This is a genomic window from Dechloromonas sp. ZS-1, assembly GCF_039649255.1.
Lineage (GTDB): Bacteria > Pseudomonadota > Gammaproteobacteria > Burkholderiales > Rhodocyclaceae > Azonexus.
In genome coordinates this window covers 114347-172017 of sequence record NZ_JBDIYD010000006.1, presented here as the reverse complement: position 1 = coordinate 172017, position 57671 = coordinate 114347, and the positions used below count along the sequence as shown (strand labels likewise).

Below are 57671 nucleotides of genomic sequence, written 5' to 3'. Positions count from 1 at the left end.
CCTCCTGTGGGCTGGCATCTTCCCGCAGGCGATAAAGCGGCTGCTTGCGGAAATAGCTGCGCATCAACTGGCTCAGTGCCTGGCGGATGATGCCGCGGTATTCCGGCGCCAGCGCGGGGGCATCGACCGATTCCGCTTCCGGCTGATCGAGATAGAAGGCCTTGCCGGCTTCGTCGTAACGCAGCCCCGCCGTGCCTTTCAAATCCACGGGGACGGCCGGGGCGCCGCCCAGACTGAGGTGTACGCGGGCCAGCACGGTGGCCCGGCCCTCCGGTTGGCCGAGGCGAATCGTCGGCGCTTGCGGCAGGCTGGCCGTGAGCAAATCGCCATAACGCTTTTCAAGCGGGCCGCGTTTGTCGAGTTCGGCCTGCACTTCGGCTTCCGTGAAGTGAATTTCCTTGTCGAGCAAGCCGGCAGCCTGCAGGGGCGCATGCAGACCGAGGGCCAGGCTCAGGCCGAGGCTGGCAAGCAGGCGGCGGCGCAGCCTGGGGCGGGGGCGAGTCGTATTCATTGATTTTGCTGAAGCAGGCGCTTGCGGTACTGCACCGGAGACATGCCGGTCCATTCCACGAAGGCGCGGTAAAAGGCGGAGGTGTCAGCATAGCCCAGTTCGGTCGCCACCCGGGCGACCGAGTCGCGCGTCTTGGTCAGGCGGGCGAGGGCCATGTCGCGCCGGAGCGCATCCTTGATGCCGCGAAAACTGGAGCCCTCGTCCTCCAGGCGTCGGTGCAGGGTGCGGGGGGACATGTGCAGACGATCGGCGATGTCGTCCAGACTGAGCGGTGCGGGCAGGGTGTTGCGCAGCAGGTCACGCACGCGGATGACCATCTCGCGGTCACGCCGGTAGAGCATGGTGATCTTGCCGGGCGCACCATCGAGGAAGGTGCTCAGGGCCGCCTCGTCGCGGCGCAGCGGCAGATCGAGCAGGTTGGCATTGAAGCTGGCGACCAGCGTGCCCATGCCGCCGGGGACGGTGGGCATGAAACGCGAATCCTCGGTGAAGATCAGGGCGTAGTCGTCGGCGTGGCCGGGGCGGCGATACGGGAAGATCACGCTGTCGAGCATGATGCTGCGTCCGGCCAGCCAGCAGGACAGCGCGTGCAGCAGGCGAAGCAGCCATTCGAAGGCGAAAACGCGGGCCGGGTCATCGACTTCCGGGTTCAGATGGCGGGTTTCGGCGATGACCAGTTCTGCATGTTCGCCCTTGCGCCGGATACCGATGGCGAGATCGGGCAAGACTAGGCGCAGGAAGCGGCTGGCCCGGGCCAGGGCCTCGGCCAGGGTCGGGGCGGAAAGGCAGGCGCGGCACAGGAATTCGAAGCTGCCGACGCGCATCGGCTGGGCAAAGAGGCCGAAGCCTTCGTCATCCATGCGGCGGGTCAACAGGTTATAGAGGGCGGCGTAGCGGTCAATCGGGATACGGCTGGCGGTGTCTGCAATATCAATCCCGGCGGTGTGCAGCAAAGGGCTTGGATCAAGCTCGCGGCGGCGCAGGCCGGCCAGCATGCCGAGAACAAATCCCATTGCAACAGTGGCTTGCGTGCGAATGGTTGGGGTGGGGATCGTGCGGTGCACCATTTTGGGCCAGAAGGGTCGGTTGACCGTCGGAGCATATCACCTTGGCGGAATTTGCACGATTATCGTCATGCACCACAATGGCACCACTGCGGACGCGGGCATACCATGGGCACCTCTTTTCCGATCACGAGGCCGTATTGCCATGACCGATCTGTCTGTTGCCAAGAAGCTTTCCCCGTACAAGCCGAAGAACAAGGTCCGTTTCGTCACGGCGGCCTCGCTGTTCGACGGCCATGACGCCTCCATCAACATCATGCGTCGCATCCTGCAATCGACCGGCTCCGAGGTGATTCACCTCGGCCACAACCGTTCGGTGCAGGAAATCGTCAATGCCGCGCTGCAGGAAGATGCGCAGGGCATCTGCATCACCTCCTACCAGGGCGGCCATGTCGAATTCTTCAAGTACATGATCGACCTGCTGAAAGCCAACGGCGGCGAGAACATCAAGGTCTTCGGCGGCGGCGGCGGTGTGATCGTCCCGGCCGAAATCAAGGAACTGCACGCCTATGGCGTGACCCGCATCTACGCCCCGGAAGACGGCGTCAAGATGGGCCTGCAGGGCATGATCAACGAGGTGGTCGAACAGTCCGATTACAACGTGGCCGTTGAAGGTGTGCCGAGTGCCGAACAGGCTTTGGCCGGTCTCAAGGCCGGTGACCGCCGCCTGCTGGCACGCGTCATCACCCTGCTCGAAAACGGCGCCGCACCGGAACTCAAGGAGCCGCTGCTCAAGGCCGCCGCCACCACCGAAATTCCGGTCCTCGGCATCACCGGTACCGGCGGTGCGGGCAAGTCCTCGCTGACCGACGAAATCGTCCGTCGTTTCCGCCTCGATCAGGAAGACAGCGTCAAGATCGGCCTGATCTCGATCGATCCGTCGCGCAAGCGCACCGGCGGCGCACTGCTGGGCGACCGCATCCGCATGAACGCCATCGAGCATCCGAACATCTTCATGCGCTCGCTGGCCACCCGCGACACCGGTTCCGAAATCTCCGCCGCGCTGCCGGAAGTCATCGCCGCCTGCAAGCTGGCCGGTTTTGATCTGGTCATCGTCGAAACCTCGGGTATCGGTCAGGGCGACGCCGCCATCGTGCCATTTGTCGATGTCTCGATGTACGTCATGACCCCGGAATTCGGTGCTGCTTCGCAGCTGGAAAAAATCGACATGCTCGATTTCGCCGATTTCGTGGCCATCAACAAGTTCGACCGTAAGGGCGCGGAAGATGCGCTGCGCGATGTGCGCAAGCAATATCAGCGCAACCGCGAACTGTTCACGACCCCGACCGATGACATGCCGGTGTTCGGCACCATGGCGGCCCGCTTCAACGACGATGGCGTGACGGCCCTCTATCAGGCACTGGTGCCGGCACTCTCCGAGAAGGGCCTGAAGCTCAAGGGCGGCAAGCTGCCGCTGGTCACCGTCAAGCAGTCGTCGGCCAGCCGCGCCATCGTCCCGACCGCCCGCGTCCGTTACCTGGCCGAGATCGCTGACAGCGTGCGCGGTTATCACGCCCATACCGACCAGCAGGTCAAAATTGCCCGCGAGCGCCAGTCCCTGCGCATCGCCAAGGGCATTTTTGCCGGTTGCGACAAGTCGACCGTCGATTTCGACGAAATGCAGGCCTTCAAGGACAGCGAACAGGACGCCAAGGCCAAGAAGCTGCTCGACATGTGGCCGCAGACGCTGGAAGCCTATTCCGGTGACGAATACGTGGTGAAGATCCGCGACAAGGAAATCCGCACCAAGCTGACCACCGAATCGCTGTCCGGCACCAAGATCCGCAAGGTCATCCTGCCGAAGTACACCGACGACGGCGAAATCCTGCGCTTCCTGATGAAGGAAAACGTGCCGGGTTCCTTCCCCTACACGTCGGGCGTCTTCGCCTTCAAGCGCGAAGGTGAAGATCCGACCCGCATGTTCGCTGGCGAAGGCGATGCTTTCCGTACCAACCGCCGTTTCAAGAAGGTCTCCGAGGGCATGCCGGCGCATCGCCTCTCCACCGCCTTTGACTCGGTCACGCTGTACGGTTGCGACCCGGATGAGCGTCCGGACATCTACGGCAAGATCGGTAACTCCGGTGTCTCGATTGCGACGCTGGACGACATGAAGGTGCTTTACGACGGTTTCGATCTGGTCTGCCCGACCACTTCCGTCTCGATGACCATCAACGGTCCGGCCCCGATCATCCTGGCCTGCTTCTTCAACACCGCCATCGACCAGCAGATGGCCAAGTTCAAGGCCGATAACGGCCGCGAGCCGACCGAAGACGAAGCCGAAAAGATCCGCGAATGGGTGCTGAAGTCGGTGCGCGGCACCGTGCAGGCCGACATCCTGAAGGAAGACCAGGGCCAGAATACCTGCATCTTCTCGACCGAGTTCGCCTTGAAGATGATGGGCGACATCCAGGAATTCTTCGTCCATAACCAGGTGCAGAATTTCTACTCGGTGTCGATCTCCGGCTACCACATCGCCGAAGCCGGTGCGAACCCGATCAGCCAGCTCGCCTTCACGCTGGCCAACGGCTTCACCTATGTCGAGTCCTACCTGGCGCGCGGCATGCATATTGATGATTTCGCGCCCAATCTGTCCTTCTTCTTCAGTAACGGCATGGACCCCGAGTATTCGGTGATCGGCCGCGTTGCCCGCCGCATCTGGGCCGTTGCGATGAAGAACAAGTACGGTGCCAACGAGCGCAGCCAGAAGCTGAAGTACCACATCCAGACCTCCGGCCGTTCGCTGCACGCCCAGGAAATGGACTTCAACGACATCCGCACCACGCTGCAGGCGCTGATCGCCATCTACGACAACTGCAACTCGCTGCACACCAACGCCTACGACGAAGCGATCACCACGCCGACCGAGGAATCCGTGCGCCGCGCCATGGCCATCCAGCTGATCATTAACCGCGAATGGGGCGTCTCGAAGAACGAAAACCCGAACCAGGGTGCTTTCGTGATCGACGAGCTGACCGATCTGGTCGAAGAAGCCGTGCTCAAGGAATTCGAAGCCATCGCCTCGCGCGGTGGCGTGCTCGGTGCCATGGAAACCGGCTACCAGCGCGGCAAGATTCAGGAAGAGTCGATGTACTACGAGCACAAGAAGCACGACGGCTCCTACCCGATCATCGGCGTCAATACCTTCCTCAATCCGAAGGGCATGGCCCAGCAGGAAATCGAACTGGCCCGTTCCAGCGACGAAGAAAAGCAGTCGCAGATCAAGCGCCTGCGTGACTTCCAGGCCCGCAACGCCGACAAGGCGCCGGCCATGCTGGAGAAGCTGAAGCAGACGGTGATCGAGGATGGCAACGTCTTCGCGGTGCTCGTCGATGCCGTGAAATATTGCTCGCTGGGTCAGATCAGCTCGACCCTCTACGAAGTGGGCGGTCAGTATCGTCGCAGCATGTAAGGTTTTCGGACCGTAAGGGAAAACAGCACTCCGAACCTGCAAGGGTGGAGGAGGCAAAAAACGACGGCGGGGCTAAGTACCCCGCCGTTTTTATTGTCGGGCGACGGTCGACCGTCAGGCAAGCACCGTTTTGTAGCCGATCCGGAAGCCGCCCCAGTGACGCCCCTGCACGTAGATGGGCGCGGAGATGTCGTGCATGATTTCACCGGTATCGCGCCGGTAGGTCTGGAGCAGATATGGGAGCGGGTGACGGCCGCAGCGCACGCCGACCGGGTCGGAGAAAATGCGCTTGGTACGGTTGTGAACCTTGTCATAGGCAGGGTCACCGGTCAGCGCCTCGCAGTAACGCTGGTTGTGCGTCGGAACATAGCCATTGTGGTCGCAGGCGATGGCGTACGCGAGGTAGGGCGCTTCGTTGGCAAACTGTTCCTGGAGGCGGGGCAGGATGCGATCGGCCACGGCATCGAAGCGGGTGTGGTACTTGGGGGGCTCGGTATCGCCGAAGGGGAGATATTCCTGATCGAACAGCTCCTCGATGCTCAGCAGGCCGCGTGCGATGGCTTTTTCCCACAGCTGGCCGACCCGCTGGGCCGCATCCTGGACACGCTCGGGCATCTGCTGGTGGATGCGGCGGGCGGTTTCGCCGGCCACGCCCAGATCGAATTCCTGCAACAGGTTGTGCAGGCCGCGCGCTTGTCCATACAGTTGCCGCGTTGCACTTGCCGCCCCATCGACCTGGGTGCTGGTCTGTTGTGTGGCGTCGTCGATGCGCATGATCGCCTCGCTGACCTGGGCAAGCCCGCTGGCCTGCTCCTGCGATGCGGTCTGGATATCGCGCATGTTGTCGTTGATCTGACGGATGGTTTCGATCAGATGGCGCATGGTGTCGCTCAGCGACTCGACGCTACGGATGCTCTCGCCGGTATGGCTGACGGTGCCGGCGATCAGGCGGCGAATATCCTGGGCCGATTCACTGGAGCGTTGCGACAGGGTACGCACTTCCGAAGCCACGACGGCAAATCCTTTGCCGTGTTCGCCGGCACGTGCCGCTTCGACGGCCGCGTTCAGCGCCAGCAGATTGGTCTGGAAAGCCAGACCGTCGATGACGCCGACGATGCTTTCAATGCGACGTGCGCTTTCGGTCAGGTCGCGCATGGTTTGCCGCGTGGCATCCATGGTGGCGGTGGCGCCACGGCTCATCTCGGTGGCCTGCGTGACGAATTGCATGACGCGGTCTGCCGTCTGGGCGTTCTGCTGCACGACGGCGTTGATCTCCTCCATGCTGCTGGCGGTCTCTTCGAGGCTGGCCGCCTGACTTTGCGTGCGCGAGGCCAGCGCATCGTTGCCATCGGCGATTTCCCGGGCAGCGCTGGAAACGGTATCGACCACCGCGTCGATCCGTCCCAACGTCTCGCGCAGGCTGACCACGGTGGCGTTGAGTTGCGCGCAGGCATGGCCCAATTTTCCGGGGTAGGCATGTTCGATCTGCTCGGACAGTCGACCGCAGGCCAATGCGCTGGCCAAGCGCCCGATATCGCCCAATGCCATGGCTTGTTGGCTGAGCAGGGCATGGCAGGCACGTCCGGCCGGACTTTGCGTCAGGCCGTGCTCGGCGGGGTCGAGCTCGAATTCGCCATTCTGGACAACTTGGCCGAGGACCGCCGCGAGGGCGGCATTTGCGTGCTGTTCCTGAGCGAGCTGGCGTTGCTGCCCGCTCAGCTTGGCCCAATCGCCTGCCGGGGCGGGCGTCGCCGAGCCGGCGACCGCCGCCAGGCATTGTTGGCGCAGGCGGTCGATGGCCTCAAGCAGCGGGCTGGCTGTGGGCAGCGGCGGGGGGGCCGAGAAATCGCCCTGAATCAACTGCTGCACGTGTGCCAGGGCATGCTTGAGCTCGTCCGGGTCATTGTGTGCGGCTGGCGGCGGATTGCCAGCGGTCTTCGTATCAGCGGGGGGCCAGGCCGGCTTGCTCCAGAGGCCGACGAGCAAGCCGGGCGCACCCAGCAGGGTGAGCCAGTGTCCTTGGTCCGGCAGGGTGCCGAATTGCTGTCGCCAGCTCTGGAGGCTGGGCAGCAGATCGGCGAGGCTGAGCAGGACGCCGGTCGTGCAGAGCGCAGCCGACAGGGCAACAAGTGCGGGGTGGCGGATGGCGCGAGCCAGGGTGGGCGGCATGATGTGGCCCTCGTGACGGTGGATAAATGCATCATAAGACAAAAATAACAATAATGTAATATTTATAACTATTGTTGTTTTTGCGAATTGGATTCCGGCGCGCTGCTGTAAGACAATGCAACGTTTCTGCGTTCTCTGCGGAGTGCCTCTCCATGTCCCAAGACCTTCATGCTTTTGCCCATGACCTGCAGCGCAACCGCCTGAATCGGCGTCAGTTTTTGTGGCTGATGGGCGCGGCGGCTGTTTCCGGCTGCGCCACCTCGCCGGTGGGGGGCGGCTCCATCCTGGTCGGCATGAGCGAGGATGAAGAAAAGCAGGTCGACCGCCGGGTTGCGCCGCACCAGTTCTCGCAGGATCTGGGGCCGGTTCAGGATGCCTCGGTGAACGCGTATGTCAGTGAAATCGGCCAGCGCCTCGATGCACGGACGCATCGCCCGCAGATGCCCTATTCCTATCGTGTATTGAACGCCAACTACGTGAATGCCTACACATTCCCCGGCGGCGCGGTCGGGGTGACGCGCGGCATCCTGGTCGATCTCGACAACGAAGCTGAATTGGCCGCCCTCCTCGGGCACGAACTGGGTCATGTGAATGCCCGTCATGCCGCACAACGACAGGGGCAGGCGATGGTTGCGCAAGTGGCCGTGGCCGGTGCGAATATCGCTGCCGCAGGCAGTGAGTGGGGGACCCTCGTCAATCTGGGCAGTCAGCTTGGCGCCAGCGCTTTGCTCTCCAGCTACTCGCGCGATAACGAGCGGGAAGCCGATGCCCTGGGCCAGGAATATATGGTGCGGGCAGGTTACCCGGCCCAAGGGATGGTGGGGCTGCACGAACTGCTGGTCAGGGGGGAAAAGTCCCAGCCCAACCTGCTGCAAACCATGTTTGCTACCCATCCGATGAGCCGCGAGCGCCGCGATACGGCGGCCCGCCTGGCGAGCGAGCGCTACGGCGCGAGTCGCTCAAGTCCCGATGGGCGCGAGCGCTTCATGGACAACATAGCCAGCCTGCGCCGGATCAAACCGACCATCGAAGCCTGTCAGCAGGGTGAGACGGCCCTTTCCGGAAAACGTTATGCGGTGGCGGAGGACCAGTTCAAGCAGGCCTTGAAACGGACGCCCGCTGATTACGCCGCCAATCTGCGTATGGCGCAATGCCTGCAGGCGCAGGACCGCAGTCACGATGCCTTGCCCTATGCCGAATCCGCCAAGCGGATTTATCCGCAGGAGGCACAAGCCCACAAGCTGGCGGGGGTGTTGTCCCTGAGCATGCGCGATCCGGGGGCGGCTTATGCCAGTCTGGATCAGTACGATCGCCTGCTGCCCGGGGATGCCGGGGTGACCTTCCTGAAGGGGGTCTCGCAGGAGGGGATGGGTAATCGTCAGGAGGCGGCCCGTCTCTACGCCAACTATTTGCGCATCAGCCAGCAGGGCCAGGCTGCGCAGTACGCTCAGACACGCTTGCGCGGCTGGGGCTATCTGCGCTGAAAAAAGCACTTGGGCGACGGTCGACCGTCGCCCGAGGATGAAAATGCGGTGATCGGACCGTGCCTGTCGCGGCCTTAATCCCCGAAGCTGCGCAGGCCGTCCAGGTTCAGAACATGAATGCCGCCGTATTCGCTCCTGACCAGCCCGGCATCCTCAAGGACTTTCAGGCCCTGATTGGCCCGCTGGCGGGAGACGCCGGCCAGATAGCCCAGTTCTTCCTGTGAAATCTGCAGGAAGTGCGTCGTGCCCGGATAGAGCACCGGGTTGAACAGGGCTGCCAGTACCCGCGCAATGCGCGTGTCGATGTCGAGCAGACGCTCGTTTTCCATCATCCCGATGAACTGCCCGAGGCGCTCGTTCAGTTGCGTGATCATGAAACGGTTGAAGGCAATGCTGTTATCGAGCAGCCACGTGAAGGTGCTGCGGCTCATGTAGGCGACCCGCGTTTCGCGAATGGCCATCACGTCGTAGCGGCGCGGCTCCTTCTTGAGCAGGGAACCTTCACCGAACCACGCGCCGGTGCTGATGCCCGTGAGCGAGGTGGTCTTGCCCGTCGTCCAGTGGCTGGCCATCTTGCCCAGGCCATCAATGATGCCCATCCAGTAGTCAACCGGCTCGCCTTTCATGCAGATGAATGCGCCCGCGGCAATGGTGCGTTCGCTGGTTCCGCTCAGTGCGCGATCAAATTCCGCTTCGGTCAGGGCCTGCCCCCAGAGCGATGCGCGCAGCAACTCCTCAACGTTTTTCAAGATTTTTTCCGGATTGTCTGCCGAACGACAATTATACGGAGAAGGCATGCCTACACTAGCCTCACGACAACGATTGTGTCGCCATGCAAGGTTCATGTAAGACAGCGGGCGCCACAATGAATCGATCATGAGGAAGACCGCGAACAATGAGTCGCGGCGGAGGAGACAAGAAATGCCCACGCAGGTGAATTACGCTGCGCTGGATGGGTTGCATACCTTCCCGCGCCTGCTGTTCCATCATGCTCAGGTACGTCCGGCGGCACCGGCCATGCGCGAGAAGAATCTCGGCATCTGGCAGACCTGGACCTGGGCCGACGTGGCCGAACGCGTTCGCGCGCTCGCCTGCGGTCTGGCTTCGCTTGGTTTCAAGCGCGGCGACAACCTGGCCATCATCGGTGACAACCGCCCTCATCTCTACATGATGATGAGTGCTGCCCAGTGTCTGGGCGGGGTGCCCGTGCCCCTGTACCAAGACGCTGTGGCGGCGGAGATGCTCTTCGTCCTGCAGGATGCGGGCATCCGCTTCGCCATCGTCGAGGATCAGGAACAGGTCGACAAGCTCCTGGAAATCAAGGATCAGTTGCCGACCCTCGAGCACATCGTCTACGACGATCCGCGCGGCATGCGTCACTACAACCAGCCGTTCCTGCATGACGTGCATGAACTGATGGAAATGGGCCGCATCCATGATCGCAACCATCCGGATTTCTTGAACGCCGAAGTCGAGCAAGGGCATTTCGATGATGTCTCGGTGATGCTCTACACCTCTGGTACAACCGGGAAACCCAAAGGAGTCTGCCAGACGCACGCCGCCTTTATCGCCGCTGCGCAGGGCGGGGCTCAGGTCGACAAGCTGGGGGCGGATGGGGACATCCTGTCTTACCTGCCGATGGCCTGGGTCGGGGATCACCTCTTTTCCTTCGCGCAGTCGCTGGTTTGCGGTTTTACGATCAACTGCCCGGAATCGGCCGATACGGTGATGACCGACCTGCGCGAGATCGGCCCGACCTACTATTTTGCGCCGCCCCGCGTGTTCGAAAGCCTGCTGACCTCAGTTCAGATCCGCATGGAAGATGCCGGTCCGATCAAGCAGAAGCTCTATCACCACTTCATGCAGGTCGCAAAGCGCTGCGGTGCCGATATTCTGGACGGCAAGCCGGTGTCGGGGGCGGATCGTTTCCAGTACTGGCTGGGCAGCCTGATGATCTACGGGCCGTTGCGTAACGTGCTCGGCATGAGCCGCATCAAGGTCGCGTACACCGCCGGTGCGGCAATCGGCCCGGAGCTCTTCAAGTTCTACCGCTCGATCGGGATCAATCTGAAACAGCTCTACGGTCAGACCGAAACCTGCGCCTATGTCTGTCTGCAGCCGGATGGCCAGGTCAAGTCCGACACCGTCGGCGCCCCGGCGCCCGGCGTCGAGATCAAGATTGCCGACAACGGCGAAGTCCTGGTCAAAGGGGCGATGCTCCTCAAGGAGTATTACCAGCGCCCGGATGCCACCGCCGAATCGATCAATGCCGATGGCTACTTCCTGACGGGCGATGCCGGTTTCCTCGACGAAGACGGGCATCTCAAGATCATCGACCGGGCCAAGGATGTCGGCAAGCTCTCGAATGGGGCGATGTTTGCGCCCAACTACATCGAAAACAAGCTGAAGTTCTATCCCTTCGTGAAGGAAGCGGTCTGCTTCGGCCACGACCGCGACATGGTCACGGCCTTCATCAACATCGACATCGGTGCAGTCGGCAACTGGGCGGAGCGCCGCAATATCGCCTACGCCGGTTACACCGATCTGGCGGGCAAGGCGCAGGTGCTGGAACTGATCAAGACCTGCATCGAGGAGGTCAACGCCGGTCTCGCCCACGATGCCATGGTGGCCGATTCGCAGGTGCATCGCTTCCTCGTGCTGCACAAGGAACTCGATCCGGATGACGATGAACTGACCCGTACCCGCAAGGTGCGCCGCAATTTCATTGCGGAGAAGTACAAGGTGCTGATCGATGCGCTCTACGCGGGCAAGCCGAATCAGTACATTGAAACCGAGGTCAAGTTCGAGGATGGGCGTCGCGGCAAAGTGTCCGCCGACCTCACGATCGTTGATGCCAAGACCTTTCCGGTCGCCAAGAAAGCGGCTTGAGGGGAGAGAGAACCATGAGCAGAAAAATCGGCGACGTCATCCTTGATCTGCAGAACATCTCGCTGCGTTTTGGCGGGGTCAAGGCACTGACCGACATTTCCTTCAATATCCGAGAGCACGAAGTCCGCGCCATCATCGGCCCGAACGGTGCCGGCAAGAGCTCGATGCTCAACGTCATCAACGGTGTCTATCACCCGCAGGACGGCAAGATTTTTTATCGGGGTGCCGAGCGCAAGAAGATGGAGCCGCACATGGCGGCCAGCACCGGGATTGCCCGTACCTTCCAGAACATCGCGCTGTTCAAGGGCATGAGCGTGCTCGACAACATCATGACGGGGCGCACCCTCAAGATGAAGAGCAACATGTTCCTGCAGGGGCTCTGGCTGGGCCCGGCCCGCAATGAGGAACTGGCCCACCGCCGCAAGGTCGAGGAAATCATCGACTTCCTGGAAATCCAGCACATCCGCAAGACGCCCGTCGGTCGACTGCCCTACGGCCTGCAAAAACGGGTCGATCTGGGCCGGGCTCTGGCCATGGAGCCGCAAATCCTGCTGCTCGATGAACCGATGGCCGGCATGAACGTCGAGGAGAAACAGGATATGTGCCGTTTCATCCTCGATGTGAATGATCAGTTCGGCACCACCATCGTGCTCATCGAGCACGACATGGGGGTCGTCATGGACATTTCCGATCGCGTCGTGGTGCTCGACTACGGCAAGAAGATCGGCGACGGGCTGCCGGACGAGGTCCGCAGCAATCCGGAAGTCATCCGTGCCTATCTCGGCGCCGGACACTAAGCGGAGCGCAACATGGGATTTTTCATTGAAACACTGATTGGCGGCCTCATGGCCGGCATGCTGTACTCGCTGGTGGCACTGGGCTTCGTGCTGATCTTCAAGTCCTCCGGCGTGTTCAACTTTGCGCAGGGTGCGATGGTGCTGTTCGCCGCGCTGACCATGGCGCGTTTTTCCGAATGGGCGAATGCGGCGCTGGGCGGGGACAGCCTCCTGCTGGCCAACCTGATTGCCTTTGTTGGTGCGGGCGCTGTGATGCTGGTTGTGGCCTGGGTGATTGAGCGCTTTGTGCTGCGCAAGTTGGTGAATCAGGAAGGCGCCACGCTGCTCATGGTGACCCTGGGGATCACCTATGTCCTGGAAGGCGTTGGCCAGACCATCTTCGGGAGCGAGATCTATCCGATCAATGTCGGCATGCCGAAGGAGCCGGTCATGATGTTCGAAAGCCTCTTCGAGGGCGGCATCCTGATCAACAAGGAAGACTTCATCGCCGCCCTGATCGCAGCCCTGCTGGTCGGCCTGCTCACGCTGTTCTTCCAGAAAACACCGGTTGGCCGCGCCTTGCGTGCGGTGGCCGATGACCACCAGGCAGCCCAGTCGATCGGGATTCCGCTCAACCGGATCTGGGTCATCGTCTGGCTGGTGGCAGGGATTGTGGCGCTGGTCGCCGGCATCATCTGGGGCTCCAAGCTGGGGGTTCAGTTCTCCTTGGCGACGGTTGCCCTGCGTGCCCTGCCGGTAGTGATTCTGGGTGGTCTGACTTCGGTGCCGGGCGCCATTGTCGGTGGTCTGATCATCGGGGTCGGGGAAAAGCTCTCCGAGGTCTATCTCGGTCCCATGGTCGGCGGCGGCATTGAAATCTGGTTTGCGTATGTGCTCGCCTTGGTCTTCCTGCTGTTCCGTCCGCAAGGGCTGTTCGGCGAAAAGATCATCAACCGCGTCTGACCGTCAGGAGGATATACCGTGTTTTATCGTGAAAACGGCCAGTTCAAGACCACCTACGCGGCCGACCAACAGATCTTTACCATTGCGCAGGACAAGTGGTTTGTCCTCGGACTGATCGCCTTCGCCTTCATTGGCGTGCCGATGATCGCCGATGAGTACATGTTCCGCGCCATTCTTATTCCCTTCCTGATCTTGGCGCTGGCTGCACTCGGCGTGAATCTGCTGGTCGGCTATTGCGGCCAGATTACGCTGGGGGCAGGCGCCTTCATGGCGGTGGGGGCGTACGCCGCCTATAACTTTCTGGTGCGCATCGATGGCATGCCGCTGATCGGGGCGCTGCTGCTCGGTGGCCTGACCACTGCAGGGGTTGGTATCCTGTTCGGGATTCCCAGCCTGCGGGTACGCGGCCTCTATCTCGCCGTGGCCACCCTGGCTGCCCAGTTCTTCTGTGACTGGGCTTTCCTCCGGATCAAATGGTTCACCAACGACTCTTCTTCGGGTTCGGTTTCGGTATCGAATCTGGAACTGTTGGGCTGGACCATCGATGCACCGGTCGAAAAGTACCTGTTCTGCCTCGGGTTCATTGTCCTCTTTGCCCTGATTGCGAAAAATCTGACGCGCGCCACCATTGGCCGCCAATGGATGGCGATCCGTGACATGGACGTGGCTGCTGAGGTGATCGGTATCCGCCCGATGTACGCCAAGCTCTCGGCCTTTGCCGTCAGCTCCTTCTTCGTCGGGGTGGCCGGTGCGCTGTGGGGCTTTGTGCACCTTGGCTCTTGGGAACCAGCAGCCTTCTCCGTCGATCGCTCCTTCCAGTTGCTGTTCATGGTCATCATCGGTGGCCTGGGCTCGATCATGGGCAGCTTCTTCGGCGCCGCTTTCATCGTGGTCTTGCCGATCTTCCTCAACCAGTTCCTGCCTGCGCTCGGCAATTTGTTCGGATTCCATATCTCGACGGCAGCCGTCTCGCATGCAGAACTGATCATCTTTGGTTCGCTGATCGTGTTCTTCCTGATCGTCGAACCGCATGGCCTGGCCCGACTCTGGTCGATTGCCAAGGAAAAACTGCGTCTGTGGCCTTTCCCCCACTGACGCGGAGACAGCACCCCACTTCTAATCCATAACCTGATCAAACAGGAGGAGACAAACCATGAAATTCCGCGCACTTGCTCTTGCCGCCGCCATTTCTGCCGTGGGCGTGACGTCGACCGTCGCCCCGTCGGTCGCTCAGGCCCAGGCCAAGGAACAGTTCTTCCCGGTGCTGGTCTATCGGACCGGCGCCTATGCCGCCAACGGGAACCCCTGGGCCAACGGCTATGTGGACTACCTCAAGCTGGTCAATGCCAAAGGCGGTATCAATGGCGTCAAACTCTCTTTCGAAGAGTGTGAATTCGCCTATGCCACGGACCGTGGTGTTGAATGCTACGAGCGCCTGAAAGGCAAAGGGGCCACGGTCTTCCAGCCGCTGTCCACCGGCGTCACCTTCGCCCTGACCGACAAAGCCCCGGTCGACAAGATTCCGCTGATCACGGCCGGTTATGGCCGCAGCGAGTCGCAGGATGGTTCCGTGTTCAACTGGAACTTCCCGCTGCTCGGCACCTACTGGGTGGGCGCTGATGTGGCCATCCAGCACATCGCCAAGCAGGCGGGCGGTCTCGACAAGCTGAAGGGCAAGAAGATTGCCTTGGTTTATCACGACAGCCCGTTCGGCAAGGAGCCGATCCCGCTGCTGCAGGAACGCGCCAAACTGCATGGTTTCGAGCTCCAGCTGCTGCCGGTTGCCCACCCGGGTGTCGAGCAGAAAGCCACTTGGCTGCAGATCCGCCAGGCTCGCCCGGACAATGTTCTGCTCTGGGGCTGGGGCGTCATGAATTCGACCGCCTTGAAGGAAGCGCAGGCAACCGGTTATCCGCGTGAAAAGATGATCGGGATCTGGTGGGCCGGTGCCGAACCGGATGTGAAGGACGTGGGTGCCGGTGCCAAGGGCTACAGCGCCCTGACCCTGCAGCACGGTGCCGAGCCGAATTCCAAGGTGGTCAAGGACATGCTTGAACTGGTCCATGCCAAAGGCCAGGGCACCGGTCCCAAGGATGAAGTGGGCTCGGTGCTCTACATGCGTGGCCTGATCTCTGCCATGCTGGGCGTCGAAGGGGTCCGCAAGGCGCAGGAACGCTATGGCAAGGGCAAGGTGATGACCGGCGAACAAACCCGCTGGGGCCTGGAAAACCTGAATCTGGACCAGAAGACGCTGGACGGCATGGGCTTTGCGAACGTGATGCGCCCGGTTCAGACCTCCTGCCTGGATCACATGGGTTCCTCCTGGGTGCGTGTCCATACCTGGGACGGCGCCAAGTGGACCTTCTCGACGCCGGAGTGGTACCAGGCTGATGAAAAGCTGCTGCGTGGCATGGTCCTGAACGCATCCCGCAAGTATGCGGATGAAAAGAAGATCACCCCGCGTACGCCGGAACAGTGCAAGCAGTAATCCGCTGAGCCGCTGATGCACCCGCGCCTTAGGCGCGGGTGCCTTTCACGAGAGTCGAACATGAGCGCGACCCCCAATACCTTCCTCAGTGTGAATAACATCGAGGTCATCTACAACCACGTCATTCTGGTTCTGAAAGGCGTGTCTTTTTCGGTGCCGGAAGGCAGCATCGTGGCCCTGCTGGGCGGTAACGGTGCCGGTAAAACGACTACCCTGCGTGCGGTCAGCAACCTGCTGCACGGCGAGCGGGGCGAAGTGACCAAGGGTTCCATCGAACTCAAGGGCGAACGTGTCGAGGCGATGACCCCGGCCGACCTGGTCAAGCGCGGTGTCGTGCAGGTCATGGAAGGCCGGCATTGCTTCGGTCACCTGACGATTGAAGAAAACCTGCTGACCGGAGCTTACACCCGCACCGACGGCAAAGCCGCCGTCCAGGAAAGCCTGGAAAAGGTTTACAACTTCTTCCCCCGTCTGAAAACCCGGCGGACCAGCCAGGCAGCCTATACCTCGGGCGGGGAGCAGCAGATGTGCGCGATCGGTCGCGCCCTGATGGCCAACCCGAAAATGGTGCTGCTGGACGAGCCGTCGATGGGCCTGGCGCCGCAGATCGTCGAAGAGGTGTTTTCCATCGTCAAGCAATTGAACGAGCAGGAAAAAGTCACCTTCGTCCTGGCTGAACAGAACACCAGCATTGCGCTGCGCTACGCGGACTTTGGCTACATCCTGGAGAACGGGCGCGTGGTCATGGAAGGCTCCGCAGCCGATTTGCGCGATAACGAGGACGTCAAGGAGTTCTACCTGGGTCTGAGTTCCGCCGGCCGCAAGTCTTTCCGGGAAGTGAAGCACTACCGTCGGCGCAAGCGCTGGCTGTCGTAGCGTCAGCGTATCCGGCGAGGAGCTGCAGAAGGGGGCGGTTGGTACGGTACCAACGGCGCTGCCTCCTCTCGTCTTGACTGCTGAAAGGGCTGCGTCGTGGCGTACCGCGGATAGGGCGCCCACGCTCAACCGGGATGACTCAGCGAAGCGTAAAAAACGGAGAAACAAAGAATGAGCTATTACGATCCGCTCGAAACCCGCGATCCGCAAGCGCGTGAGGCTGATCTCATGAGCAAGTTGGTGCGGCAGATTGCGCATGCCAAAAGTGCATCGCCGTACTACGCCGAAACCTTGTCCGGGATCGATGCCCAGGCGTGCAACAGTCGGGCGGCGCTGGCGGCCTTGCCGCTGACGCGCAAGCGCGATCTGATCGAACTGCAGAAACGTCATCCGCCCTTTGGCGGGTTGAATGCCTTGGCGCGGGGGGAGGCCAAGCGGGTTTTCGCGTCACCCGGGCCGATCTATGAACTGCAGGGGGCTGAACTCGACCACTGGCGTCTGGCCCGCGTGCTCTTTGCCGCCGGGTTTCGCAAGGGCGATCTGATCCATAACTGCTTTTCTTATCATTTCACGCCGGGTGCCTTCTTGATGGAGGGGGGCGCGCGTAAGTTGGGCTGTGCCGTCTTCCCGGGCGGGGTCGGGCAGACCGAGCAGCAGGTGCAGGCCATGGTCGATTTGCGTCCCGATGGTTATGTCGGTACGCCGTCCTTCCTGAAAATCATTGTTGAGAAGGCCGAGGAACTGGGGGCGGATATTTCCTCCCTCAAAAAGGCGCTGGTTTCCGGCGAAGCTTTGCCGGGCGTGACCCGCGACTGGCTGGCCGAGCGGGGAATCACGGTGCGCCAATGCTATGCGACCGCCGATATCGGGGCCATCGCCTACGAAACGGAGATCGGGCAGGGGTTGGTGGTCGAGGAGGACCTGCTGGTAGAAATCGTGCGTCCGGGTACGGGCGATCCGGTTGCGGAAGGCGAGGTGGGTGAGGTGGTGGTGACCTCCTTCAATCCCGACTATCCCTTGATCCGTTTTGCCACGGGCGACCTGTCGGCCTGTCTGCCGGGGGTCTCCCCCTGCGGGCGCACCAATGCGCGCCTCAAGGGCTGGTTGGGCCGTGCGGATCAGACAACGAAAATCAAGGGCATGTTCGTTCATCCCGAGCAGGTGGCGGATATCGCACGCCGACATCCGGAATTCGGACGCATGCGCCTGGTGGTCGATAACCCGGATGGCCAGGATCGCATGGTCCTGCACTGTGAAAGTGCCGACGGGAGCGAGGCACAGGCCGCCACGCTGGTGGGGTCCCTGCGCGATGTCACCAAGTTGCGTGGCGAAGTGCGTTTTGTGATGCCGGGGGGATTGCCCAACGATGGCAAGGTGATCGAAGATAGCCGGGTTTATTAAGCCCGGAGTCCGATCATGCGCCTGCTGCTGCTTCTGTTGAGTGTGCTGGCTCTGCCTGCACTGGCCGAGGAGGCGCCGCTGCGTGCCTCCGCCCGTTTGCTGTTCAAGCATCCCGCGCTGCTCCAGCCGGGCAGTTGCGTACGCTACGAGGAAGGCGGCAGCGGCTGGATTCTGACCGAACCGGTCTTCTACCTGCGTGGCGAGGTGGTGGCGGCGGACGTGCGTACCCGCCATCTCGGTGTTTGCCCGCAGGTGGCCGGCAAGGAGATCAGCCAATACAGCCGTGACGAGTTTGTCCGTCATGCACAGGCCTATCCCTGCGTCAGCCCCGGTGTGCCGGAACGTGACGAGCAGTTGGGCATGGTGCGGATCAAGGTCCGCGATTGGGAAACGCCGCATGCCAAAAAAGCGGCCAATATGGGGCGCCTCTACCGGGGTGCATTCCTGGATCGCCCGTTGCAGGCGGGGATGGAAATCGAGCTTGAAGCCGATTTATTGAGTAGTTGCGAGAAATAAATGTCCGACATTCGTCCCGGCCCGCTGAGCGGCCTGCGTATCCTTGACCTGACCCGACTGTTGCCGGGGCCGGTTGCAACCCTGCATCTGGCCGATCTGGGTGCCGAGGTCATCAAGATCGAGGACCCCGGCCTGGGCGATTATGCGCGGACGCTGGGGACGGGGCAGGGCGAGGACAGCGCGTATTTCCGGATGATCAACCGCAACAAGCAGGGTTTGGTGCTCGATCTGAAGCAGCCCGAGGCGGTGACGGTCTTTCTGCGCCTGGTTGAAACGGCGGATGTCGTGGTCGAGAGCTTCCGCCCCGGCGTCATGGACAAGCTGGGTATCGGCTATGACCGTCTGGCGGCGGTCAACCCGAAAATCACCTGCTGTTCGATCAGTGGCTATGGTCAGGATGGGCCCTACAAGGATCTGGCCGGGCATGACATTAACTACCTTGGCTATGCCGGGGTGCTCGATCAGATCGGTCTGGAGGGCAGCGCACCGGCCATCCCGAATTTTCAGATTGCCGATCTGCTGGGGGGCGCGATGACGGCGGTGATGGGGATCCTCGCCGCAGTATTCGATGCGCAACGCAGTGGAAAAGGGCGTCAGGTCGATGTCTCGATGACGGACAGCGTCCTGGCGCATACCTACTTTGCCATGCTGCGCTTGAACGATGTGGGCCGCTCGGCACCGCGCGGGACGGATTTTCTCTCCGGTGGCCTGCCCTGCTATGCCACCTATCGCTGTGCGGATGACCGCTATATGGCCGTCGGTGCCCTGGAGAGCAAGTTTTGGGCACTGTGTTGCGCCACGCTGGGGCAACCGGCCTGGGTGGGGCGCCAGTGGGACCCGGTGCTGCGTGACGAGATGGCCGCCCTCTTTGCCAGCGCGCCGCGCGATGTCTGGGCTGAGCGCTTTGCGACGGTCGACTGTTGCGTGACCCCGGTTTTGTCGCCGGAGGAAGCCTTGGAAAATCCCCACCTGAACGCCCGCGGCATGGTCCTGCGCGAGGGCGGTCTGACCCAGTTTGCACCGCCGCTCAAGTTTTCCGAATTTCCCTTCGCGATACGTCAGCCGGCACCCCGGCCCGGCGAACACGCCGAGCAGATCCTGCGGGCTGCCGGCTATGCGGACGACGCCATCGCCCAACTGCGCGCCACGGGCGTATTGGGCTAGCCGTCGCGACCGGCGTGACCGGTCCGCACACATCAGGCACACTGCCTCCTTTCCGGAGGTGTTGGCATGAAACAGCGCATTGACGAGCTTTTGGCCCGTATCCAGTCTTTGCAGGATGAGCTGGAAGAGGAATACCGCCGTACCCGCGAAGAGTGGGCGACCCGCAAGGCGGAACTGGCCGAGGAATTTGCGCGGCAGCAACGGCGCTACAAGACCGGGCTGTTCCGCTTTCTGGTCCGCTCCCGCCTGCTGGTCGTGCTGACGGCGCCTGTGATCTACGCTGGCTGGGTGCCCTTTCTGTTGATGGACCTGTTTGTCACGCTGTACCAGCACCTCTGTTTTCCGATCTACGGCATTCCCAAGGTGAAGCGCAGTGAGTATCTGGTCTTTGACCGGGAGGATTTGCCGTACCTGAACCTGATCGAAAAATTCAATTGTTTCTATTGTTCCTACGGCAATGGGGTGGCGGCCTATACGCGGGAGGTGTCCGCCCGTACCGAGCAGTACTGGTGCCCGATCAAGCACGCGCGGCGGGTTCGGGCAGCACATGATCGCTACCCCAAGTTCTTTGACTACGGCGATGCCGAAGCTTTCAAACAGGGCCTGAATCGCCTGCGCCGCCAGTACGACGACGTAGATAGCCATTGAGCGTTTTGCTGCCTGTTCACGGGTGGACCGTCGGGCTTACAATGCCGCCATGACGACTGCCCTCCTGCTCTTGCCCGATTTTGCCCTCATTCTGCTGGGGGCTGCCCTGCGCCGCTGGATGCATTTGGGCGATCACTTTTGGCAGGGGGTCGAGAAACTGGTGTATTTCATCCTGTTTCCCGCCCTGCTGATCAATGCCATTACCAAGACCCATCTGGATCTTGGCGCAGCCGTGCCCTTGTTGGCCACGGGCGGACTCGCGATGTGTGCGGGGATGTTGCTGGCTGCCCTGCCGCAGCCCTTCCTGAAGTTGCCGCCCTTGCGTTTTGCCTCGCTTTTTCAGTGCGGCTACCGCTTCAATTCCTATATCGCGCTGGCGGTTGCCGGCATGTTGTTCGGCGCGCCCGGCATCGCCACCATGGGTTTGATTGTCGGTGCCGCAGTCCCGCTCGCCAATCTGGTGTCGGTATGGATGCTGGCGCGCCATGGTGAGGTCAGCGTTTGGCGTGAGGTTGCCCGTAATCCGTTGATCTGGGGAACCTTATCCGGCTTCGTGCTGAATCTTTTGGGCTGGCTGCCTCCCGCGCCGGTACAGGCTTTCCTGGGGCGCCTGTCGGATGCCTCGATCGCCCTCGGCCTGATTGCCGTCGGGGCTGCGCTTCGCCTGGAGAATGCGCCCGGCGTGGGGGGCTACTCGCTCTGGCTGGTGCTGGTGAAATTGTGCTGTCTGCCGCTGGTGGCGCTTGGCGCAGGCACGCTGTTTGGATTGGGCGGGCTGAACTTGCAGGTCGTGGTGATTTTCGCCGCGTTGCCCACTGCGTCGTCGGCCTACATCCTGGCCATGCGTATGGGTGGGGATGGGCGCAGCGTGGCGTGGCTGATTTCAGCGACCACGCTGGCTTCCATGCTGACGCTGCCGTTCTGGGCAGCCTGGCTGGTCAGCTGATCAGGTCTTGGCCGCCGGCTTGCGGCTGCGCGGTTTTTTGTCCGATGCGTCGTCCGTTGCCGGGGTGGCAGCGGCGGTGGCTGCCTGAACAGCGGCTTCAGCTGTCTGCTGCATCTGTTCCCGGACCTGCTGCATCATCTGCCAGGGCCACATGGCGGCTTCCGAGAAGGCGGCATTGCCGGCTGTGGCCGCTTCCGGCGGCGGTGTTTCTTCGGCGGCGCCGGCCTGCATCGAGCGGGCGGCATCGCTGGCCATCTGGCCCATGGCCTGGACGGTCGACACGGTGGTACGCTGCATTTCCAGGCTCTGGATCGTCATTTGCAGCATGGAGAGGTTCATGCGCAACCAGCCTTCAACGGCTTTCAGGTCCTTGATGCGCTTGTCGAGTTCATCAAGATCAAAGGTCGGGGCGACCATGCCGGGCATCGAGAAGCCCATGTTGCCCCACATGCTGCGCATGAAGTTCAGCGGATCGTTCGGCGAGTGTTCGGACATCTCGTGCTCCCTCGGTTGGATGAGCCATCTTAAACCAATTTGTCATGTTCAATGCTAAATTAGCCGTTGTTCCAAAGACGGGGGTTCCATGCTGAAGTTGATGGTGGTTGAAGACCATGCCCTGGTGCGCGAGGGGATGGTGCGTTTGCTGAGTCAGATCGAACCGGATGTCTCCGTGATCGAGGCCGGTGATTTCGAAGCAGCGCTCAATGCGCTCGATAACGAAGGCGAGGTTGACCTCGTCCTGCTGGATCTCGCCTTGCCGGGGATCGACGGTTTCTCGGGGCTCGATATCCTGCGTCGGCGCTATCCGGCCATGCCGGTGGCGGTGGTGTCCGCCTTTGACGACACACCGACCGTGACCCGTGTGATGAATCTCGGCGCTTCCGGTTTCATTCCCAAAGCCTATTCCGGCGATGCCTTGCTGGCGGCCATTCGCGAAGTGCTGGCCGGTAACCTGTATCGCCCCAATGCGACGTCAACCAGCACGCAGCGGCTGGGCGATGTGGCCCCGATGGCGACCAACAAGATTGCGGTCAAGCCCGATGAAGTGGGCCTGACGGATCGTCAGGCGCAGGTCCTGGCGCTCATGATGCGGGGTTTGTCCAATCGCGATATTGCCGATCAGCTGGGGCTCTCCGAAGGAACGGTGAAAATTCACGCAACGGCGGTATTCAAGGCCTTGGGCGTGAACAGTCGTACCCAGGCCCTGGTCGCTGCCGCCCGTTACGGCATCGATTTCGAGAGCGTTTTCTGAAGCTGGGTGACCAGCGCGCGCAGCTTGGCGGGTCGTACCGGTCCGCTGAGCAGGTGCACGGTTTCTGTGGCCGTGATTGCTGAGGCTGGGGTGCCCAGCACGATGATGGGCAGGGCTTCCTGCCAGGCTTGAACTTCGGGCCAGTGCGCCGCATCGCAGAGCAGCACGCGCTCTCCGGGGATGCCGGCGGCGAGCACATCCAGTCGGGCGACGTCGAAATGCCAGTGGGCGAGTAGCCGGATGCAGTTTTCCATGTCATCCGAATTGCCCAGGCACAGGATTTGTCCGCCGGGCGCGGGCGTGGTGACGCTGATGTCGGGCTGTCCGGGGGTGACATGGAGACGGAAGGTCGTGCCTTCGCCGAGCCGGGAGTCGAGGCCGACTTCGATATGCAGGGCACGTGTCAGACGATCGACGATCGAGAGGCCCAGCCCCAATCCCTTGTGGTGTTCCCGGGCCGCATTGCCGATCTGATAGAACTCGGCAAAGATGGCGGCCTGATGCTCCGGCGCGATGCCGATCCCGCTGTCCCTGACTTCGATGACGACCTTGCCGGCACGACGGCGGGCAAGAATGAGAATGCGCCCGCCGGACGGGGTGTAATTCAGTGCATTGGAAAGCAGGTTGGCCAGAATGCGCTCCAGCATGACCGGATCGCTCTCCACCCAAAGCCGGGTTGGACGGATGCGTACGGTAATCTGGCGCTCCAGTGCGTTGCGCTGAGCGGCTTCCTGCAGGCGGGAAAAGATGGGCGCCAGGGCGCAGTTGCGGATATCCGGCGTGACGCCGCCCACATCCAGGCGCGAGATGTCGAGCAGGGAGTCGAGGAGTTCGCCCAGCAAGGCGGTGGATTTGGCAATTTGCTCGGCCAGGTAGGGCACCTCGTCCCGCGTATTGCTCCAGACCTTGCGCTGCAGGTCGGCGGCGAACAGCGAGAGCGCGTGCAATGGCTGGCGTAAGTCGTGGCTGGCAGCGGCCAGGAAGCGGCTCTTCGCCTTGTTGGCGCGTTCGGCCGTATCACGCTCCTCCGCCAGGGCCTGGGTGGCGTGCCGGATCCGCTCTTCGAGGTCGCGGTGGCTGGCATCCAGTTCCTGCGTCAGTTGCGAGAGTTCGATCACCTGGCGACGGACGAGCAGGCCACCGACGATCAGGACCAGGGTGACCAGCCCGGCCAGCGTGCCCAGCTCAAACAGGCGCAAGCGCCAGCTGGCGAGCACACTGCGTTCGGGCAGGGCGCTCAGGATACGCAGGTCGGGGAAACCCGGGACCGGCGAGATGGAAACGAGGTAGCCGTTACCCCGACGCATCCCGGTTTCGGCCGCCATGCCGCGCAATGCCCCATCAAACAGCGCGCTATCGACATCGACCCCGATGATTTTTGAGAACTTGCTGAGATCGGTGGGGCGGCACGAGGCAATGATCTTGCCCTGGGCATTGGTCATGACTGCTTCGAAGTCGTCGGAGAGCCGGTTGGACCAGCAGAATTCCTGGAGATAGACCGGGTCGATGGCGGCCAGGGCGACACCGCCGAATCCGCCGGCCGCGTTTTCGATGCGTCGGGCCAGGGCATAGGTGTAGCGATTCGAGTTACGCCCGACAAAGGGGCCGAAGGTGGTGGCTTCCAGACCGTTGGCAATGGCCTGGAAATAGCTGCGATCGCGGACGTTGACCGCCGGCGGCGGGAAAAAGGTGGAGATGAAGCGCTGTTCGCCGCTGCTGTCAAAAATGATCAGGTCGCGCAGTTGGGGCAGGGCACGGGAGTGGCGCTGGGCGACATATTCCCAGCCCTGGCTGGGTGTCCAGTCCGTCCAGTTGCGCCGGTTGTAGGCCAGATCGGTCGCCATTTCGCGGAGCAGGATGTCCATGGCCTCGAAGGCGCGTGCCGTGTGTTCGGCCAGCATGACGCTGAAGTGCTGCAGGCGCTTCTCGCTTTCTTCGATATCCCGCTGGCGGGCGAAGGCGAGGTCGATGATGAAGGCCCCCAGGACGGACAGCGTCCCGACCAGGGCAATGACGAGGGCAAGGGTTTCCGGCTTGCGCTTGAACATGCCCGGTCAGCGTTCGTAGCAGTACAAGATCCGGGCCGGCGTGCAGTCGACCTCGATGACCCGGCTGGGTACCGCACCCGGAACCGGGAAGCTGTTGCTGATGAAGAGGCTGCCGGGGCGCATTTCGGCCTGGACCTTTTCCCACAGGCGGGGCATCGGGGCCGGAGACAGGAAGGCATAGACCACATCGTATTCGCCGAGCGGTGCGACCCAGAGGTCATCCCAGCGCCAGCGGATATTGGGTCGCCCCACGCGCAGCAGCCAGCCGATGGCCCAGGTCAGCGGGGCATTTTCGTAGCCGGTGAAATGATGCTCGGGCAGGGCGTCTGCGAGCGGCACGGTGGTGCTGCCGATACCGCTGCCCAGGTCGAGAAAGCGGCAGGGACCGCGTTCGACCAACAGCTCGCCCAGGGCCGTGACGGTCGGCTTGTTGGACAGATACAGCGGGACCTGGCCCGACAACGCGCCGCGATAAATCAGCAGGAGCAGGAAGAAGGCGAGCAGGAACCAGCCGGGATCGATGGCGAGCCCCTGCGTGGCATAGACCAGGGGCATGAAGCCGGCGTGGATGACGCGCCACCACCAGGGCTGTCTGGAGAGCGTGGCCAATGTGCCGGCCACGAGGCCGATTGCCAGGCTGGTTTCCAGCCAGGGCAGGGCAGCCGCATTCCAGCCGAAATACGGCCAGGCGAGCGAGAGGACGAGGATGACGGCCGCCCCTTGCAGGGCAAACTGTCGCATGGGGGTGGCAGACATGCCGCCATTATGCCATCAGGGCCTTTCGCAACGCGTTCCGTTCATCCCGGGCCTGGTCGGCAGCGGCCTGGCGCACCGGGCCGTAGCCTCGCACGGCGGCGGGCCAGGCGGCCAGCGCGTGTGCGTTCGCATCGGTGCGGGCGGTATGCAGCAACAGATCGAGGTCGGCTTCGTAATCGGCGAGCAACTGACGGTCGACGGCTTTTTCGGCCGTAAAACGGAAGGGGTCGAGCCAGCTGCCACGCAGGCTGCGCAGCCCCGCCAGCGTGCGGAGCACCGGCCAGAACCAGGGGCCGAAACGGATCTTGCGGGGCCGGCCATTGGGGCCGGGACGGGCAAAGAGCGGCGGTGCCAGATGCACGCTCAGCCGATAGTCGCCCTCGAACTGGGCGTTCACTTGGCGCGTGAAGTCACCGTCGGTGTACAGGCGGGCGACTTCGTACTCGTCCTTCGGCGCGAGCAGGCGGGCGTACTGGAGGGCGACATGGCGGGTCAGCGTGGGATCGCCCAAGGCTTGAACGGCATCGACGCGCTGGCGATAGCGTTGCGCCAGGGCGGCGTCCTGGTACGCGGTGAGGTGAGCTTCGCGGCGGGCAATCAGGGCCTCGAGGCTGTCCTGGGGCTTGGCTTCGCCGGTGAGGGGGCCGGCGATTTCGGCCACTTTTTTCGGGTCGACCGCCGCCCGACGCCCCCACAGGAAGGCCTCGAGGTTGGCATCGACGGCGCTGCCGTTGAGCCGGATGGCCTGTTCCAGCGCCGGCCAGGAGATCGGGACCAGGCCTTTTTGCCAGGCGTAGCCGAGCAGCAGCATGTTGGTGAACAGTGCGTCGCCCATCAGGCGGCTGGCAAGGTGCTGGGCATCGATGAACTGCACGGCGTCCTCGCCCAGCGTTTCGAGCAGGCGCCGTTGCAGGCCCGCCTGTGGAAACTGCCAGTCGCGTTGTTGGGTGAATTCGGCCGTCGGGGTTTCGGTGCAGGAGACCACAGCACGCGTTTTGCCGGCGAGCATCTTGGAGAGCGCTTCGGTGCCGGCGCTGACGACCAGATCACCGCCGATCAGGGCATGGGCTTCGCCGGTGGCGATGCGGGCCGCGTGGATGTCTTCCGGGTGGTCGGCAATGCGCAGATGGGAGAACACCGCACCGTATTTCTGGGCGAGGCCGGTCATGTCCAGTGCCGAGACGCCTTTGCCATCCAGGTGGGCGGCCATGCCGATGAGAGCACCGATGGTGATCACGCCCATGCCGCCTACGCCCGTGATCATCAGGTTCCACGGCGTGGTGGTGGCGGGCAGGGACGGGTTGGGTAAAAGCGGCCAGTCTTGCTGGTCGACCGTCGCCACGCCGGATTGCCCCGGCATTTTGCGCACACGGGCACCTTCGACGGTCACGAAGCTCGGGCAGAAGCCATTGACGCAGGAAAAATCCTGGTTGCAGGCCGATTGATCAATCTTGCGCTTGGTTCCGAAAGGCGTCTCGACGGGGGTTACGGAGAGGCAGTTGGATTGCACCGAGCAGTCGCCACAGCCTTCGCACACGGCTTCGTTGATGTAGACTCGCTGCGTCACAGCCGGCAGCTTGCCGCGCTTCCTGCGCCGACGGGCCTCGGTGGCGCACATCTGGTCGTAAATGAGGACGGAGACGCCGGGGTAGGTGCGCAGCGCACGCTGCACCCGGTCGAGTTCGTCGCGGTGATGAATGGGAATATCGGGGGCGAGGTCGGTGATGTCGGCGTATTTGTCCGGATCGTTGGTCACGATGACGATCTTCTCGACCCCTTCCGCCGCCAGTTGGCGCGTCATGCGGGCGACACTGATCGTGCCATCCACCGGCTGGCCGCCGGTCATGGCCACGGCGTCGTTGTAGAGAATCTTGTAGGTGATCGGCACGCGGGCGGCCAGCGACTGGCGGATGGCGAGCAGGCCGGAGTGGAAGTAGGTGCCGTCGCCGAGATTGGCGAAAATGTGTTTTTCCTCGGTAAAGGGCACCTGGCCAACCCAGGGGACGCCTTCGCCGCCCATGTGGGTGTAGGTCGCCGTGCTGCGGTCCATCCAGGTTGCCATGTAATGACAGCCGATGCCGGCGACGGCCCGCGAGCCCGCCGGGACCTTGGTGGATGTGTTGTGGGGGCAGCCTGAACAGAAGTGGGGTTTGCGCTCGGCCAGGACGATCGGGGTGCGCGCCGCTTTTTGCTTCTCCGCGATGAGTGTCAGGCGGGCTTTGATGGTTTCCGAGGTGAAGAATCGTCCAATCCGTTCGGCAATCACCCGGGCAATGGTGGCGACGGGCAATTCGCCCGCTGCCGGCAGCAGCCAGTCACTGTGCGCGAGGTAGCCTGCCTCGCCGGCGGTCCACTCGCCTTTTTCGTCGAATTTGCCGATCACGCGCGGGCGGACATCCTCGCGCCAGTTGTAGAGTTCTTCCTTCAGCTGATATTCGAGCAGTTGGCGCTTTTCTTCGACGACCAGGATTTCCTCCAGGCCTTCGGCAAAGTGACGGACGCCTTCCGGTTCCAGCGGCCAGACCATGCCGACCTTGTACAGCCGGATGCCGATCTGCGCGGCCAGCGCGTCATCGATCCCCAGTTCGTCCAGTGCCTGCCGGACATCGAGATAGCTCTTGCCGGCAGTCAGGATGCCCAGGCGCGGTTGCGGCGCGTCGATCACCACGCGATCGAGCCGGTTGGCCCGGCAATAAGCCAGGGCGGCGTAGAGCTTGTAGTTCTGCAGGCGGGCTTCCTGCTGCAGCGGCGGGTCCGGCCAGCGGATGTTGAGGCCATCCTCGGGCAGGGTGAAATCGGTCGGATAAACGATGTTGACCGCCGCCGGGTCGATCGTCACCGAGGCGGAGGTTTCCACCGTGTCGGCGAGTGCCTTGAACGCCACCCAGCAGCCGGAGTAGCGGCTCATTGCCCAGCCGTGCAGGCCGAAATCGAGATATTCCTGCACATTGGCCGGATACAGCACCGGCATCATCACCGCCTTGAAAATGTGCTCTGTCTGGTGCGGCAGGGTGGAGGATTTGGCCGCATGGTCGTCGCCCGCAATGACCAGCACGCCGCCATGACGCGCCGTGCCGGTGGCATTGGCGTGGCGGAAAACATCACCGCAGCGATCCACGCCCGGCCCCTTGCCGTACCACATGCCGAATACGCCGTCGTATTTCGCGCCGGGAAACAGCCCGACCTGCTGGCTGCCCCAGACGGCGGTGGCGGCGAGGTCTTCATTGACCCCCGGCTGAAAGGTGATGTGATGCTCGGCGAGATGTGACTTGGCTTTCCAGAGACCTTGGTCAAGCGCACCGAGCGGACTGCCGCGATAGCCGGAGATGAAACCGGCGGTATTCAGTCCGGCCGCCAGGTCGCGCTCGCGCTGGAGCATGGGCAGGCGGATCAGGGCCTGGGTGCCCGTCAGATAGACACGGCCCGTCCGGCGGGTGTACTTGTCGTCCAACGAGGCCTGGATGGCTGCAGGCAGGGCAGGACCGCTCATGGTTTGCCTCCATTCGTCGATTGCCTTGTGGGCAAGGTGCATATGGGCAAAGGGTGTTGCCCAGTGTGCGCCTGACGGTTGGAGTGTCAACCTGCGCCGGGGTTCCGGCGCCGATGGGGTCAGCCGATCGGCTGAAAGGGGAGGGTGAAGGAGAAAGTACTGCCCACGCCTTCTTGACTGTCTACGCGCAGCTCGCCACCCATCAGCTGAACCAGCTGGCGCGAGATGGTCAGGCCGAGTCCCGTGCCGCCGTACTGGCGGGTGGTGGAGCCGTCGGCCTGGGCAAAGGCGCCAAAAATCGCCTCCAGCCGCTCGGCCGGAATTCCGATGCCGGTGTCACTGACACTGAAGCAGATGAAGATCCGGTTTTCGGCAGTCTCCAGACGGTCGACCGTCGCCTGCAGGCGGATTTCACCCTGGTGGGTGAACTTCACCGCATTGCCGATCAGGTTGAGCAGCACCTGGCGGACGCGCAGTTCGTCGCCGATCACTGCTTCCGGCAAATCGGCAGCCAGTACCTGCTGGCCGCTCAGCCCTTTTTCCTGCATGCCGGGCTGCATCAGCGTGAAGGTCTCGTTCAGCATGTGCTGGAGATCGAAGGGGATGGCTTCGAGCTGGATCTTGCCGGCCTCGATCTTCGAGAGATCGAGGATGTCGTTGAGGATGCTCAGGAGGTGCTCGGCGGAATTGCGGGCGATGCGCAGACATTCATCGGTTTCCGGTTCCAGCTTGTTCATCATGGCCAGTTGCAGCATGCCGATGACGCCATTCATCGGGGTGCGGATTTCATGGCTCATGTTGGCCAGGAATTCGCTTTTGGCGCGGCTGGCCGATTCGGCCGCATCCCGAGCCTGGGCCAGATGCGCCATGATGCGCTCGCGCTCGGCCTCGGCCGTGGTGAGGGCCGCCTCGGCGTCATTGCGCGCCCGGATGAAGTCATTGAATGCGCCGCTCACCGTCTGGATTTCCGCGCTGCCTTGTTCCGGCACCGGCGAAGAAGGCGCCCGCGGCAGCATGCTCGTCGCGCGCTGGCGCATGTCGCCGGCCAGCCGGTTGAGCGGGATGAGGAGACGATTGGCCAAGCCCCAGAGGAGCGGGGTGGCGATCAGCATGAGCAGGGCGGAAATCAGCATCATTTCCCGGCGCAGCTTGGCGATGGGGCGATAGGCCTCCTCGGTGGGCATTACCGAACCGAGAATCCACGGGGTTTCATGCAGGTGCTTGAAGGTGAACAGCGCCTGGAGCCCCCGGCTGTTGTGTCCTTCGAGGGTGCCTTCGAAACCGCTGATGGCCTTGATGGCGGGCAGGTCAGGACGATTGTCCACCAAGGTCATGATGCGCTTCTGGTCCGGGTGCGCGATGATCGTCCGATCCTTGGCAACCAGATACAGGTAACCGGTATCGCCGACCTTGCGCTGCCCGAGTTGCCCCAGCAGGTTGGGCCGGTAGAGATTGAGCACACCGGCGGCGATGCCCGCAATGTGGCCGTCGGGGGTAAGAATCGGCGCGGCGATGATGACCATCGGCTGCTGTGTCGCTTTGCCGATCAGCGGTTTTGAGATGACGGCTTCCCGTTTGCTCAACACGCCCTGAATATAGTCCCGCTGGCTCATGTCCAGCCCGCGTCGGCCGGGTTTTTCCGGCCAGTCCACCAACAGGGTGCCGTGGGTATCGAAGACGTACAGGTCATCGAAGATGGTCCGCAGCCCCGCCTTGTTGCGCAGGATTTCCTCCAGCTGGCGCGGATGGCGCAAGGCCTGGCGCGGAATGGTTTGCGCCGAAGCATGCAGCGCCTGCTTGGCCGTCGCCAGTTTTTCATCGATGTGCTCGGCCAGGACGGAGAGCAGGTTGTACTGCTCGCGTTCGATCCGGCCGGTCAGCTCCGCATGCAGGGCGCGAAACTGCAGCATGCCCTGCGCGAGCAGCAGGACCAGGCCAAAGGCGATGGCCCCCAGGGTGAGCTTGAACTTGAGACTGTGCGAAAACATGCTGCGGGCGGTCAGGTGTCCGGGAAAATCTTGCCCGGGTTCAGGCGGTTGTGCGGGTCCAGCGCCATTTTGATGCTGCGCATGACGTCGACCGCCACCGAGCCATGTTCCTGCACGAGGTATTTGCGCTTGCCTAGTCCGATGCCGTGCTCGCCGGTGCAGGTGCCTTCCATGGCGATGGCGCGTTCGACGACGCGCGCGCTGATCCAGGCGGCTTCGGCCATTTCTTCGGCATTCTCGGGGTCGACCAGGACCACGAGATGGAAATTGCCATCGCCAACGTGACCGAACAGCGCGATCGGAATCGAGACCTGGGCGATGTCCGCGTTGGTGGCCGCAATGCATTCGGCGAGGCGGGAGATCGGTACGCAGACATCGGTCGGGAAGCAGCGGCAGCCCGGTTTCAGTTGCAGGCAGGCAAAGTAGGCGTCATGGCGGGCTTGCCACAAGCGGCTGCGGTCTTCCGGACGGGTCGCCCATTCGAAATTGGCACCGCCCAGGTCGGCGGCAATGGCCTGTACGGTTTCGGCCTGTTCCTCGACGCCGCTCGGGCTGCCGTGGAATTCGAAAAAGAGGGTAGGGGCCTCGGCCAGGGTGGTTTTGCTGAACTGGTTGATCGCTTGCAGCGACAGGGTGTCGAGCAGTTCGATACGGGCCACGGGGACGCCCAGCTGGATGGTCTGGATCACGGTCTGTACGGCGGATTCGATATCCGGAAACGTGCAGACGGCCGCGGAAATGGCCTCGGGGATCGGATAGAGCTTGACGGTCAGCTCGCTCATGATGGCCAGGGTGCCTTCGGAGCCAACCAGAAGGCGCGTCAGGTCGTAGCCGGCGGAGGATTTGCGGGCGCGGCCACCGGTTTTCAGGATGCGGCCATCAGCGAGCACGCTGGTCGTGGCCAGCACGTTGTCCTTCATCGTGCCGTAGCGCACGGCGTTGGTGCCCGAGGCGCGGGTGGCGGCCATGCCGCCCAGGGTCGCGTCCGCACCCGGATCGATCGGGAAGAACAGCCCGGTGCCTTTCAGGGCCGCGTTCAGCTGCATCCGGGTCACGCCGGCCTGCACCACCGCATCGCCATCCTCGGCATGGATGGCGAGGATCTGGTTCATGCCGGACATGTCCAGGGAAATGCCGCCTTGCGGGGCCAGCACATGGCCCTCGACCGAACTGCCGACGCCATAGGGAATCAGGGGGACGCCATGCTCGCCGCACAGCCGGACCACGTCGGCAATTTCGTCGGTGTTCTCAACGAAGACCACGCCCCCGGGGAGCATCGGCATGTGCACCGACTCATCGCGTCCATGTTGCAGACAGGTCGACTCGCCACGGGAAAAACGCTGGTCGAAGCGTTCGGTCAAAGCGGCGCATAAGGCGGCGGGCAACGGAGTGGACATGATTTTCGCGAGCGGCGGGGGAAAAACTGCCATGATACGGACCTTGAACGAGGGGCGCCATGTGCGGGTAAACCCGGACTGGGAAATTGACTATATGGATTGACAGGCTTTCCCCCCCTCGGGAGAATCGCGCCATCTTTTATTTCCCCAATTAATTGAATCACCTACATAGAGGAGACGTACTGATGCAAGCCAAGCTGTCCGTAGTTGCTCTCTCGATCGCCACTGCATTTGCGCTGGCCGCCTGTGGTCAGAAGGAAGAACAAAAGCCGGTGGCAACGCCGGCCGTGCCTGCTGCGCCGCAGGAACTCGTGGTGAAGATCGGCCATGTGGCCCCGATGACCGGCCCGCAGGCTCACCTGGGCAAGGACAACGAAAATGGTGCCCGTCTGGCCATCGAGGAACTCAACGCCAAGGGCGTCGAAATCGCCGGTGCCAAGGTCAAGTTCGAGTTGCTCGGTGAAGATGACCAGGCCGATCCGAAGCAGGGTTCGATCGTCGCCCAGAAACTGGTCGATGCCAAAGTGAATGGCGTGATCGGTCACCTGAATTCCGGGACGACCATTCCGGCTTCCAAGCTGTATGCCGACGCCGGCATCCCGCAAATTTCCGGTTCCGCCACCAACCCCAAGTACACCCAGCAGGGCTTCAAGACGGCTTTCCGCGTGATGGCCAATGATGTCCAGCAGGGCAAGGTGCTCGGTGAGTTCGCCGCCAAGCAGGGCGTCAAGAGCGTGGCCGTGGTCGATGACCGCACCGCTTATGGCCAGGGTCTGGCGGATGAGTTCCGCAAGGCTGCCGAAGCCGCCGGCCTGAAAGTGGTGGCCAACGAGTACACCAACGACAAGGCCACCGACTTCAAGGCCATCCTGACCAAGATCAAGTCGACCAAGGCCGACCTCGTCTTCTACGGTGGCATGGACGCCCAGGGCGGCCCGATGGCCAAGCAGATGAAGGAACTGGGCATCAAGGCCAAGTTCCTCGGTGGCGACGGTGTCTGTACGCCGGAGTTCATGAAGCTGGGTGGCGAAGCGACCGAAGGTCACTACTGCTCCCTGCCGGGTGTGCCGCTCGAAAAGCTCGCCAAGGGGCCGGAGTTCAAGGACAAGTTCACGAAGAAGTTCAACGCCGAAATCCAGCTCTATGCACCGTACGTCTATGACGCGGTGATGGTGATGGCTGACGCGATGAAGCGTGCCAACTCTGCCGAGCCGGCGAAGTACCTGCCGGAAGTCGGCAAGACCAACTACGACGGCGTGACCGCTCAGATTCAGTTCGACGAAGTCGGCGACCTGAAGGGCGGGGCAATTTCTGTTTATCAGTACAAGGGCGGCAAGCTCGAGTACGTTGAAACCCTGGGTGGTACGACCGCTGAAGCGCCGAAAGCCGCTGAAGCCAAGTAATCCCCGCTGACGATCAGCATGAACGGCACCGCAAGGTGCCGTTCGCGTTGATCGGGATTGGAAACATGGATATTTTTCTTCAACAAATCATCAACGGCCTGGTGCAGGGGAGCATTTACGCCCTCGTCGCCTTGGGCTACACGATGGTGTACGGCATCATGGGCCTGATCAACTTTGCGCACGGCGAAGTGGTCATGATCGGCACCCTGATCGCCATCACCGTCATCGGTTCCCTGGTGCAGGCCGGCGTGCCTGCGCTGTTTGCCGGTCTGGCCGGCATGGGCGCGGCCGTGGCCGGCTGCATGCTGCTCGGCTGGGGCCTGGAACGGGTCGCGTATCGTCCGCTGCGCAATGCGCCGCGTCTGACGCCGCTGATCACGGCCATCGGCATGTCGATCATCCTGCAGAACGTGGCGATGATCGCCTGGGGCCGTAACTATCTGACCTTCCCGCCGATCTTGCCGAAGGTCGATCTCGAATTCGCCGGGGCCAATTTCACGCTGATCCAGGTCATCATCGTCGTGGTCTCTGCGCTGACCATGGGCGCGCTGTTGTTCCTGATCTATCGCACCAAGCTGGGTATGGCGATGCGTGCGACGGCGCAGAATCCGGCCGTGGCCAACCTGATGGGCGTCAATAGCAACCGTGTCATCTCGGCTGCCTTTGTGATCGGCTCGGCGCTGGGCGCCCTGGCCGGCATCATGGTCGGAACCTATTACGAAATCGCGCATTACCAGATGGGCTTCATGCTCGGCCTGAAAGCCTTCACGGCGGCCGTGCTGGGCGGTATCGGCAATCTGGTCGGTGCCATGCTGGGCGGTATTCTGCTCGGCATCATCGAAGCCCTGGGCGCCGGTTATATCGGCGATCTGACGGGCGGCTTCCTGGGCAGCCACTATCAGGACATCTTTGCCTTCGTCGTGCTGATCGTCGTCCTGATGTTCAAGCCGTCGGGCCTGTTTGGTGAAAAGACGGGAGATCGCGCATGAAAAACTGGCTTTCTCCGCGGTCGACCGCCGGCATCGCCCTCATTGCCATCGCGCTCATCGCCCTGCCTTTCGTGGCGGCGATGGGGGGGCAGGCCTGGGTGCGCATTGTCAATTTCGCCATCCTCTACGTCTTCCTGGCATTGGGTCTGAACATTGTGGTCGGCTTTGCCGGTCTGCTTGACTTGGGGTACATCGCCTTCTATGCCGTCGGCGCGTACACCTGGGCCTTGCTGGCGAGCCCGCATTTCGGGCTGCACCTGCCGTTCTGGGTGATCCTGCCGATCGGTGCCGCGCTGGCGTGTATCGCCGGGGTCTTGCTCGGTTCGCCGACCCTCAAGCTGCGTGGCGACTACCTCGCCATCGTCACGCTGGGTTTCGGTGAGATCGTGCGGATCTTCATGAACAACCTGAATGCGCCGATCAACATCACCAACGGGCCGCAGGGCATCACCCTGATCGACCCGGTGAAGATGGGCGATTTCAGTTTTGCCGGCAAGACGCAGATTTTCGGTTATGACCTGACCGGGCCCCAGAAGTATTACTTCCTGCTGGTCGCCTTGTGCATTCTGGTCATCATCATCAACCAGCGTTTGCAGGATTCCCGCATCGGGCGTGCCTGGCAGGCCATCCGTGAGGATGAGATCGCCGCCAAGGCGGTGGGCATCAATACCCGCAACGTGAAACTGCTGGCCTTTGCCATGGGCGCCTCGTTCGGTGGCGTGGCAGGGGGCGTGTTTGCCGCGATGCAGGGCTTTGTTTCTCCCGAATCCTTCTCGCTGCTGGAATCGATCATGATCCTGGCCATGGTGGTGCTGGGCGGCATGGGTCATATCCCGGGCGTCATTCTGGGGGCGGTGCTCCTCTCCATCCTGCCGGAAGCGCTGCGCTACGGTGTGGGGCCGATCCAGAATGCCCTGTTCGGCAAGCAGCTGGTCGATCCGGAAAGCCTGCGCATGCTGGTCTTCGGCCTGGCACTGGTGCTGGTCATGCGCTTCAAGCCGAACGGCCTGTGGCCGGCGCCGGAGCGCCAACGTGAAATGTCTGAAAAGCAGGGAGGGGCATGATGGCTGACGTCCTGCTCGAAGCAAACGCCGTTGCCAAGCACTTTGGCGGCGTCAAGGCGCTGCGCGATGTGTCGCTGACCATCCGTCGTGGCGAAGTCTACGGTCTGATCGGCCCGAACGGGGCCGGCAAGACCACCTTCTTCAACTGCATGACCGGGCTTTACGTGCCGGACGGCGGCGGTTTCGTCTTTGACGGCACGCCGCTCAAGGCCGATGCCCCGCAAAAAGCAGCCGAACTCGGGATCGCCCGTACCTTCCAGAACATCCGTCTGTTTGCCAACATGACGGCGCTGGAAAACGTGATGGTCGGTCGCCATGTGCGGACTCGCGCCGGCGTGCTCGGTGCCATGTTCCAGAACAAGGCGACGCGCGATGAAGAGGCCGCCATTCGTGCCCGCGCCATGGACCTGCTGCGTTATGTGCGCATCGAGGACCGTGCGGACGATCTGGCCAAGAATCTTTCCTACGGCGACCAGCGCCGTCTGGAGATCGCCCGTGCGTTGGCCACCGAGCCGAAGCTGCTCTGTCTCGACGAGCCGGCCGCCGGCATGAATGCCACCGAAACCGAAGATCTGCGCGAACTGATCGAAGGCATCCGGGCCGACGGCACGACGATCCTGCTCATCGAGCATGACGTCAAGCTGGTCATGGGGCTGTGCGACCGCGTCGCCGTGCTGGATTACGGCGCCCTCGTCATCGAGGATGTGCCGGCCATCGTGCAGAAAGATCAACGCGTCATTGAGGCTTACCTAGGTGCTTGAAGTAACTGGACTCCACGTCGCCTATGGCGGCATTCAGGCGGTGCGCAGCATCACCTTCCACGTCAATCAGGGCGAAACCGTCGCGCTGATCGGGGCCAACGGGGCCGGCAAGACCAGCACCCTGAAGGCCATCTCCCGCATCATCAACATGGCCGGGGGCGACGTTCATTTCTGTGGCGAGAAGATCGGCCGCATTCCTTCGCACGAGCTGATCCGCCAGGGCATCGCCTTGGTGCCGGAAGGGCGGGGCGTGTTCCCGCGCCTGACCGTGGCCGAGAATCTGGCGATGGGCGCTTTCATCCGTGACGACAAGGCGGAAATTCAGGCCGACATGGAGCGTATGTACGCCTATTTCCCGCGTCTCAAGGAGCGCTCCTTCCAGCTGGCCGGCACCCTCTCGGGCGGTGAACAGCAGATGCTGGCCCTGGGTCGTGCGCTGATGAGCCGTCCGAAGATGCTCCTGCTTGACGAACCGTCGATGGGTCTGGCGCCGATCATGGTGCAGAAAATCTTCGAGGTGATCCGTGCGGTGGCCGCCGAAGGCATGACCATCCTGCTCGTCGAACAGAATGCCAAGCTGGCACTTGAATCCAGCCAGCGTGCCTACGTCATGGAGAGCGGCGAAATCACCCTGAATGGCAATTCGGCCGAACTACTGGACGATCCCAAGGTGCGCGCAGCTTACCTCGGCGAATAAGTCTTTTTCGGCTGGATCAAACCGATTGTTCCCGGCTCGGGGGACAATCGGTTTTTTTATTGTCTGCGGATGCTGATGATGAAGCGATTGATGCCGGCCCTGGCGGCCCTTTTTCTGACGCTTGGCGTACACGCCGAGACCCCGCCCGACAGCGGAGAAGCTTTGCCGGAGGCGGTGGCGGCGCCACCGGATAAGCCGAAGCTGGCCTATGGTCAGATGATCCAACAGGGTGACAAGCGCCTGTTCTCGCCCTGTCGGGACCGTAGTTACCTGTTTCTTGAGGATGTGTCGCCCGACGCTGCCGTGATCAAGGCGCTGGATGGGGTCGGGCTGGCTGCGGGGAAACCCATTTATGTCGAATTGCTGGCGGTGGCAGAGGGAAATAGCCTGAAGGCCTCCGCCTTGAACCAGGCGGTGGCGGGCGGGCGCTGCCAGCAGCCGGGGGGCATGGAGGAAGACTGGCGCGCGGCCGGGAATGAGCCGGCCTGGTTGCTGGCCGTCGGACGCGAGCAACTGGTCGTCAAGCGCCAGGGCAAGGCCGATCGGATCCTGCCCGTGCCGCTGCCGGGCCGCGCCGAGGGGCAGGTTGACTACCGTCATGCCGGTGCGGATGGGGCGCTGAACGTGCGCTTTACACGAGGGGTCTGCCGCGACACGATGGCCGCTGCCGTCTTCGGCTGGCGTGCCGAGTTGGAGATTGACGGCCAGACCTTGCGCGGCTGCGCCTGGCAGCGATGAAAAAAGGGCGGTTTTCGACGGTCGACCGCCGGAAACCGCCCTTTTTGCTGACGCAGGCTTGCGTCAGTTGGTGGAGAACGTGAACGCGTCCGCGAAGAAGGCGTCTTCCGGCAAACCGCGGGCCAGGAAGTCGGCTCGCGCAGCATCGATCATGGCCGGCGACCCGCAGGCATAGACCTCGAAACCCGAGAGGTCGGCATGGTCGTCCAGCACCGCCTGATGCACGAGGCCGGTCCGGCCGGTCCAGGCATCCGTTGCCTGCGGCTCGGAGAGCACCGGCACATAGCCCACATGGGCATGTGCCGCCGCCCAGCTTTCCGGCAGGGCGTGCTGATAGAGATCCTGCTTGGCGCGGGCGCCCCAGTAAATCGTCATCGGACGCGTGCAGCCTTCGGCCAGGGCATGTTCGACAATGGCCTTGATCGGCGCAAAGCCGGTGCCGCCGGCGAGCAGGATGATCGGCTTGTCCGACTCTTCGCGCAGGAAAAAGCCGCCGTGCGGTCCGTTGAAGCGGAGAATGTCCTTCTGCTTCATGGTCGAGAAAACCTGATCGGTAAACACGCCGCCCGGCACGTGCCGCACATGCAGTTGCAGCACCGCATCGTCGTGCGGCGCATTGGCCAGGGAGAAACTGCGTTTCTTGCCATCCTTGAGCAGGATGTCGATGTACTGGCCGGCGAGGAACTGCAGGCGCTCGCTGGCGGGCAGGCGCAGGTGGATTTCCATGACATCCGGCGCCAGACGTTCGAATTTTTCGATCCGCGACGGCAGCGTCTTGACCGGGATGTCGCTGGCCGAGCGAATCTGCTTGCACTCGATGCTGACATCGGTTTGGGCGGTGGCGCAGCAGAAGAGGGTGAGGCCGGCGGCTTTTTCGGTATCGCTCAGGGCATGCGGCTGGGCCTTGCCGTGATCGACTTCGCCGCAGAGTACTTTGCCCTTGCAGGCACCGCAGGCGCCATCCTTGCAGCCATAAGGCATGGTCAGGCCCTGGCGCAGCGCGGCGTCGAGCAGGGTTTCATCGGACTCGACCGCAAACTGGCGGCCACTTGGTTGAACGGTGACTTGATGGCTCATCGGTTCCCCTTGATGCTCGGCTACAATGCCGGCGTGCAAAAAATCCTGATTGTTGGCAGCGGGGACGTCGCCCGCCGCATCCTTCCCAAACTTGCCCGGCGCGCCGTGGTGTATGCCGTGCTGCGCGATGTGCAGCAGGCTGCCTGGTGGCGGGCACAGGGCGCGCGGCCGGTGCGGGCCGATCTGGATGATCCGGTCAGTCTCCAGCGTCTGGCCGGCCTGGCCGATAGCGTGCTGCACCTCGCGCCGCCGCCGGGCAGTGGCGCGACAGACCGTCGTACCCGGCACCTGCTGGCTGCGCTGAGCAAGTCCAAAAGTCTACCACGCCGCCTGATTTACGTAAGCACGACAGGGGTTTACGGCGATTGCGCCGGTGCCTGGATCGATGAGACCCGGCCTTTGAATCCGGAGAGCAGCCGTGCTGCCCGTCGGGTCGATGCCGAGCAGGTGTTGCGCGATTGGGGCGCACGCGCGGGCGTGTGCATCAGTATCCTGCGTGCGCCGGGCATTTATGCCGCTGATCGTCTGCCCCTCGAGCGGCTTGAAAAGGGCACGCCTGCACTCGTCGACCGTGAGGATGTGTTCACCAACCACATCCATGCCGACGATCTGGCTGCGGCCTGTGTCGTGGCGCTCCGGCGAGGGCGGGCCGGGCGGGCGTACAATGTCGTCGATGATTCCGATCTGCGTATGGGGGCGTATTTCGACCGCGTGGCCGATGCCTTTGGCCTGCCCCGTGCGCCGCGTTTGTCGCGGGCGGAGGCGGCGGCCGTCTTGTCGCCGATCCAGATGTCCTTCATGCGCGAATCACGACGCATCGGGAACGCGCGCCTCAAACATGAACTAAAACTGCGTCTGGCTTACCCGACCGTGGAGGCCGGCATTGCCGACGCACTTGCAAGGAGAACAGCATGCTCGTCGTAAAGACGCTGCATTTGTGGATGGTCATTTCCTGGTTTGCCGGGCTTTTCTATCTGCCGCGCATTTTCGTCAATCTGGCCATGGTGCCGGCCGACAGCGTGGCTGAGCGCGACCGCCTGCTTCTGATGGCCGGCAAGCTCTACAAGTTCATGACGCCGCTGGGCGCCTTCGCCGTGCTGCTCGGGCTCTGGCTGTGGTTCGGCTATGGTTTCGCCGGCGGCTGGCTGCATGCCAAGACGACGCTGGTGGCCGTGCTGATCGGCTATCACTGGCACTGCGGCCGTATCCTCGATGATTTCCGGGCCGGGCGGAATGCCCGTTCCCATGTCTGGTTCCGTTTCTACAACGAGCTGCCGGTGCTGGTGCTGCTCGTTGTCCTCTTTCTGGTTGTCCTGAAGCCTTTCTAAGATGAATACCTACTTTGCAATTTGCCCGCGCGGGCTGGAAGAACTGCTGGCCGACGAACTGCGCGGCGTGGGCGGGAGCGATGTGCGTCCGGTTGCGGGCGGCGTCTTTTTCGAAGGCGAGTGGGAAACCTGCTATCGGGCCAACCTCGAGTCGCGGATCGCGACGCGCATCCTCTGGCACATCGTCAAAGGCCCCTACGCCAAGGAAGAGGATATCTACCGCCTGGCCGTGCGCCAGCTCTGGCCGAACCACTTCGCCGTCAGCTGCACGATGCGCGTGGTGACCACTGCCATCAAGTGCCCGCTGAAGTCGCTGGACTACGTCACCTTGCGCGTCAAGGATGCCGTCTGCGACCGCTTCCGCGACGATCTGGGCGAACGCCCGAACATCGATACGCGCAATCCGGATGTCAGCGTGCATGTCTTCCTGACCGAAAACGAGTGCACGCTATACCTCGATACCTCCGGTCAACCGCTCTGGCAGCGCGGCTTCCGCAAGGCCAGCGTGGAAGCGCCGTTGAAGGAAAACCTGGCGGCTGGCATCCTCAAGCTGAGTGGCTGGCAGCCGGGGCAGGCACTGGTCGATCCGATGTGCGGCAGCGGGACCTTCCTCCTCGAAGCCGTGCAGGTGGCGCTGGATCGCGCACCGGGCCTGGATCGTACCTTCGCCTTCGAGCGCCTGAAGTCTTTTCGGGCGCTGGCCTGGGCCGACATCCGCAGCGCGGCTGAAGCCCGCGTCAAGCCGGCCGAGGCCATGCCGATCTACGGCTACGACCGTGACGAGCATGCAGTGCGTGCCAGCCGCCGCAATCTGCAGCAGGCGGGTTTTGGCAATGTGGTCCAGGTCGACCGCAGCGATCTGCTCGATCTCGATGCACCGGCAAGTACTGGCATCATGCTGACCAATCCGCCCTACGGTGAGCGCATTGGCGAGCAGGAAGAGCTGGCCGCTTTCTATCCCGAACTGGGCAGTGTCCTGAAACGCCGCTGGGCGGGCTGGCAATGTTTCTTCTTCACGGCCGATCTGCGCTTGCCAAAACTGGTTGGCCTGAAGCCCAGCCGCAAGACACCGCTGTTCAATGGCCCGCTGGAATGCCGCCTGTTTGAAATCCGTATGGTGGCGGGCAGCAATCGCAGCAAACCCGTCGTCGAGGGCTGATTGCCACGGGACTGGCCGGCGGGCTTGAAAAGGCCCGCCAGGCCGGGAACTTCTTCGATTGTGCTGCAATGCAGCAAGCATTGCGTTTGAATTTGTGTCACTATTTTGGTCTGACCAAGGTCAGTACACAAACTTAATAAACGCAAGAGGAGAATAGCCCATGTCCGTGCAGGCGCTTTATCAACAAAAACTCATGTCGGCCAGCGATGCCATCCATGTCGTCAAGGATGGTGACACCATCGTCGTCCCGACTGGCGTGGGCGAACCGCCTGCGCTGCTCACTGCACTCTCCGACGTTCGCCGCAAGTACCGCGACGTCAAGATTTCCCAGATCCTGCCGCTGCGCAAGTACGGCTATATCGATCCGGAAACCCAGGAAAACATCCGCCACGTCGCCTATTTCTTCGGCGGCGCAACCCGTCCGGGCGGGCAGGAAGGCTGGATCGACTACGTGCCGGCCTACTTCTCCGAACTGCCGATGCTGATCGAGCGCGGCCTGTCGCCGTCTGAAGTCGTCTTTTCGATGGCTTCGCCGATGGATGAGTACGGCTATTTCTCGCTCTCCCTGGCCGCTGACTACACCATGGCGGCCCTCAAGAAGGCGCGTGCCATCGTCCTGGAAGTGAACCCGAATGTGCCGTTTGCCAACGGGAACTGCCATCTGCACATTTCCGAAGTGGCCGCCCTGACCGAAAGCAACGATCCGCTGCTGGAAGTCGGCCTGCCGAAGATCGGCCCTGTTCAGGAAGCCATTGGGGGCTACGTCGCCGAAATGATCCCGAACGGCGCCACGCTGCAGATCGGCTACGGCGGCATTCCGGACGCCGTGGTGATGCAGCTGACCAACAAGCACGATCTCGGTGTTCATACCGAGATGGTGGGCGATGGCATCATGACCCTGGTCGAAGCCGGTGTGGTCAACAACCGCAAGAAGAACTTCCTGCCGGGCAAGATGGTGGCCACTTTCGCGCTGGGTTCGAACAAGCTGTATCGCTTCATGCACCGTAACCCGGCGCTGGAAATGCATCCGGTCGAATTCACCAACGATCCGTACATTGCCGGTCAGAACGATAACCTGCACTGTATCAACGCGACGATGCAGATCGATTTCATGGGCCAGTGCGGCTCGGAAAGCCTCGGTTTCAAGCCCTACTCCGGTACCGGTGGCCAGGCCGACTTCGTGCGTGCCGCCAACCGCTCGCGGGGCGGCAAGGCTTTCATCGTGCTGCCTTCCACCGCCAAGGACGACACCATCTCCCGGATCGTGCCGACCCTGACGCCGGGGACCCATGTCTCGACCAGCAAGAATGACATCAACTATGTCGTGACCGAGTATGGTGTGGCCCAGTTGCGTGGCAAGACCGCCAAGCAGCGTTGCCAGGAACTGATTGCCATCGCGCATCCGAACTTCCGTGCCGAACTGCGTGAATCGGCCAAGAAGATGGGTCTGCTCTAAGCCAGCTTACAAACGGTTGCAAATCCGTACGCCTGGTCAGGCGAAAATCCGATATCTTCAAATCGGATTCTTCGTCTGACCAGGCGTTTTTCATGAAGCTGAAACTCTGCTTTTCCCTCTGTATCGCGCTGCTGGCTGCGCTGGCCAGCGATGCGGCATTGGCACGTTCGCGGACCTATGTCGGGGTGTATATGGGCCCGCCGCCCGTCTATGTCGGCCCGCCTTCCATGTTCTGGGGGCCCGGTTGGTACCCTTCGCCCTGGTATTACCCTCCGCAGGTTGTGGTCGTACCCCAGGCTCCGCCGCCACCACCGCCGGTCTACATCGAGCAACGTGAAGCGCCGCCTGAACAGTTCTGGTATTACTGCGGCCCGAGCCGGGCTTATTACCCGCATGTTAAGGATTGTCCTGAACCCTGGCAGCGGGTGCTGCCGCAGCCGGAGCAACGATGATGTCCCGTCTACTGAATTTCCCCCGTTTGAGCGTGTTGACCGTCGCCCTCGCGCTGGGGGCCTGTACGGTGATGCCCAATGGGCCCAGCGTCATGGTCTTGCCCGGGAGTGGGCAAAGTTTCGAACGTTTCCGGCTGGATGATGCCGATTGTCGTGGCTATGCCTTCCAGCAAGTGGGCGGCAAGACGGCGACAGACCGTGCGCGGGAGTCTGCCGTGAATAGTGCGGCAGTTGGAACGGCAGTGGGTGCCGTCGCGGGGGCTGCGATCGGGGGCGGCCAGGGGGCCGCAGTCGGTGCCGGCGTCGGGATGGCTGGCGGTGCGGCTGTCGGGACCGATGCGGCACAGCAGTCCGGGTATGGCTCCCAGCGCCAGTACGACAATGCCTTTATCCAGTGCATGTATGCCAAGGGGCACCGGGTGCCGGTGCCGGGCAACATGAATTATTCGGCCCCGATCCGTGCCCAGGATGCTGGGATTCCCCCGCCGCCACCGGGAACGCCGCCGGCCCCGCCGCCAGGAAGCAAAAAGTGAGATCCCGGAGGTCATGAAAAAGGGCAGCCAATTGGCTGCCCTTTTGCTGGGAGGGGGCGTGGATCAGCCCGTGATTCCTGCCGAATGCGCCTGTTGGTCGGCCCAGTAGCTGGAGCGGACCATCGGGGCGCAGGCTGCGCCGGAAAAGCCCATTTTCAGCGCTTCTTCTTCGAACATCTTGAACGTGTCCGGATGCACGTAGCGGGAGACCGGCAGGTGATGGCCAGACGGGGCCAGATACTGGCCGATGGTCAGCATTTCGACATCGTGGGCACGCAGGTCGCGCATGACCTCCAGGATTTCCTCATCGGTTTCGCCCAGGCCGACCATCAGGCCGGACTTGGTCTTGACCTGCGGGTAGCGGGCCTTGAAGTCCTTCATCAGCTTCAGGGAGTGCGCGTAGTCGGCGCCCGGGCGGGCCTGCTTGTAGAGGCGCTGCACGGTTTCCATGTTGTGGTTGAGCACGTCCGGCAGGCATTGGCCCAGTACCTCGAGGGCCACATCCAGACGGCCACGGAAGTCCGGGATCAGCGTTTCGATGGTGGTTTTGGGCGAGGCGTCGCGCACGGCACGGATGACGTCCACGAAGTGCTGGGCACCGCCGTCGCGCAGGTCGTCACGGTCGACGCTGGTGATCACCACATAATTCAGCTTGAGGGTGGCCACGGAGTGGGCCAGTTCGGCCGGCTCGTTCGGGTTGGGCGGCAAGGGCTGGCCGTGGCCGACGTCGCAGAACGGGCAGCGGCGGGTGCAGATATCGCCCAGGATCATGAAGGTCGCCGTGCCGCGCCCGAAGCATTCGCCGATGTTCGGACAGGCGGCTTCCTCGCAGACCGTGTGCAGCTTCTTCTCGCGCAGCATGGCCTTGATCTCGCCAAAACGGCCGGCGCTGTTGCCGGCCTTGACGCGGATCCATTCCGGTTTGCGCAGCGGCTCGTTCACCGGAACGATCTTGATCGGGATGCGCGCGGTTTTCAGCTCGCCTTTTTGTTTGACGCCTTTCTCAGCCATGTTTCGGTTCCAGTTGCCGTAGCAGGTGGTGGGACAGATGCTCGCCGGCCTCGTGAGCGGTGAGCGGAATATTCAGGTCTTTGGTCTGGATGACTTGCAAGCCAGCATAGCCGCAGGGGTTGATCGCGGCAAAGGGGGAAAGATCCATATCGACGTTGAGCGAAACGCCGTGGTAGGAGCAGCCGTTGCGGATGCGCAGGCCGAGCGCGGCGATCTTGGCCGGGCCGACATAAACGCCGGGGGCGCCGTCGCGCCGCTCGGCCGTCACGCCCTGCTCGGCGAGAAAATCGATGACGGCCTGTTCAATGGCCGTGACCAGTTCGCGCACCTTGATCTTCAGGCGATGCAGATCCAGCAGCAGGTAGATCACGACCTGGCCGGGGCCGTGGTAGGTGACCTGGCCGCCACGGTCGATCTTGACCAGCGGAATGCCGACATCGCGCAGGATGTGCTCCGGTTTGCCAGCCTGGCCCAGCGTGTAGACCGGGGGGTGTTCGACGATCCAGAGCTCGTCCGGGGTGTCGGCGGTGCGGTTGGCGGTGAACGCCTGCATGGCTTCGAAGGTCGGCGCGTAGTCGACCTGCCCCAGGCGTTTGACGAGCAGATTCACGTCAGAGTACGACCTTGACGAGCGGGTGCGCGGTGAGCTCCATGTACAGCGCATCGAGTTGCGGCTTCGAGGTGGCGACCACCGTGCAGGTCAGGCTGACGTAGTTGCCGCCCGAACTGGCGCGCATTTCCATCGATGCGCCGTCGAAACCCGGGGCGTGCCTGGTCACGATGGTGAGCACGGCCTGGGCCAGATTGTCGTCGGCCTTGCCCATGATCTTGAGCGGAAAGTCGCAGGGGAATTCGAGCAGGGTGTCTTGCTGGTCAGCCATGATTCAGCCTTGGCGCATGATGTGATTCTTGAAATCCTGATACCACTGCCACATGCGGGCGGCGACAGGGCCGGGCTGGCCATTGCCGACCGGCTGGCCGTCCAGCGTGGTGATGGGCAGGATTTCCTTGGTGGAGGAGGTCATCCAGACCTCGTCGGCGTGGCGAAGTTCCATTTCGGTGAGTTCGCGCACGTCGACCGCCTGGCCGTGGGTGGCGGCCAGTTCGAGGATGACGTCGTAGGTGATGCCGGGCAGCATCAGCCGGGTCTTGGGCGGTGCCAGAAGGACGCCGTCCTTGACGATGAAGATGTTCGAGGCAGCGCCTTCTTTCAGGTAGCCGTCACGGATGAGCAGGGCCTCGGTGCAGCCCTGATCGACAGCGGCTTGGCGGGCCAGCACGTTGGCGAGCAGGGAAAGCACCTTGAGGTCGCAGCGTGCCCAGCGCTCGTCTGCCACCGTGATGGCCGACACGCCGCGCGTGCGCTGCTCGGCCGACGGGGTGACCAGCGGAGAAGCAAAGGCGAACACGGTCGGTGCCACGCTGGCCGGCGGGAAGGCGTGGTCCCGTTTGTCGTCGGCGCCGCGGGTGACCTGCAGGTACACCGACTGGTCTTCCCAGGGGGCATCCGCGATCAATTTGAAAATGACCGATTTCCAGGCGTCGACCGTCAGCGGATTGGCGAGGCGGATGCCGTCCAGGGTGGCCTGCAGGCGGGTCAGATGCTCATCGATGCGGAAGGGGCGCCGGGAATACACCGGGATCACTTCATAGACGCCGTCGCCGTACAGGAACCCGCGGTCGAGCGGCGAAACGCCCGCTTCAGCCAGCGGTTTGAACTGGCCGTTCAGGTAGACAGGTTCGGCGACGTAGGCGGTCATGAGCGGTCTCGCGGTTTAGTTGAACCAGAGGCGGATGGTGTCGAAGAGACGGATGAAGATATTGCCGAGGCCGACATTTTCAAGGGCCACCACCGGGTAGTCGCCGTAGGGCTTGCCGTCGATGGCAACCTTGAGCGTGCCCAGCTTCTGGCCAGCCTCGACCGGCGCAATCAAACGCGGCTCGGCAACAAAGTCGTGCGTCACTTTGTCAGCATAGCCCTTCGGCACGGCGATCGACAGGTCGGCTTTGAAACCGGCCTTGATCTCGCTCTTTTCACCCTTCCAGACCTTGAGCTGGGCCAGCGGCTGCTCCGCAGCCTGAATCAGCACGGCGTCGTAGCTGATGAAGCCCCAGTTGAGCAGCTTCTGCGATTCGCTGGCGCGGGCGCTGTCCGAGGCCGTGCCGAGCACGACGGAGAGCAGGCGGCGCTTGTCGCGCAGGGCCGAGGAGATCAGGCAGTAGCCTGCCGCGTCGGTATGACCGGTTTTCACGCCGTCGACCGTCGGATCGATGAAGAGCAGGCGGTTGCGGTTGGGCTGGGTGATGTTGTTGTAGCGGAATTCCTTCATCGAGTAGTACTTCTTGTACTCCTCCGGGAAGTCGCGGATCAGCGCGTTGGCGAGGATGGAAAGGTCGCGTGCGGTGGTGTAATGGTTCGGGTCCGGCAGGCCGGTCGAATTGCGGAAGCTGGACGATTTCATGCCCAGACGCTGGGCTTCGCGGTTCATCATCTGTGCGAAGTTTTCTTCGCTGCCGGCGATGCCTTCGGCCAGCGTGACGCAGGCATCGTTGCCAGACTGCACGATCATGCCCTTGATCAGGTCTTCCACCGGGACGACGGTATCGACCTTGATGAACATCTTGGAACCGCCGGTTTTCCAGGCGCGCGCCGACACCGGGAGCGGCGTTTCGAGGGAGAGGGTCTTCTTGTGAATGGCCTGGAAGGTCAGGTAGGCCGTCATCAGCTTGGTCAGCGAGGCCGGTTCCAGGCGGTCATCCGGCTTTTCGGCGGTCAACACCTGACCGGAGCCCACTTCCAGAAGCAGCCAGGACTTGGCGGCCAGTGAGGGCGGCACGGGCGCCTGCTGGGCGGAAACCAGGGTGCTGCCGGCCAGTGTGGCGACAGCGAAGGCAAGGGAGCGGAACAGCGACATGTAGATATTCTGGTTGCGTTGGGGGCCGAAATTATACCTCTGCCGGCGGGGCGCTTTGGGCGCCGCCTTGGCAAAGTACCTCGACTGCGGGGTGGCGGATACGGCGTTCATTCGAAATGGCGTAGATCTGTTCGCTGACACCCGCCATCTCTCCCAGAGGCTGGGCATGCAGCTGCGTCGCGACTTGCTCGGCCAGGGCCAGGGGGGCCGGGAACAAACCGAGGCCGCCACGGCCAAAAGTGGTGAGCAGGGCGCTGTCTTCAAATTCGCCGACGATGCGCGGATGCAGATGGTTGGCTTCCAGCCAGCGGTCGATACGCCCGCGCAGGGCATTGTGACGGGTGGGAAGCAGCAACGGGGCACCGTGCAGCGAATGGGGAAAATCGGTCTGGTAACGGGCGATCAGATCAGCTTGTCCGAACAGGCCGGTGGCAAAGTCGCCCAGGTGGGTGGAAAAGAGTTTGAGGTTGCCGCCTACCGGTGCAGCGCGGTCGGTCAGAACGACATCCAGCTTGTGCAGGGCGAGATCGGCCAGCAGGGTTTCGAACTCCCCTTCGTCGCAGACCAGGCGGATGTCCTGCGGCATCTGCGTGACCTGGGTCAGCAACTGGTAGGCGAGCAGTTTGGGGATGCCGTCGGAAATGCCTGCACGCAGACGCAGGGTGCTTTCGGCGTCGCTCTGGTGCACCGCCTGGACGAGCGCATCGCCAAGTTGGAAAATCTGGTCGGCATAACCGAGAACGAGGCGCCCGGTATCACTCAGTACCAGGCCGCGTCCCTGCGGTTTGAAGAGCGTTTTACCCAGCTGTCGTTCAAGTAGCGACAACTGGCCGCTGATCGTCTGGACGGCGACATCAAGCCGGCTGGCGGCTTTGGTGATGCTGCCTTCCTGAGCGACCACCCAGAAGTAATGCAGGTGCTTATAGTTGAGTTGGCTCATTTAATTTTTCGTAAAAAACGAAGTGTTGTTCAATTTTGATCCGGTTTTACCGGTTTGTGCAATGCACTACGATGCAAACCTCAAAGTTTGTTCATGGAGATCAACATGAAACGCGTCATTCTTTTTCTGCTGACCAACCTGGCAGTCATGCTGGTGTTGAGCATCACGGCCAGTTTGCTGGGTGTGAATCGGTTTCTCACCGCCAACGGCCTCAATTTCGGGATGTTGCTCGCCTTTGCCGCCTTGATGGGCTTTGGCGGGGCCTTCATCTCCTTGCTCATGTCGAAGTCGATGGCCAAATGGTCGACGGGTGCCCAGGTCATTACCTCGCCGAGCACCTCGACGGAAGTCTGGCTGGTCGATACGGTGGCCCGCTTGTCTCAGCGTGCCGGCCTGCCGATGCCGGAAGTGGCGATTTACGAGGGTGAGCCGAATGCCTTCGCCACCGGCGCGAGCAAAAACAGCTCCCTGGTAGCCGTCTCGACGGGCCTGCTGCAAAGCATGACCCGGGAAGAGGCGGAAGCCGTGCTGGCGCATGAAGTGGCGCACATCGCCAATGGCGACATGGTGACGCTGACCCTGATCCAGGGCGTGGTCAATACCTTCGTGATCTTCATTTCCCGGGTGGTCGGCTATCTGGTCGATAGTTTCCTGCGCCGCAACGAAGAGGAAAGCAGCGGCCCGGGGATCGGCTACATGGTGACCAGCTTCATCTGTGAAATCGTCTTCGGTGTGCTGGCCAGCATGGTCGTGGCCTGGTTCTCCCGTCAGCGCGAGTTCCGTGCCGATGCGGGGGCGGCCCATCTGATGGGATCGGCGGTGCCGATGCAAAATGCCTTGCGCCGTCTGGGCAACCTGCATACCGAACCCTTGCCGCAGAACATGGCTGCCTCGGGCATTGCCGGCGGCAGCAGCGTGATGGCCCTGTTTGCCTCGCACCCGCCGCTGGAAGCGCGTATTGCAGCCTTGGGTCAGCGCTGAGCGTCCCGGTGGTGTACGTAAAAGGATTGGTATGAGCCTGTTCAAAACCTTCACCGTCCTGGCCCTGGGGTGCTGCTGTGCAGTGGTCCAGGCCGCGCCGGCCAGCTTTGATCTGGCCGGTCTGGAGCGTCTGGCTGCACAAAACAGCCGGGTGCTCCAGGCGGCTCGGGACCATGTGGATGCGGCCCGCTTTGCCGTCGATACGGCATCGGCGTTCCCGAACCCGGAACTGGAGTACATGAAAGGGAATGCCAGGGCGCGGGCGCCGGGGGCCAATCCCGGCGATGTGCGGACCTACGGGGTGACCCAGCCGCTGGACATGCCCTGGACGCGCCAGCCGCGCATCGATCTGGCCGAAGCGAACTACAAGCTGGCCACCGCCGGTGCGCGTGTCTTTGAAGCCGATTACAGGACCCGTCTGCGTCTGGGCTTCTATGAAGTCCTCCGTCGGGAAGCGGAGTTGCGCAATGCACGTGAAGACGCTGCGCTGATGGAGAGTGTGCGCTCACGTATTCAACTCCGTGTCGAAACGGGTGATGCGCCCCGCTTCGAACTGATCAAAGCGGAAGCCGAGGCGCTGAACGCCTTGAAACAGTCCCAGGCTGCGAGCTTCCGGGTCGAACAGGCACGGGCACACCTTCGCCAGATTGTCGGCGATGCCTTGCCGCAGGATTTCAAACTGGAAGGGCGCTTGCGTGATGTGCCGGAAGTGCCGGCCCTGGATGTGCTGCAGGCCGAAGTGGCGGCGCAGAGCCCGGATCTGGCCCGCGGTCGGGCAGAAACCGAGATGGCGGAACGTCGCCTGGCCTATGAGCGTGCCCAGCGCTTGCCCAAGGTCGCCTTGAAGGCCGGGGTCGATGAGGACCCGGATCTGCGTACTTCCAAAGTCGGCGTGGCTGTCACCATTCCGCTCTGGGATCGCCGCCGTGGTCCGATTGGCGAAGCCAGCGCCCAGCTGTCGCGAGCCCGCAACGAACTGGCTGCCCAAACCTTTTCCAAGCAGCAGGCATTGGACATGGCCTACCAGCAGTACGAGATCGCCACGGCGCAGGTGAGTTCATTGGAGAACGGCATTGTGCGCAGCGCCGAAGCGGCCCTGCGTGTTGCCGAGTCGGCCTACCGTTTTGGCGAACGCGGCTTTATCGAAGTGCTTGATGCGCAGCGTGTGTATCGCGCTGCACGGGCTGAATTAATTGCCGCCCGTTACGAACTGGCGGCTGCGTGGGTGGAAATTGAACGCCTGCGTGCTGCATCCGGAGAAACCAAGGAATGAAAAAGACGTGTTTGGCCCTGTTGACCGCCGCCCTCCTGAGCGCCTGTGATAAAGACGCGCCGCAGTCCAGCGCGGCGCCGGCCGCCGAGCCGGGGGTGATCAGCCCCGCGCCGGAACTGATGTCCCAGCTCAAGCTGGCAGGCGTGAAGCGTGAGCCGATCGCAGAAACCCTGCGCGTTGCCGGGCGGATCGATTTTGACGAGCACCGTCTGGCCCGCATTGGCGCAACCATCACGGGCCGGGTGACGGATATCGATGCCTGGCTCGGGCAAGAGGTGCGCAAAGGCACCGTGCTCGCCCGCCTGAATAGCAGCGAGCTATCGACACAGCAATTGGCCTATCTCAAGGCGCGGGCCGAGCTTGAACTGAACAAGCGGAATGCGGAGCGGGCCAAGGCGCTGTTCCAGGCCGACGTGATCAGTGCGGCTGAAAACCAGCGCCGGGAAAGCGAATACCAGATTTCTCAGGCCGAAACCCGTGCTGCTGCCGATCAGCTGCGTTTGCTGGGTGTGTCGCCGGCCGCCATCGAGAAGCTCGGCAAGCAAGGAGCAATCGATTCCGTGACGACCGTCATGGCGACCATGAATGGTGTGGTTGTCGAACGCCGTCTGTCGCAAGGTCAGGTGGTGCAGCCGGCGGATACGCTGTTTGTGGTGGCAGACCTCTCACGGCTGTGGGCCGTCGCCCAGGTGCCGGAGCAGCAGGTCGGTCTGGTCAAGACCGGTCAGTCGGTGAGTATCGAAGTGCCGGCGCTGGGCAATGAGCGCCTGGTGGGTAAATTGATTTTTGTGGGGCAGACGATCGATCCGGAAACCCGGACGGTGTTGGTCCGGACTGAGCTCGATAACCGGGACGGCCGACTCAAGCCGGCCATGCTGGCCTCCATGCTGATCGAAGCCAAACCGCAGGAAAGACTGGTCATTCCAGCCAGTGCAGTGGTTCGGGAAAACGGTGAGGATCACGTCTTCGTGGCCACGGGCCCGCAACAGTTCCGCCTGCAAAAGCTCAAGCTGGCGCCGGAGCAGGGTGGGCGGCGCGCCGTGCTGTCCGGTCTGAACGGTGACGAGCAGATCGTGATCGATGGCGCTTTCCACCTGAACAACGAACGTAACCGCAAGGAAATGGAGGGCGCGTGATCGAGTCCCTGATTCGTGCTGCACTGAAGCAGCGCCTCGTCGTCGCGGTGATTGCGGCCGTCATGCTGTTGTTCGGCATGAATGCGGCGCAAAAGCTCTCTGTCGACGCTTTCCCCGATGTCACCAATATTCAGGTCCAGATTGCGACCGAGGCACCGGGCCGTTCTCCGGAGGAGGTGGAGCGTTTTGCCACCGTCCCGCTGGAGGTGGCAATGACCGGCCTGCCGGGCCTGGTCGAAATGCGCTCCCTGAACAAGCCGGGCCTGTCCCTGATCACGCTGGTCTTTACCGACAAGACGGATACCTATTTTGCCCGTCAACTGGTCATGGAGCGTCTGCTGGAAGTGGGTTCCCGCTTGCCGCTGGGCATTACGCCTGTCCTGGGGCCGGTGTCCACCGGTCTGGGTGAGGTCTTCCAGTACACCCTGGAACGTCCGGATGATGGCGGGCGAACGCTGACCCAGGATGAATTGATGCAGCGCCGTACGGCACAGGACTGGGTGGTGCGACCGATGCTGCGTTCGATTCCGGGTGTGGCGGAAATCAATTCCTTGGGGGGCTTTGCCAAGCAGTATCAGGTGCTGGTCAATCCGGAGCGCCTGCGCCACTACAAGATTTCCATCGAGCAGGTTTATCTGGCGCTGGCTAAAAACAACGCCAATGCCGGGGGCGGTGTGCTGCCGCAGTATGCCGAGCAATACCTGATCCGGGGTGTCGGCCTGGTGCGCGATGTGGACGACATCCGGGCCATCGTGCTCCAGGAGCGGGAAGGCGTGCCGGTTTATCTGCGCGATGTGGCTGAGGTGCAGATTGGTCACGAAGTGCGTCAGGGTGCCTTGATCAAGAATGGCAGCACCGAAGCCGTCGGCGGGATCGTCATGATGATCGCCGGTGGCAATGCCAAGGAAATCGTCGGGCGCATCAAGGAGCGTATCGATACCATCAACGCGCAAGGCATCTTGCCGGATGGTCTGAAGGTCGTGCCTTTCTATGACCGTTCCGAATTGGTCGATGCAGCGTTGTGGACCGTCACCAAGGTCCTGCTGGAAGGCGTGGTTCTCGTGGTGGTCGTGCTCTTCCTCTTCCTGGGCGATGTGCGTTCTTCACTGATCGTGGTCGCGACCTTGCTGCTGACCCCTTTGCTCACCTTCATGGCCATGAACAAGCTGGGCATTTCGGCGAACCTGATGTCGCTGGGGGGGCTGGCCATCGCCATCGGCCTGATGGTCGACGGTTCGGTGGTCGTGGTGGAAAACGCCTTTGCCCAGTTGGGACGCGCCGGGAAAACCGGTGAAAGCCACACGCGGGTGATCCTGCGCGCGGTGGTGGAGGTGGCGACGCCGGTCATTTTCGGGGTCGGCATCATCATCCTCGTCTTCCTGCCGCTGATGACGCTGGAAGGCATGGAAGGCAAGATGTTCGCGCCGCTGGCCTACACCATTGCCATCGCGCTGGCGATTTCCCTGGTCTTGTCCCTTACGCTGACGCCGGTCATGTCGTCCTACATGCTGAAGGCTCCGGAGCATGACGGTGACCACGATACCCGCCTGATCAAGGCCCTCAAGCGTCCGTACGAAAAACTGCTGGATAAGGCGCTGGCCAACGAAAAGGTGACGGTGGCGGTGTCCGTCGGCGTCTTTGCGCTCTCGATCGGGATCCTGCCCTTCCTGGGCACAGCCTTTATCCCCGAAATGAAGGAAGGCTCGATTGTGCCGGCCATTACCCGCGTGCCGAACATCTCGCTGGAAGAGTCGGTCAAGATGGAAATGGAGGCCACACGCCTGATGCGCGAGGTGCCGGGGGTGAAATCGGTGGTCTCGGCGGTGGGGCGTGGCGAATCGCCGGCGGATCCGCAGGGCGTGAATGAATCGTCGCCCATCGTCAGCCTGCTGCCGCGTGAAAAATGGCCGGATGGCTGGGGCGAGGAAGACATCGCACGGGCCTTGCGTGACAAGCTGAAGGTCCTGCCGGGGGTCGAAATCGTCATGTCGCAACCGATTGCTGCCCGTGTGGCGGAAATGGTGACCGGTGTGCGTTCCGATATCGCGGTCAAGGTCTTTGGTGACGATCTGGAGCAACTGCGCCGCGTCGCCGGCCAGATCGGCAAGGTCGCCCAGTCGCTGCAAGGTGCGCAGGATCTGCGGATCGAGCGGGTCAGCGGTCAACAGTATCTGACCATCGAAATCGATCGCCAGGCCATTGCGCGCCTCGGTTTGAACGTCAGCGACGTGAATGACCTGATCGAAACGGCCGTGGGCGGCAAGCAGGCTACCGAGATCTTCGAAGGGGAGCGTCGCTTCCCCGGTGTGGTGCGTTTGCCGGAGCGCTTCCGCGACAACGTCGAGGCGATTTCCAACATCCTGATCACTGCACCGAGCGGCGCCCAGGCTCGCCTGGCCGATGTGGCGCAGATCCGCGTTCAGGACGGTCCGGCCCAGATCTCCCGCGAACTGGGCAAGCGCCGTATCGTGGTCGGGGTGAACGTCAAGGACCGCGATCTCGGCGGCTTCGTGGCCGAACTGCAGCAGAAGGTCGGGCAGCAGGTCAAATTGCCGGAAGGCTATTACCTGGAGTGGGGTGGCCAGTTCCAGAACATGGAGCGGGCGCTGGGCCATTTGAGCGTGATCATCCCGATCACCATCGCGGCGATTTTCTTCCTGCTCTTCCTGCTCTTCAATTCCTTGCGCTTCGCCACGCTGATCATCACCGTGCTGCCCTTCGCCTCGATTGGCGGCATCGTCGGTCTGTTCCTGACCGGTGAGTATCTGTCCGTGCCGGCCTCGGTAGGCTTCATCGCCTTGTGGGGGATTGCGGTGCTGAATGGGGTGGTGCTCGTCTCCTATATCCGGGGGCTGCGCGAAGAAGGGCGATCCGTACGTGAGGCCGTGCTGGAAGGGGCAAAGCTGCGTTTCCGCCCGGTCATGATGACCGCGACGGTCGCCATGCTGGGCCTGATCCCCTTCCTGTTTTCGACGGGGCCGGGTTCCGAGGTGCAGCGCCCGCTGGCCATTGTGGTCATCGGGGGGCTGATTACCTCCACCCTGCTGACTTTGGTCGTTTTGCCCACGATCTACCGCTGGTTCGATGAAGAAAGGATCGAAGCATGAAAGAAATCAAGGCGGTGATCCGCCCGAACAAGCTGGCAGCCTTGCGCGATGCCCTGATCAGTCTGCCCGGTTTTCCAGGGATGACCGTGGCCAAGGTCGAGGGCTGCAGTGCGCCGACCCGGCATGTGACAGGGCGGGTCCGGATCAAGGATGAGCTGACCGAATATACGCCGAAGGTGCGGATTGAAATCGTGGCGCCGGACGAGGTGGCACCGGCGATTTTCGAGCGGATTACCGAGGTCGCCCAAACCGGCCACTATGGTGATGGCTTGGTCTGGATGATCGATGTGGAGCGTGCCGCCTTTGTCTTCAAGACCACGCCGGGCGGTGAAAATACGCCTTGATCAGGCGTTGACCGTTGCGATGGCCTGTTCGATCCGGTGCAGGCCATCGCGTAACTGCTGATGCTGTTCCGGATCATCCGCTGGCAGGACTGAAGTCTTGGCCAGCAAGCGACGAAAGTCGCGACTCAGATGCACGATGCCCCAGAGCTCGATCTGCAGGGCCGCCTGTTCCAGTTCGTCGATATCCTCCTTCAGCGCGTAGAGATCGATGGGGAGGGCATCGAGTGCGTCGTGCATGCGCTGGACTCGCTCCTGATTTTCACTGACGAACAGCTGGTCCAGGATGGCGGAGCGTGCATCCGGGATCGGATCGGCAAAGCTCTGTTGGAGCCGTTGTGCAAAATGGCGGGCGCGCTCGCCGAAGGTGACGTGTTCCAGCCCTTCCTTTTCGAGCAATCCGTCGCAGGTGGCAGAAATGGCGGCAAGCAGCCGCGGTGCGTCCGGGGTGGCTTCCAGTTGGTCTGCCGCACTGGCCAGTGCCTCGCCAAGTGCAAGGCAGTCTGCATCGGCCGTTTCGAGGGCCACGCCATAGAGCGCGAAAATGTTTCGCCGGACAGCGTCATGCCCTTCTCGATAGCGCTGCTGCCAGGCATCGGCCAATGCTTGCGTTGCGTCGATCCAGCGGGTGTTGAGTGCGGCCTCGAAACGCTGGGGGCGGGGTTTCGCCAGCCAGGGCAGGATGGCTGCCGTGGCTTCCAGCGTGGGCGCGAGCGCGGCCCGGGTCGCTTCGATATCGTCCTCGGGCCGGGTGCTCATGGGGCTACCGTGAGATCAGGCGCCCGCCAGCTTGGCGAAAGCGTCGACGACTTCCTTCGGGGCCTGGACGAGTTCGATCAGCACGCCTTCGCCGCCGATCGGAAATTCCTCGTTGCCCTTCGGGTGCAGGAAGGTGATGTCAAAGCCGGCTGCGCCCTTGCGGATGCCACCCGGTGCAAAGCGGACGCCGTTGGCGCTGAGCCATTCGACAGCCTTCGGCAGATCGTCGATCCAGAGGCCGACGTGGTTGAGCGGCGTGGCATGCACGGCCGGCTTCTTTTCCGGATCGAGCGGCTGCATCAGGTCGACCTCGACCTTGAACGGGCCGGTGCCCATGGCGCAGATGTCTTCGTCGACGTTTTCACGCTCGGAAACGAAGTTGCCGGTGACCTCCAGACCGAACATGTCGACCCACAGGGTACGCAGCTTGTCTTTGGACGGGCCGCCGATGGCGATTTGCTGGATGCCGAGAACCTTGAACGGACGTTGCATGGTTACATTCCTGTCGTGTGGTGAGTGATGTAATCCATAATTATAGAGCCTTCCTGCGGAGTGCCAGCAGCGTCATGCCGATGCCGATCAGGATCATCGGCAAGGAGAGCCACTGCCCCATGCTGACCGTGTAAGACAGCCCGAAAATGCCGTGGTCCGGTTCCCGGAAAAATTCGGTGATGAAACGGAAGCTGCCATAACCGATCAGGAAAACACCGGAGGCCAGGCCCGTCGGGCGAGGGCGTGCGGTCAACGCCCACAGTATGGCAAAAAGCAACAGGCCTTCAAGTGCCACGTGATAAAGCTGGGAGGGGTGGCGCGGCAGCAGGTCGCCGCTCTGGGGGAAAATCATGGCCCAGGGCAGGGTGGGATCAGCCGCGCGGCCCCAGAGTTCGCCGTTGATGAAATTGCCGACACGCCCGGCCGCGAGGCCCAGCGGGACTAGTGGCGCGATGAAGTCGGTGACGGTCAACCAGCGAAAATCATGTTTTTTCGCCCAGAGTGCCATGGCGATCAGGACCCCGAGAAACCCGCCATGAAAACTCATGCCGCCCTGCCAGACGGCGAGCACTTCCAGCGGGTGCATCAGGTAATAGGCCGGTTCGTAAAACAGCACCTGGCCGAGGCGGCCGCCGAGGATGACGCCGAGCATGCCGTAGAAGAGCAGGTCATCGAGTTGTTCCACCGTGAGCGGCGCGAGCCCGGCGCGGATACGCCGGCGTCCGAGCCAGATGAACTGTGCAAAGGCCACCAGATACATCAGGCCATACCAGCGGATGGCCAGCGGGCCGATCGCGATGGCGACGGGGTCGAATTGGGGGTGA

The 57671-nt window shown here is 62.5% G+C and carries 51 protein-coding genes (2 of these 51 running past the window's edge); 31 read left to right on the top strand and 20 right to left on the bottom strand.

The window, feature by feature from the left end:
* On the bottom strand, positions 1-511 hold the 5' portion of the coding sequence (locus AACO21_RS10385) for a DUF1439 domain-containing protein (protein ID WP_346192448.1). 74 nt of this gene lie to the left of the window's left edge; only the first 511 of its 585 coding nucleotides appear in the window; it begins with the start codon at positions 509-511; its stop codon lies off the left edge, out of view.
* Entirely contained in the window at positions 508-1524 is a 1017-nt protein-coding gene (locus tag AACO21_RS10380; RefSeq protein ID WP_346192447.1) for an AraC family transcriptional regulator, read from the bottom strand. Before AACO21_RS10380 ends, AACO21_RS10385 begins: the two co-directional genes overlap by 4 nt.
* Before the next feature lie 196 nt (positions 1525-1720).
* Between AACO21_RS10380 and icmF the strand changes: the two genes are divergently transcribed.
* Positions 1721-4984, top strand: coding sequence for a fused isobutyryl-CoA mutase/GTPase IcmF (icmF, locus tag AACO21_RS10375; protein WP_346192446.1), 3264 nt, complete (start codon positions 1721-1723; stop codon positions 4982-4984).
* A gap of 114 nt (positions 4985-5098) precedes the next feature.
* Here icmF and AACO21_RS10370 read toward each other — a convergent pair whose 3' ends face one another.
* Positions 5099-7153 (bottom strand): methyl-accepting chemotaxis protein, encoded by a 2055-nt coding sequence (locus tag AACO21_RS10370; RefSeq protein WP_346192445.1) that lies wholly within the window; start codon positions 7151-7153, stop codon positions 5099-5101.
* A 152-nt stretch (positions 7154-7305) separates the two neighbouring features.
* On the opposite strand from AACO21_RS10370, the gene AACO21_RS10365 reads away from it, so the two are divergent.
* Positions 7306-8637 (top strand): M48 family metalloprotease, encoded by a 1332-nt coding sequence (locus AACO21_RS10365; RefSeq protein WP_346192444.1) that lies wholly within the window; start codon positions 7306-7308, stop codon positions 8635-8637.
* Between the two features lie 74 nt (positions 8638-8711).
* Here AACO21_RS10365 and AACO21_RS10360 read toward each other — a convergent pair whose 3' ends face one another.
* The gene (locus AACO21_RS10360; RefSeq protein WP_346192443.1) at positions 8712-9386 is read right to left on the bottom strand and encodes a Crp/Fnr family transcriptional regulator; all 675 of its coding nucleotides are present in this window, start codon (positions 9384-9386) and stop codon (positions 8712-8714) included.
* A 172-nt stretch (positions 9387-9558) separates the two neighbouring features.
* Here AACO21_RS10360 and AACO21_RS10355 point away from each other — a divergent pair, with 172 nt between their 5' ends.
* From AACO21_RS10355 to AACO21_RS10305, 11 genes are all read left to right on the top strand, one after another.
* Positions 9559-11526, top strand: a complete 1968-nt coding sequence (locus tag AACO21_RS10355) for an AMP-binding protein (RefSeq protein ID WP_346192442.1) — start codon at positions 9559-9561, stop codon at positions 11524-11526.
* 14 nt (positions 11527-11540) lie between these two features.
* A complete protein-coding gene (locus tag AACO21_RS10350) occupies positions 11541-12323 on the top strand; it encodes an ABC transporter ATP-binding protein (protein ID WP_346192441.1) in 783 nt (260 codons plus the stop codon).
* A 12-nt stretch (positions 12324-12335) separates the two neighbouring features.
* The gene (locus AACO21_RS10345) at positions 12336-13265 is read left to right on the top strand and encodes a branched-chain amino acid ABC transporter permease (protein WP_346192440.1); all 930 of its coding nucleotides are present in this window, start codon (positions 12336-12338) and stop codon (positions 13263-13265) included.
* Between the two features lie 18 nt (positions 13266-13283).
* On the top strand, positions 13284-14360 hold the full coding sequence (locus AACO21_RS10340; RefSeq protein ID WP_346192439.1) for a branched-chain amino acid ABC transporter permease: 1077 nt from the start codon (positions 13284-13286) through the stop codon (positions 14358-14360).
* 58 nt (positions 14361-14418) lie between these two features.
* Positions 14419-15753 carry an ABC transporter substrate-binding protein gene (locus tag AACO21_RS10335; RefSeq protein ID WP_346192438.1) on the top strand — a complete coding sequence of 445 codons (1335 nt, stop codon included), beginning with the start codon at positions 14419-14421 and terminating at the stop codon, positions 15751-15753.
* A gap of 60 nt (positions 15754-15813) precedes the next feature.
* A complete protein-coding gene (locus tag AACO21_RS10330; protein WP_346192437.1) occupies positions 15814-16629 on the top strand; it encodes an ABC transporter ATP-binding protein in 816 nt (271 codons plus the stop codon).
* 171 nt (positions 16630-16800) lie between these two features.
* Positions 16801-18030, top strand: coding sequence for an AMP-binding protein (locus tag AACO21_RS10325; RefSeq protein WP_346192436.1), 1230 nt, complete (start codon positions 16801-16803; stop codon positions 18028-18030).
* A gap of 15 nt (positions 18031-18045) precedes the next feature.
* A complete protein-coding gene (locus tag AACO21_RS10320) occupies positions 18046-18546 on the top strand; it encodes a hypothetical protein (RefSeq protein WP_346192435.1) in 501 nt (166 codons plus the stop codon).
* The gene (locus tag AACO21_RS10315; protein WP_346192434.1) at positions 18547-19710 is read left to right on the top strand and encodes a CaiB/BaiF CoA-transferase family protein; all 1164 of its coding nucleotides are present in this window, start codon (positions 18547-18549) and stop codon (positions 19708-19710) included.
* A 66-nt stretch (positions 19711-19776) separates the two neighbouring features.
* Positions 19777-20358, top strand: coding sequence for a hypothetical protein (locus AACO21_RS10310; protein WP_346192433.1), 582 nt, complete (start codon positions 19777-19779; stop codon positions 20356-20358).
* Between the two features lie 49 nt (positions 20359-20407).
* Positions 20408-21304, top strand: a complete 897-nt coding sequence (locus AACO21_RS10305) for an AEC family transporter (RefSeq protein WP_346192432.1) — start codon at positions 20408-20410, stop codon at positions 21302-21304.
* Here the strand turns inward: AACO21_RS10305 and AACO21_RS10300 are convergent, their stop codons facing one another.
* Positions 21305-21799 (bottom strand): PhaM family polyhydroxyalkanoate granule multifunctional regulatory protein, encoded by a 495-nt coding sequence (locus tag AACO21_RS10300; protein ID WP_346192431.1) that lies wholly within the window; start codon positions 21797-21799, stop codon positions 21305-21307.
* A gap of 88 nt (positions 21800-21887) precedes the next feature.
* Here AACO21_RS10300 and AACO21_RS10295 point away from each other — a divergent pair, with 88 nt between their 5' ends.
* Complete coding sequence (locus tag AACO21_RS10295; RefSeq protein WP_346192430.1) at positions 21888-22556, top strand: response regulator transcription factor; 669 nt, start codon at positions 21888-21890, stop codon at positions 22554-22556.
* Here AACO21_RS10295 and AACO21_RS10290 read toward each other — a convergent pair.
* The 5 genes from AACO21_RS10290 to AACO21_RS10270 form a co-directional block, all read right to left on the bottom strand.
* Positions 22526-24604, bottom strand: coding sequence for an ATP-binding protein (locus tag AACO21_RS10290; RefSeq protein ID WP_346192429.1), 2079 nt, complete (start codon positions 24602-24604; stop codon positions 22526-22528). The two genes, AACO21_RS10295 and AACO21_RS10290, sit on opposite strands and share 31 nt — an antisense overlap.
* A 6-nt stretch (positions 24605-24610) precedes the next feature.
* On the bottom strand, positions 24611-25360 hold the full coding sequence (locus AACO21_RS10285; RefSeq protein ID WP_346192428.1) for a class I SAM-dependent methyltransferase: 750 nt from the start codon (positions 25358-25360) through the stop codon (positions 24611-24613).
* Positions 25361-25367: 7 nt separating this feature from the next.
* On the bottom strand, positions 25368-28850 hold the full coding sequence (locus AACO21_RS10280; RefSeq protein ID WP_346192427.1) for an indolepyruvate ferredoxin oxidoreductase family protein: 3483 nt from the start codon (positions 28848-28850) through the stop codon (positions 25368-25370).
* 119 nt (positions 28851-28969) lie between these two features.
* The gene (locus AACO21_RS10275) at positions 28970-30838 is read right to left on the bottom strand and encodes an ATP-binding protein (RefSeq protein ID WP_346192426.1); all 1869 of its coding nucleotides are present in this window, start codon (positions 30836-30838) and stop codon (positions 28970-28972) included.
* 11 nt (positions 30839-30849) lie between these two features.
* Complete coding sequence (locus AACO21_RS10270; RefSeq protein ID WP_346192425.1) at positions 30850-32235, bottom strand: FAD-linked oxidase C-terminal domain-containing protein; 1386 nt, start codon at positions 32233-32235, stop codon at positions 30850-30852.
* A 185-nt stretch (positions 32236-32420) separates the two neighbouring features.
* On the opposite strand from AACO21_RS10270, the gene AACO21_RS10265 reads away from it, so the two are divergent.
* The 6 genes from AACO21_RS10265 to AACO21_RS10240 all read left to right on the top strand — a co-directional run bounded on the left by AACO21_RS10265 (position 32421) and on the right by AACO21_RS10240 (position 37887).
* On the top strand, positions 32421-33638 hold the full coding sequence (locus AACO21_RS10265) for a branched-chain amino acid ABC transporter substrate-binding protein (protein ID WP_346192424.1): 1218 nt from the start codon (positions 32421-32423) through the stop codon (positions 33636-33638).
* Between the two features lie 65 nt (positions 33639-33703).
* Positions 33704-34627, top strand: a complete 924-nt coding sequence (locus AACO21_RS10260; protein WP_346192423.1) for a branched-chain amino acid ABC transporter permease — start codon at positions 33704-33706, stop codon at positions 34625-34627.
* Entirely contained in the window at positions 34624-35691 is a 1068-nt protein-coding gene (locus AACO21_RS10255) for an ABC transporter ATP-binding protein (RefSeq protein ID WP_346192422.1), read from the top strand. Before AACO21_RS10260 ends, AACO21_RS10255 begins: the two co-directional genes overlap by 4 nt.
* Positions 35691-36452, top strand: a complete 762-nt coding sequence (locus AACO21_RS10250; protein WP_346192462.1) for an ABC transporter ATP-binding protein — start codon at positions 35691-35693, stop codon at positions 36450-36452. Before AACO21_RS10255 ends, AACO21_RS10250 begins: the two co-directional genes overlap by 1 nt.
* Positions 36445-37149: an ABC transporter ATP-binding protein gene (locus AACO21_RS10245; protein WP_346192421.1), complete on the top strand. Its 705-nt coding sequence runs from the start codon at positions 36445-36447 to the stop codon at positions 37147-37149. Before AACO21_RS10250 ends, AACO21_RS10245 begins: the two co-directional genes overlap by 8 nt.
* 75 nt (positions 37150-37224) lie before the next feature.
* On the top strand, positions 37225-37887 hold the full coding sequence (locus tag AACO21_RS10240; RefSeq protein ID WP_346192420.1) for a hypothetical protein: 663 nt from the start codon (positions 37225-37227) through the stop codon (positions 37885-37887).
* A gap of 63 nt (positions 37888-37950) precedes the next feature.
* On the opposite strand, the gene AACO21_RS10235 is transcribed toward AACO21_RS10240, so the two are convergent.
* A complete protein-coding gene (locus AACO21_RS10235) occupies positions 37951-38964 on the bottom strand; it encodes a CDP-6-deoxy-delta-3,4-glucoseen reductase (protein WP_346192419.1) in 1014 nt (337 codons plus the stop codon).
* Positions 38965-38997: 33 nt separating this feature from the next.
* Between AACO21_RS10235 and AACO21_RS10230 the strand changes: the two genes are divergently transcribed.
* The 6 genes from AACO21_RS10230 to AACO21_RS10205 all read left to right on the top strand — a co-directional run bounded on the left by AACO21_RS10230 (position 38998) and on the right by AACO21_RS10205 (position 43892).
* On the top strand, positions 38998-39888 hold the full coding sequence (locus tag AACO21_RS10230) for an SDR family oxidoreductase (RefSeq protein ID WP_346192461.1): 891 nt from the start codon (positions 38998-39000) through the stop codon (positions 39886-39888).
* The gene (locus AACO21_RS10225; RefSeq protein WP_346192418.1) at positions 39876-40292 is read left to right on the top strand and encodes a CopD family protein; all 417 of its coding nucleotides are present in this window, start codon (positions 39876-39878) and stop codon (positions 40290-40292) included. The genes AACO21_RS10230 and AACO21_RS10225 overlap by 13 nt, the downstream gene beginning before the upstream one ends.
* 1 nt (position 40293) lies before the next feature.
* A complete protein-coding gene (locus tag AACO21_RS10220) occupies positions 40294-41451 on the top strand; it encodes a THUMP domain-containing protein (RefSeq protein WP_346192417.1) in 1158 nt (385 codons plus the stop codon).
* Positions 41452-41611: 160 nt separating this feature from the next.
* A complete protein-coding gene (locus AACO21_RS10215; protein ID WP_346192416.1) occupies positions 41612-42907 on the top strand; it encodes an acetyl-CoA hydrolase/transferase C-terminal domain-containing protein in 1296 nt (431 codons plus the stop codon).
* A 92-nt stretch (positions 42908-42999) separates the two neighbouring features.
* Positions 43000-43359 (top strand): hypothetical protein, encoded by a 360-nt coding sequence (locus tag AACO21_RS10210; RefSeq protein ID WP_346192415.1) that lies wholly within the window; start codon positions 43000-43002, stop codon positions 43357-43359.
* Positions 43356-43892, top strand: coding sequence for a YMGG-like glycine zipper-containing protein (locus tag AACO21_RS10205; protein ID WP_346192414.1), 537 nt, complete (start codon positions 43356-43358; stop codon positions 43890-43892). The genes AACO21_RS10210 and AACO21_RS10205 overlap by 4 nt, the downstream gene beginning before the upstream one ends.
* A gap of 63 nt (positions 43893-43955) precedes the next feature.
* On the opposite strand, the gene lipA is transcribed toward AACO21_RS10205, so the two are convergent.
* From lipA to nhaR, 6 genes are read right to left on the bottom strand one after another with little or no spacing between them, the layout of a single operon-like run.
* Entirely contained in the window at positions 43956-44903 is a 948-nt protein-coding gene (lipA, locus tag AACO21_RS10200) for a lipoyl synthase (RefSeq protein ID WP_346192413.1), read from the bottom strand.
* Positions 44896-45567 carry a lipoyl(octanoyl) transferase LipB gene (gene lipB / locus AACO21_RS10195; RefSeq protein ID WP_346192412.1) on the bottom strand — a complete coding sequence of 224 codons (672 nt, stop codon included), beginning with the start codon at positions 45565-45567 and terminating at the stop codon, positions 44896-44898. The genes lipA and lipB overlap by 8 nt, the downstream gene beginning before the upstream one ends.
* Positions 45515-45784, bottom strand: a complete 270-nt coding sequence (locus AACO21_RS10190) for a DUF493 domain-containing protein (protein ID WP_346192411.1) — start codon at positions 45782-45784, stop codon at positions 45515-45517. The genes lipB and AACO21_RS10190 overlap by 53 nt, the downstream gene beginning before the upstream one ends.
* Before the next feature lie 3 nt (positions 45785-45787).
* Positions 45788-46663, bottom strand: a complete 876-nt coding sequence (locus AACO21_RS10185) for a D-amino acid aminotransferase (RefSeq protein WP_346192410.1) — start codon at positions 46661-46663, stop codon at positions 45788-45790.
* Between the two features lie 15 nt (positions 46664-46678).
* Positions 46679-47818, bottom strand: coding sequence for a D-alanyl-D-alanine carboxypeptidase family protein (locus AACO21_RS10180; RefSeq protein WP_346192409.1), 1140 nt, complete (start codon positions 47816-47818; stop codon positions 46679-46681).
* Between the two features lie 31 nt (positions 47819-47849).
* Complete coding sequence (gene nhaR, locus AACO21_RS10175; RefSeq protein ID WP_346192408.1) at positions 47850-48758, bottom strand: transcriptional activator NhaR; 909 nt, start codon at positions 48756-48758, stop codon at positions 47850-47852.
* Positions 48759-48863: 105 nt separating this feature from the next.
* On the opposite strand from nhaR, the gene htpX reads away from it, so the two are divergent.
* From htpX to AACO21_RS10150, 5 genes are read left to right on the top strand one after another with little or no spacing between them, the layout of a single operon-like run.
* On the top strand, positions 48864-49739 hold the full coding sequence (gene htpX, locus AACO21_RS10170) for a protease HtpX (RefSeq protein WP_346192407.1): 876 nt from the start codon (positions 48864-48866) through the stop codon (positions 49737-49739).
* A gap of 31 nt (positions 49740-49770) precedes the next feature.
* Complete coding sequence (locus AACO21_RS10165) at positions 49771-51012, top strand: TolC family protein (RefSeq protein ID WP_346192406.1); 1242 nt, start codon at positions 49771-49773, stop codon at positions 51010-51012.
* Positions 51009-52148, top strand: coding sequence for an efflux RND transporter periplasmic adaptor subunit (locus AACO21_RS10160; protein ID WP_346192405.1), 1140 nt, complete (start codon positions 51009-51011; stop codon positions 52146-52148). Before AACO21_RS10165 ends, AACO21_RS10160 begins: the two co-directional genes overlap by 4 nt.
* Entirely contained in the window at positions 52145-55255 is a 3111-nt protein-coding gene (locus tag AACO21_RS10155) for a CusA/CzcA family heavy metal efflux RND transporter (RefSeq protein WP_346192404.1), read from the top strand. Before AACO21_RS10160 ends, AACO21_RS10155 begins: the two co-directional genes overlap by 4 nt.
* A complete protein-coding gene (locus AACO21_RS10150) occupies positions 55252-55599 on the top strand; it encodes a P-II family nitrogen regulator (RefSeq protein WP_346192403.1) in 348 nt (115 codons plus the stop codon). The genes AACO21_RS10155 and AACO21_RS10150 overlap by 4 nt, the downstream gene beginning before the upstream one ends.
* Here the strand turns inward: AACO21_RS10150 and AACO21_RS10145 are convergent, their stop codons facing one another.
* The 3 genes in view from AACO21_RS10145 to lgt are tightly spaced (at most 40 nt apart) and all read right to left on the bottom strand, a layout consistent with a single transcriptional unit that may run on beyond the window.
* Complete coding sequence (locus tag AACO21_RS10145; protein ID WP_346192402.1) at positions 55600-56355, bottom strand: hypothetical protein; 756 nt, start codon at positions 56353-56355, stop codon at positions 55600-55602.
* A gap of 15 nt (positions 56356-56370) precedes the next feature.
* Positions 56371-56847, bottom strand: a complete 477-nt coding sequence (locus tag AACO21_RS10140) for a VOC family protein (RefSeq protein ID WP_346192401.1) — start codon at positions 56845-56847, stop codon at positions 56371-56373.
* A 40-nt stretch (positions 56848-56887) separates the two neighbouring features.
* Positions 56888-57671 carry the 3' portion of a prolipoprotein diacylglyceryl transferase gene (lgt, locus tag AACO21_RS10135; RefSeq protein ID WP_346192400.1) on the bottom strand. Its footprint extends 8 nt past the window's final position, so the window shows 784 of its 792 coding nt (coding positions 9-792); its start codon lies off the right edge, out of view; it ends in the stop codon at positions 56888-56890.

Bases quoted from the DNA above. Each gene is read 5' to 3' on its own strand.
- AACO21_RS10380 (WP_346192447.1), bottom strand. From the start codon at position 1,524: ATGGGATTTGTTCTCGGCATGCTGGCCGGCCTGCGCCGCCGCGAGCTT.
- icmF (WP_346192446.1), top strand. From the start codon at position 1,721: ATGACCGATCTGTCTGTTGCCAAGAAGCTTTCCCCGTACAAGCCGAAG.
- AACO21_RS10370 (WP_346192445.1), bottom strand. From the start codon at position 7,153: ATGCCGCCCACCCTGGCTCGCGCCATCCGCCACCCCGCACTTGTTGCC.
- AACO21_RS10365 (WP_346192444.1), top strand. From the start codon at position 7,306: ATGTCCCAAGACCTTCATGCTTTTGCCCATGACCTGCAGCGCAACCGC.
- AACO21_RS10355 (WP_346192442.1), top strand. From the start codon at position 9,559: ATGCCCACGCAGGTGAATTACGCTGCGCTGGATGGGTTGCATACCTTC.
- AACO21_RS10350 (WP_346192441.1), top strand. From the start codon at position 11,541: ATGAGCAGAAAAATCGGCGACGTCATCCTTGATCTGCAGAACATCTCG.
- AACO21_RS10345 (WP_346192440.1), top strand. From the start codon at position 12,336: ATGGGATTTTTCATTGAAACACTGATTGGCGGCCTCATGGCCGGCATG.
- AACO21_RS10335 (WP_346192438.1), top strand. From the start codon at position 14,419: ATGAAATTCCGCGCACTTGCTCTTGCCGCCGCCATTTCTGCCGTGGGC.
- AACO21_RS10330 (WP_346192437.1), top strand. From the start codon at position 15,814: ATGAGCGCGACCCCCAATACCTTCCTCAGTGTGAATAACATCGAGGTC.
- AACO21_RS10325 (WP_346192436.1), top strand. From the start codon at position 16,801: ATGAGCTATTACGATCCGCTCGAAACCCGCGATCCGCAAGCGCGTGAG.
- AACO21_RS10320 (WP_346192435.1), top strand. From the start codon at position 18,046: ATGCGCCTGCTGCTGCTTCTGTTGAGTGTGCTGGCTCTGCCTGCACTG.
- AACO21_RS10315 (WP_346192434.1), top strand. From the start codon at position 18,547: ATGTCCGACATTCGTCCCGGCCCGCTGAGCGGCCTGCGTATCCTTGAC.
- AACO21_RS10310 (WP_346192433.1), top strand. From the start codon at position 19,777: ATGAAACAGCGCATTGACGAGCTTTTGGCCCGTATCCAGTCTTTGCAG.
- AACO21_RS10305 (WP_346192432.1), top strand. From the start codon at position 20,408: ATGACGACTGCCCTCCTGCTCTTGCCCGATTTTGCCCTCATTCTGCTG.
- AACO21_RS10300 (WP_346192431.1), bottom strand. From the start codon at position 21,799: ATGTCCGAACACTCGCCGAACGATCCGCTGAACTTCATGCGCAGCATG.
- AACO21_RS10295 (WP_346192430.1), top strand. From the start codon at position 21,888: ATGCTGAAGTTGATGGTGGTTGAAGACCATGCCCTGGTGCGCGAGGGG.
- AACO21_RS10290 (WP_346192429.1), bottom strand. From the start codon at position 24,604: ATGTTCAAGCGCAAGCCGGAAACCCTTGCCCTCGTCATTGCCCTGGTC.
- AACO21_RS10285 (WP_346192428.1), bottom strand. From the start codon at position 25,360: ATGTCTGCCACCCCCATGCGACAGTTTGCCCTGCAAGGGGCGGCCGTC.
- AACO21_RS10280 (WP_346192427.1), bottom strand. From the start codon at position 28,850: ATGAGCGGTCCTGCCCTGCCTGCAGCCATCCAGGCCTCGTTGGACGAC.
- AACO21_RS10275 (WP_346192426.1), bottom strand. From the start codon at position 30,838: ATGTTTTCGCACAGTCTCAAGTTCAAGCTCACCCTGGGGGCCATCGCC.
- AACO21_RS10270 (WP_346192425.1), bottom strand. From the start codon at position 32,235: ATGTCCACTCCGTTGCCCGCCGCCTTATGCGCCGCTTTGACCGAACGC.
- AACO21_RS10265 (WP_346192424.1), top strand. From the start codon at position 32,421: ATGCAAGCCAAGCTGTCCGTAGTTGCTCTCTCGATCGCCACTGCATTT.
- AACO21_RS10260 (WP_346192423.1), top strand. From the start codon at position 33,704: ATGGATATTTTTCTTCAACAAATCATCAACGGCCTGGTGCAGGGGAGC.
- AACO21_RS10255 (WP_346192422.1), top strand. From the start codon at position 34,624: ATGAAAAACTGGCTTTCTCCGCGGTCGACCGCCGGCATCGCCCTCATT.
- AACO21_RS10250 (WP_346192462.1), top strand. From the start codon at position 35,691: ATGGCTGACGTCCTGCTCGAAGCAAACGCCGTTGCCAAGCACTTTGGC.
- AACO21_RS10240 (WP_346192420.1), top strand. From the start codon at position 37,225: ATGATGAAGCGATTGATGCCGGCCCTGGCGGCCCTTTTTCTGACGCTT.
- AACO21_RS10235 (WP_346192419.1), bottom strand. From the start codon at position 38,964: ATGAGCCATCAAGTCACCGTTCAACCAAGTGGCCGCCAGTTTGCGGTC.
- AACO21_RS10225 (WP_346192418.1), top strand. From the start codon at position 39,876: ATGCTCGTCGTAAAGACGCTGCATTTGTGGATGGTCATTTCCTGGTTT.
- AACO21_RS10220 (WP_346192417.1), top strand. From the start codon at position 40,294: ATGAATACCTACTTTGCAATTTGCCCGCGCGGGCTGGAAGAACTGCTG.
- AACO21_RS10215 (WP_346192416.1), top strand. From the start codon at position 41,612: ATGTCCGTGCAGGCGCTTTATCAACAAAAACTCATGTCGGCCAGCGAT.
- AACO21_RS10210 (WP_346192415.1), top strand. From the start codon at position 43,000: ATGAAGCTGAAACTCTGCTTTTCCCTCTGTATCGCGCTGCTGGCTGCG.
- AACO21_RS10205 (WP_346192414.1), top strand. From the start codon at position 43,356: ATGATGTCCCGTCTACTGAATTTCCCCCGTTTGAGCGTGTTGACCGTC.
- lipA (WP_346192413.1), bottom strand. From the start codon at position 44,903: ATGGCTGAGAAAGGCGTCAAACAAAAAGGCGAGCTGAAAACCGCGCGC.
- lipB (WP_346192412.1), bottom strand. From the start codon at position 45,567: ATGCGCTGTACATGGAGCTCACCGCGCACCCGCTCGTCAAGGTCGTAC.
- AACO21_RS10190 (WP_346192411.1), bottom strand. From the start codon at position 45,784: ATGGCTGACCAGCAAGACACCCTGCTCGAATTCCCCTGCGACTTTCCG.
- AACO21_RS10185 (WP_346192410.1), bottom strand. From the start codon at position 46,663: ATGACCGCCTACGTCGCCGAACCTGTCTACCTGAACGGCCAGTTCAAA.
- AACO21_RS10180 (WP_346192409.1), bottom strand. From the start codon at position 47,818: ATGTCGCTGTTCCGCTCCCTTGCCTTCGCTGTCGCCACACTGGCCGGC.
- nhaR (WP_346192408.1), bottom strand. From the start codon at position 48,758: ATGAGCCAACTCAACTATAAGCACCTGCATTACTTCTGGGTGGTCGCT.
- htpX (WP_346192407.1), top strand. From the start codon at position 48,864: ATGAAACGCGTCATTCTTTTTCTGCTGACCAACCTGGCAGTCATGCTG.
- AACO21_RS10165 (WP_346192406.1), top strand. From the start codon at position 49,771: ATGAGCCTGTTCAAAACCTTCACCGTCCTGGCCCTGGGGTGCTGCTGT.
- AACO21_RS10160 (WP_346192405.1), top strand. From the start codon at position 51,009: ATGAAAAAGACGTGTTTGGCCCTGTTGACCGCCGCCCTCCTGAGCGCC.
- AACO21_RS10150 (WP_346192403.1), top strand. From the start codon at position 55,252: ATGAAAGAAATCAAGGCGGTGATCCGCCCGAACAAGCTGGCAGCCTTG.
- AACO21_RS10145 (WP_346192402.1), bottom strand. From the start codon at position 56,355: ATGAGCACCCGGCCCGAGGACGATATCGAAGCGACCCGGGCCGCGCTC.
- AACO21_RS10140 (WP_346192401.1), bottom strand. From the start codon at position 56,847: ATGCAACGTCCGTTCAAGGTTCTCGGCATCCAGCAAATCGCCATCGGC.